This is a genomic window from Paenirhodobacter huangdaonensis (genome assembly GCF_004022465.1).
In the GTDB taxonomy this organism is placed as follows: domain Bacteria; phylum Pseudomonadota; class Alphaproteobacteria; order Rhodobacterales; family Rhodobacteraceae; genus Rhodobacter; species Rhodobacter huangdaonensis.
In genome coordinates, this window is sequence record NZ_SAVA01000004.1 from 166,438 (window position 1) to 221,858 (window position 55,421).

Below are 55,421 nucleotides of genomic sequence, written 5' to 3' on the forward strand. Positions count from 1 at the left end.
CAGCAGATGCGTGAGGTCGTGCCCTGCCAGATCCATGCGGTTCTCACCGATAACCGCATCCGGTGCGCCGGGCTGCCTCGGAACCGGATCGTCTCATCCTGACGCCGATCCGGCAGATGCCGGGATCCGACACCTAGAAGCTCAGCCGCACCTGGGCACTGGCCGAACGGCCCTCGGCGTCGAGAACCGTCAGCGTCACGAACCCGGCGGCGGGCAGGGAAAGCAGGCTTTCCCGCGCCCGCGTCCCCACCATCACCGGCGCGCCATTCGCGAGCCAGGTGAAGGGCGGCACACCACCGCGCAGCTTCACCGTCAACCCGCCCTCTGGCACCTCGACCTGCGCGCCATCGGGCGGGAAGGTCAGTTCGGGCCCGCCGGGGGGCGCCTCGGCAAAGGCCGCGTCGCGCGGGCGGAAGCGCTGCAGCGGCTGCGGCAGCCGCGCATTCGGCAAGATCAGCGTTGCAGGCGGTGGCGGTGGCAGCGGCGCGCGTTCCGCCCCGATCCGGTCGAAGAGCTCGAACAGCACCGGCGCCGCGATCTCGCCGCCGAAGGCACCGGGCACCGGCGTGCCATCGGCGCGACCGAGCCAGACCCCCGCGACATGGCGCCCGTCGAAGCCCACCGCCAGCGCGTCGCGGTGGCCATAGGAGGTGCCGGTCTTGTAGGCGATGCGGTTCGGCGTGCCCCCCGGCGGCGGCGCGATCCGCGACAGGATGTCGGCTACCTGCCAGGCCGCGACGGCGCCGAAGAGCTGCCCCTCGCGCGGATGCGCCCGGCCCGCCAGCGCCGACAGGCTGACCGGCCGCCCCATCCGGGCAAGCGCCGCATAGGCCTGCACCAGATCCTCGAGGCTGATGCCGAGCCCGCCAAGCGACACCGCAAGCCCCGGCGCCCCCGCCCCCGGCAGCGCAACCCGCGCCCCGGTGCGGCGCAGCGTGGCCAGCAGCCGCTCGGGGCCGAGCGCCTCGGTCAGGCTGACCACCGGGATGTTGAGCGACAGCGTCAGCGCCTGGCGCACGCTCACCGTGCCGCGAAAGGCGCGGTCGAAGTTCTGCGGATGCCAGGTGCCGAAGGCGACGGGGCGGTCCTCGATCAGCGTCTCGGGATGGGCGAGCCCGTCGTCGAAGGCCAGCGCATAGATGAAGGGCTTCAGCGTCGAGCCGGGCGAGCGCGGCGCCTGGGTCAGATCGACGAAGCCCGCCCGCGCGGTGTCGGCCCAGTCGGCGCCGCCGACCTCGGCGAGGATCTCGCCGCTGCGGTGATCGGCCAGCACCATCGCCGCCGAGACCTGCCCCGCCATGCCCGCGACGGCGCGCCGGGCGAGCCGCTCGGCCGCGCGCTGCAATCCGGCGTCGATCGTCGTCTCGATCCGTGCGCCGGGGGCCGCCGCGGCGGCAAGCCGCGCCGTCAGATGCGGCGCGAGTGCGGGAAAGTCGCGCCGGCGGGTGGGCACCGGCTCGCGCATCGCGGCGCGGGCGCTGTCCGCGCTCAGGGCACCCGCGGCGGCAAGGCGGGTCAGCACCCGGTCGCGCGCCGCCTGCGCGGCCTGCGGATCGCGGTCGGGCCGGCGCGCCTCGGGCGATTGCGGCAGGGCAATGAGCAGCGCCGCCTCGGCCGGCGTCAGCCGCCGCGGCTCCTTGCCGAACCAGGCAAGGCTTGCCGCCCGCACGCCTTCGAGGTTGCCGCCATAGGGCGCGAGCCGCAGGTAAAGGTCGAGGATCTGCGCCTTGCTGAGCCGGCGCTCGAGCGCAAGCGCCACCCGCGCCTGGCGGATCTTGCCCGCCGCCGTGCCGGTCGGCCCTTCCTCCAGCAGCCGCGCCACCTGCATCGTCAGCGTCGAGGCGCCCGAGACGACATGGCCTGCCGCCAGCGCCTGCGCCCCCGCGCGCAGCACCGCCACCGGGTCGATGCCGGCGTGGTCGTAAAAACGCCCGTCCTCATAGGCCAGAAGATCGGCAATGAAGCCCTCGTCGACCGGCCCGGGCGCGAGCCGCCAGCGGCCATCGGCGACCGGAAAGGCGCGCAACAGCGTGCCGTCGCGGGCCAGGACCTCGGTCCCAGTGGCGACGGTCAGCGGCGGCAGCGCGGTTGCCGCCACCCAGCCGTCGAGCGCATCGCGCCCCCCCGCCACCAGTGCGAGGCCGAGCGCGAGCGCGGCAAGCGCGCCCGCCCTCACTCGATCACCACCTCGCCCGTGTCGCTTTGCGCACGCATCTCGGGGCGATACATATCGGCGACCGAGGCCGCGGGCAGGTGGAAGCGGCCCGGGCTGACGGCGCGCACGATATAGGCCAGCCGGAACGGCCGGTCGCCATGCGCGTCGATCGCGGCAAGGAAGCGGTCCTGCCGGAACTCGGTCATCCGGGTGTCCTCGGCGACCTCGAGCCAGTCGAGCGCGGCGATGTCGCCGCCGCGGATCAGGTTCGGGTTGTCGATCTCGAAGCCCGCGGGCAGCGGGTCGTCGACCATCAGCCGCGCATCCTGCTGGCCGAGCGGGCTGATCTCCAGCACCGCGACAAGGCGGGTGCCCTGCTTCACCGTGCCGGGATCGGCCGGCTCGCCCTCGAGCGTGTACCAGCTGCGCGAGATCGACCAGCCCTTGCCGCCGGCGGGTTCGGGCACCTCGGGCACGCCGAAGGTGGTCAGCGTCAGGGTCTGTGCTTTGTCGCCGGGGTTCGCCACGGCAATCGCGCGGCCGGCGGTCTCGGCGTCAATCACCTCGACGAGCGGCCCTTTGACCGGCGCGCCGTCGATCGTCAGCCCGCCGGCGTCGGGCCGGTCGATGAGCGCACTCGCCGCCATCAGCGTCCAGGCCGCCTCCTGCGTCGAGAGCGGCACCGCGGCCAGCCGCGAGGCCAGCGCCTTGCCCGTGCTTTCGAGGTTGACCGCGTTCGATCCCGCCTGCGCGGCCAGCGCCAGCACCGCCGCGGTGTCGCGCAGCCCGGTGCCGTAATCGTCGCGCCAGCCGGTTTCGGCCGCTTTCGCGCCCAGCATCCGCCCGGCGCGCGCGAACATCGCATCGGCCCGGCCCTGATCGCCATAGGAGGCGAGTGCCGCGCCGAGCTGCGCCGCGGCAAGCGGCGTCGCGAAATCGTCGCCCTTGACGTCGGCATAATAGCGCAGGTCGCCCACCGCCGCTGCCCCCTCGCGTGCCAGCACCATCAGCGCATAGGCCAGCGCCTGCCCGCCGCCATTCGAGTCGCGGTCGAAATCGGACGCGTAGTTCACCTGATTGCGCAGGTTGTCGAGCGCGTTGCGGAAGGCGGTGTCAGGCACCGCATGGCCCGTGGCCTTCGCCCGGCTGAGGAAGTCGGTGACATAGGCATCGAGCCAGCCGTCGCCCGATTCCGGCGACCACAGCCCGAAGGCGCCCGAGGCGTCCTGGTTCGTCAGCACCTTGCGGATCGCGGTGTTGATCCGGTCATCCAGATCGGCAGGCGTCACCAGCCGCATCTTCTCGGCCACCGTGCTCAGATAGAGCAGCGGCATCGCCTTCGAGGTGATCTGCTCGGTGCAGCCATAGGGGTAGGCGTCGAGTGCGGCGAGCAGCGCGGGCGTGTTGAACCGCGCGATCGGCCCGGCCGCAAGCGTTGCCCGCGCCGTGCCCGGCACCATGCCGGCAAAGACATTCGCGTCGAAGGTGAAGGTCTTGCCCGCCGCCAGCTCGAAGCGCGATTCATGCGCCACCTGCGGGTCGTTGCGCTCGACCGGCACGGTCAGCACCTTTTCGAGGAGCTTGCCGTCGGGCGTGGTCAGCGCCACGCGGATCTGCTGCACGCCCTCGGCCGCGGGGGCGGTGAGCGGGATCTCGACCTCGGCCTTGCCGAGATCGGCCAGATCGACGCCCGAGGGCCGCTCGCCCAGCGTCACGCCGGCGGCGCTGACATCAAGCCCCATCCGCCCCGAGGGGCCGGTGGCATGGACGATCTCGAGGAGCAGCCGCGAGTGGTCGCCCGGCGCGAGGAAACGCGGCAGCGAGGCCGTCACCACCACCGGGTCACGCACCAGCACATCGGCTGAGGCCTGCCCGACGCCGGTCTTCGACCAGGCGATGGCGCTCAGCCGCACGGTGCCGTTGAAGGCGGGCATGTCGAAGCTGGTGCGGATCATGCCATCCTCGCCCACCGTCAGCGGGCCGGAGAAATAGGCGACCAGCTCTTCGGTCGGAGGCGGGGCCTGCAGCGACATCTCGCGCCCCGCATCGCCACCCGAGCGCAGCACGCCCTCGGTGCCGGCGCGGCCGTCGATCAGCCGGCCATAGACGTCGCGCAGCCCGACACCCAACCGGCGCTGGCCGAAGTAATGCGCCTGCGGATCGGGGGCCTTGAAGCCGGTGAGGTTGAGGATGCCAAGGTCGGTCGCGGCGATGGTGGCGTGCACCGTCTCGCCGGGCCGCGCGCCCTCGACCTTCAGCGCGACGGCAAGCGGCGCGCGCGGGTCCGAGGCGGCGGGCACGTCGAAGCTTGCCGCCAGCGCGCGCGGGCCGGGGTCGACCTGCGCATAGCTCAGCCCCATCGCCCGCATCGGCGCGCGCGCAGGCGCGTCCTCGGCCAGGGGCCGGATCACCGAGGCGGTGACATAGGCGCCCGCCCCCCATTCGTCGGTCACCGGCAGCTCGATCCGGTTCTCGCCGGCCTTCACCGGCACCGATTTCAGCGCGATGAGCCGGTTCGACAGCACCGACACCAGCGCCACCCCCGGCGCCGGCGCCACGAGGCGCAGCCGCGCCGTGTCGCCGGTCGCATAGGCCGGCTTGTCGAGCGCGAGTTCCAGCCGGTCGGGGCTCGCCATCACGTCGGCGGGCGCATACCAGCCGGCATCGAAGCGCATCGAGGCCGAGGTGTAGCTGTCACCATGACCGGCCTCGACCACCAGCTCGTATTCGCCCCAGTCGGTCTTCGCGGCGATCTCGGCCGGCGCGGTGCCGGGGGTCGCGTCGCCCTCGGCCACGCGGGTGCGGTGGGTGATCGGCTCCCAGTTCCATTGCCCGTCCATCGCATACCACTGATAGCGGGTCTCGACGCGGTTCAGCGTCCAGTGCAGCGGCAGCGCGACGGGTTTCGCATCGGGGCCAAGCGCGATCAGGCGGAAGCGTGCCTCGGCCCCTTCGGCCACCGCGCCGTCAAAGCCCGGACGGATGCCGATCACCGGCAGCGCCGGCATGACGATGCGCGAGATGCTGCGTTCGACCGGCCGGCCCGAGCCCTCGCGCAGCCGCACGGTGAAGCGCGCCTCGAGCGGGCGGGCGGCCTCGGCCCCGACATCGGGAAGGGCCGCCTGAATCTCGCCCGCGCCCTCGGCGTCGGTCTCGCCGGCCTCGAGGCTGTCATAGCGCGGTTCGAAGGGGGTGTCGTAGCGGCCGAAGCTGTAGCCGTCGAAGCCCGGCAGGCTGCCCGCCGCGGCAAGGCGCAGATCGCCCTCGAAGCCGAGCCCGCCGCCCGGCGCGCCGAAGAGATAGCGCGCGGCAATGCCGATCGCCGGCAGATCGCCGCCCGAGAGAATGCCCTCGGGCAGGGTCAGCGCAAAGTCGATGCGCTCGGGCAGGAAATCCTCGACGAGGAACTTCGTGGTGGCAAGCGGCGCGGCCTTCGGGTCGGCGAAGATGTCGAGCCGCCAGGTGCCGCGCGGCGCCTGTGCGCCGATCGGCAGCGCCGCGGTGGCGCCGCCATCGCCCGCCTCCTGCGCAAGGGTGCGGGAATATTCGACCCCGTCGGGGCGCATCAGCACCGCGGTCAGCGGCACGCCGGGCAGCGCCGCGGCACCGGCGTCGCGCGCCAGCATCGTCGCCTGCACCGTCTCGCCGGCGCGATAGGCGCCGCGGTCGGTGGCGAGGAACACGTCGATCGGCGGGGCGGGGGGCATGCCCTCGACACCGCGGTCGGACAGGTCGAACTCGGCATCGGTGAGCGACAGGAACGCCATGTCCTCGCCCTGCGCCACCGAGACCAGCGCCGGGGCGGCATTGCCCGCGCCGGCGGCAAGCGCCGGGTCGAAATGCGCGACGCCCTCGGCATCGGTGGTGGTGGTGCCGATCACCGCATTCGCGCGCGACACCAGCGTCACCGTGGCCCCGGCCACCGCCTTCGCATCGGACAGGCCGCGCACCGCCACCGTCAGCCCGTCGGTGCCCGAGAAGCTGGTCAGGCCGAGGTCCGAGATCACGAACCATTGCGTCGCCGGCGGGTGTTCATAGGGATCGGCGCCGGGGATCGAGGCGCTCAGCACATAGACCCCGGGGCCGAGCGGGCCCGTCACCTCCTGCACCGGCAGGCGCGTGGTGACGTCGCGGTTCACCTCCATGCCGACATCGGCGGTGCCGGTCCAGACCGTCTCGGCCAGCGCATCCTCGAGGTTGCCGGCGTCCCACTGGTCGAGCGAGCGGGCGAAATAGTCGCGCTGCATCGAGGCCACGAGGTTGCGGTCGGACACCCGCAGCAGCTTCAGCGCGAGATGCTCGGTGTTCACCGTCTGCACCGGCAGGCCCGAATCCTCGCCCTTCGGCAGGATATAGGCGCGGCCCGGGAAGGTGACGGCGGGGCCGCGGTCGCGGACATAGGCGGTGATCGTCACATCCTTCGCCAGCGTCTCCTTGGTGGCCGAGGGCAGCCCCTTGCGGAAGGTCAGCGCGTAACGTTCGCCATGCACGAGCCCGGCGACGCAAAGCTGGTTCGCCTCGGCCTCGACCGAGAGCCCGGCCTTCGGCAGCTGCACGAAGCTCGCGTAATCGACGCCCGAGCGGGCGAGATCGTCGGAGAACACCGCACAGATCCGCGGCGCGGCGCTGTCGGCCTCGACCTGATGCTCGGTGATCCGGAAACCGTATTTCGCCACCGCGTCATCGAGCGCGGCGGCGATGTCCTGGCGCGGCGACAGCTCGGTGGCAAGGCGCAGCGCCGCGACCATCTCGCGGGTGCGGCCATCGGCCTCGAGCGCCTGCGCAAGCGTGCTCAGCGCCTCGGCCTGCTGCGCCGGGGTCGGCGCGCGCAGATAGCCGTTCACCGCGGCGGTGACCGCGGTGCCGGTATCCGGCCCCTGCGGCCGGCGCAGCTGCAGCGCGGCGTAGTCGGTCCACAGATCGGAGGCATCGGTCAGCACGATCAGCGCGCCCTCGAGCGCGATTTCGCGGGTCACGTCGCCCTGCGCGCGGGCCGCCGACAGCGCCTGCGTCAGGTCTTCGGGCCGGGCGAAATTCGTCAGATGCGCGCGCCCCATGCCGCGGGCCTGATCGAGCGCCGCCTCGAGGCTGCCATCGGTGAGGAAGCCGAGATCGGCGGCGCGGGTCTTTGCCCGGGTCTCGGCCGTCGCCGCCGTGGCCACGACAACGCCCGAGAAGGCGCCCTGATAGGGCGTCATGCCGGTGATGCCGGCCTTCGGGAAGCAGGAATTGTTGCGCGCGTTGAAGGTGACCGCCTCGCAGTCGGCGCGGGCGAGGCAGGCCGCCTCGCAGCCCTCGAGCGTGGTGTCGAAGATCTGCGCCAGGTCGCTGCCGCTCAGGTCCATGCCCTCGGCGATGGACAGCCGCCGTTCCGGAATCAGCCCCCGTTCCTGGGCGCCGGCGGGGGCGGCGGCAAGGGTCAGGACGGTAGCAAGAACGGGAATCAGGAAAGACGGCACACGCATGAAAATACTCCTCGGCGATGGCGCGATCGTCTCATGCGGCAGCGGCGGGATCAACCGCTCCGGGGTCGGTTAAGGCTAAATTCACGCGCCGCTGCGAGCCTGTTGCAGAACGCGAATCGGAACGGGACAGGCCGGGCATGACGGCGAGCTTGGCGGACAGACTGGCACAGGAGCGACGGGCGCGGCTGGTAGCGGAACGCTTGCTGGAACAGAAGAAACGCGAGCTGTTCGCGGCGAACGAGACGCTCGCGCTGCATGCGCGCACGCTGTCCGAGCAGATCGTGCAGCAGCGCCACGGGCTGCAGCGCGCCCTGACCGAGGCGGAATCGCTGAAGGGCGAGAACAGCCGGGTGCGCGGCGATCTGGAACGCGCCACCTCGGTCGCGCTGATCGCGCAGCGCCGGCTGTGGGATGCGGTCGAGACGATCGAGGATGGCTTTGCCGTCTTCGACCGCGATCTGCGGCTTGTCGTGGCGAACCGGGCTTATCTGTCGTTCTTCCGCGGCGAGGTCGCGCTGGCCGCCGGTGTCGCCTACGAGGCCGTGGTGAAGGTCGTGGCGACGCATCACATGATCGATCTGGAGGGGCGCGATCCGCTCGACTGGCATCACGAGATGGTGGCGCGGGTGCGCCGCGAGCGCATCACGCCGATGATCGTGCGCACCCATCGTGGCCATCATCTGAAGCTGATCGACCGGTGGGGCGAGGGCGGCGATCTGGTCTGCGTGGTGCAGGACATCACCCGCACCATCGCCCGCGAGGCCGAGCTCGAAACCGCGCGGCAGCGGGCCGAAACCGCGAGCCGGGCGAAATCGGCCTTTCTCGCCAACATGGGCCACGAGCTGCGCACCCCGATGAACGGTGTCGTCGGCATGGCCGAGCTGCTGGTCGACAGCGATCTGAGCGACGAACAGCGGCTTTATGCCGAGACCATCCGCTCCTCGGGCGAGGCGCTCCTGACGATCATCAACGATGTGCTCGATTTCTCGAAGATCGAGGCGGAGCGGCTGAAACTTTTCCCCGAGGTCTTCGACCTCGAGCGCTGCATCCACGAGATCATGATGCTGCTGCAGCCCTCGGCGAAGGAAAAGGGGATCGGGCTCCTCGTCGATTACGATCTGTTCCTGCCGACGCGCTTCCGCGCCGATCCGGGCCGGGTGCGGCAGATCCTGACCAACCTGATCGGCAACGCGGTCAAGTTCACCGCGACCGGCCATGTGCTGATCCGCGTCGTGGGGCTCGAGCGGGCGGATGGCGAGTATGACCTGCATCTCACCGTCGAGGACACCGGCATCGGTATCGCGCCCGAGAACATCGAGCACATCTTCGGCGAGTTCAACCAGGTGGACACCGCCACCAATCGCCGGTTCGAGGGCACCGGGCTCGGCCTTGCCATCACCCGCGAGCTGGTGCGGCTGATGGGCGGCACGGTCTGGGTGGAAAGCGAGCTTGGCCGTGGCTCCTGCTTCGGCGTGCGCTTCACCGTGCCGCGCGCCGAACCCGGGGACCCGGTCGAGGGGGCAGGGCCGACGCAGCCGATCACGCTGCGCGCGGCGCTGGTGATCGACGATAGCCTGGTCAACCGGATGATCCTCGAACGGCAGCTGCAGACCTACGGGCTCGAGGTGACGCTGTGCCGCACCGGCGCCGAGGCCTTGCGGGCCTTCGACGAGGGCATTGCGTTCGACATCGTGCTGACCGATCACCGCATGCCCGATATCGACGGGGTCGAGCTGATCCGGCGGTTGCGCGAGCGTGGCATCGACACGCCGATCCTGCTGCTGACCTCGGATGCCGAGGCGTTCCGTGCGGCGCAGGCCGATTGCCGCGGCATCGACTGGCTGGAAAAGCCGGTGCTGCGTGCGGAGCTGTTCCACATGCTGCAGAAGCTGTCGGGCCGGGCGCCGCCCGAGCCGGCGGCGACGGCCGTCGCCACGACCGGCGCGGAGGACGCGGGGGCGCGGCGGATGCGCGTGCTGTCGGTCGAGGACAACCGCACCAATCAGCTCGTCTTCGGCAAGATGGTGAAGGATCTCGACATCGAGCTGCGCTTTGCCACGAACGGGCGCGAGGCGGTCGAGGTCTGGCGCCGCTTCCGGCCCGACCTGATCTTCATGGACATCTCGATGCCCGAGATGGACGGGCGCGAGGCGACGCGGCTGATCCGCGCCGAGGAGCCGGTGGGGCGGCATGTGCCGATCTGCGCCCTCACCGCCCATGCGATGACGGGCGACAGCGCCTCGATGTTCGCGGCGGGGCTCGACGCCTATCTGACGAAACCGCTGAAGAAAAGCGCGATCCTCGAGCAGATGCAGGCATATCAGCCGCCGGACACCCGGCCGTTGCAGCCGCCCGCGGCAGGGTAATCAGCGAAATTCCTCGACGAGGGCAAGGAAGGTGTCGGCGAAGCGGTCGATCTTTGCTTCGCCAAGGCCGGCGATGCGGGAAAGCTCGTCGCGGCTGCGCGGTTTCGTCTCGGCAATGCGGCGCAAGGTGGAATGGGTGCAGCTGAGATAGCGGTCGTGGCCATCCTCGCCGCGCACGAGGGCAAGCTGCGCCTCGGCCAGCCGGTCGAAAAGCGCGCCCTCGTCGCGCCCGGCAAGTTTCATCCGCGACGGGTGCAGCGGCGCAGCGCCGGCGCCGGCGATCACCTCGAGGAAGGCCGCGCCATAGCTTTCGAGCTTCTTCGCGCCGACCCCGTTCACCCGCGCCATCGCGTCGAGCGTGGCGGGCCGGCTTTCGGCCATCTCGATCAGGGTGCGGTCGGGGAAGATCATGTAGGCGGGCAGGCCCGCGGCTTCGGACAGCGCCCGCCGCTTCGCCTTCAGCGCCGAGAGCAGGGGCGCGTCCTCGTCCGAAACCAGCGCCTTCGCCACCGGTTTCGCCTGGGCGCGCCGCACCAGGTCGTGGCGCAGGGTGATCCGCTCCTCGCCGCGCAGGATCGGCCGGGCGCGTTCGGTCATCACCAGCCCGCCGTGGCGCTCGGCGTCGGGGCGCACGAGGTCGTGGCCCATCATCTGCCGGAACACCGCCTGCCATTGCGGCCGGCTCAGCTCGCGGCCGACGCCGAAGGTGGGCAGCGCGTCGTGGCCGCGGGCGCGGATGCGGTCGTTGCTGTTGCCAAGAAGGATCTCGATCAGGTGGCCCGCGCCATAGCTCTCGCCGGTGCGCAGCGCCGCCGACAGCGCCTTGCGCACCGCGTCGGTGGCGTCAAAGAGTTCAGGCGGATGCTCGCACAGGTCGCAATTGCCGCAGGGCTGCGAGTCCTCGCCGAAATAGGCGAGCAGCCGCTGCCGGCGGCAGCCCGTCGCCTCGGCCAGGCCCAGAAGCGCGTTCAGCCGGGCATGGTCGGCGGCCTTGCGGTCGGGCGGCGCGAGACCCTCGTCGATCTGGGTGCGGCGCAGGCGGATGTCGTCGGGGCCGTAGAGGGTGAGCGTCTCGGCCGGGGCGCCGTCGCGGCCGGCGCGGCCGATCTCCTGATAATAGCCCTCGATCGACTTCGGCAGGTCGGCGTGCGCCACCCAGCGGATATCGGGCTTGTCGATGCCCATGCCGAAGGCGACCGTCGCCACCACGATCAGCCCGTCCTCGCGCTGGAACCGCGCCTCGACCTCGCGCCGGTCCTCGGCCTCCATGCCGCCGTGATAGTGGCAGGCCGGGTGGCCGGCCTCGCGCAGCGCCTGCGCCAGGCTTTCGGTGCGGGCGCGCGAGGCACAGTAGACGATGCCCGACTGGCCGCGCCGGGCTGCGGCATAGTCGAGGATCTGCTTGCGCGGGCTGTCCTTCGGCGCAAAGGCGAGGTGGATGTTCGGCCGGTCGAAACCGCGCAGGAAGGTCTCGGGTGCGCGGCCCTCGAACAACCGTGCGACGATCTCGGCGCGGGTCTCCTCGTCGGCGGTGGCGGTGAAGGCCGCAAGCGGCACGTTCAGCGCCCGCTTCAGCTCGCCGATGCGCAGGTAATCGGGGCGGAAGTCGTGGCCCCAGGCGCTGACGCAATGCGCCTCGTCGACCGCGATCATCTGCGTGCCGGCGCGGCGCAAAAGCGCCGTGGTGGCGCCTGCGGCAAGCCGCTCGGGCGCCATGTACAGAAGCTTCAGCCGCCCCGCGTCGATCGCCTGGAACACCGCCTCGGTCTCGTCCTCGGTGTTGCCAGAGGTCAGCGCGCCGGCCTCCACCCCCGCCTCGCGCAGCGAACGCACCTGGTCGCGCATCAGCGCGATCAGCGGCGAGATCACCACCGTCAGCCCGGGCAGGCACAGCGCCGGCAGCTGATAGCACAGCGACTTGCCGCCGCCGGTGGGCATGATCGCCAGGGTGTCGCGCCCGGCCAGCACGGCACGCACGATCTCTTCCTGCCCCGGCCGGAAGGCGCGGAAGCCGAAGACGGAGGCAAGCGCCTCCTCCGGCGTGGGCAGGGCCGGTGCGGGCATCTCAGTAGCTGTAGAAGAAGCCCGCGTTGTTGATCAGCGCGCGTTGCAGGATAATCAGCACGACGAAGGCCACCAGCGGCGCCAGATCGAGCCCCGGGGTCATCGGCAGGAAGCGCCGGATCCGGCCATAGACCGGCTCGAGCAGGTTGTTCAGCCCGTACCAGAGCTGGGCCACCAGCGGCTGGCGCAGGTTCAGCACCTGGAAGTTGATCAGCCAGCTCATGATGATATGGGCGATCATCACGAACCAGATGACGTTCAGGATCAGGTTGAGTGCCTGAAACAGCGTGACCATGCGAAACCTCCGGGTGGTGCCGGGTCAGAGGTAAGGCAGCGCGGGGCCGCTTGCAACCGCAAGGGCGCATCTGCCGCCACGTAGCCGTTGACCGTTGCGCCGCGCTGCGGCACCGATCGGGAAAGGGAGACGCAGATGTATCCAGTCATTCGCATGGGCAAGGCCCTGCTGGTCGGGCGGGGCGCACCGCTTGGCATTCTCGATCCGGTGGTCAGCACGCATGTCGCCTGGCCCTGGGACATCGACCCGTGGAAGGACCTGAACAACGGCCGGATCCTGACCCTGTTCGACCTTGGCCGGATCCAGCTTGCCAGCCGCTCGGGGCTGAACCGGACGCTGCTGGCGAACCGCTGGGGCATCGTCGTCGCCGGCAACACCACCCGCTATCGCAAGCGCATCACCATGTTTCAGCGCTTCGAGATGCGCACCCGCTGCATCGGCTGGGACCAGCGCTTCGTCTATATGGAGCAGGGGATGTATCGCGACGGCGAGTGCTGCAACCACATCCTGATCCGTGCCGCCGTCACCTCGAAGGCCGGGATCGTGCCGCCCGACACGGTGGTCGCGGCGATGGGGCAGGCGGCGCCAAGCCCCGAACTGCCGGCCTGGGTGCAGCACTGGATCGCTGCCGATCACGAACGCCCCTGGCCCCCCGCGCTCTGAGCCCGTCCGGCGCGGCGGCTTGCGCCGCGGCGCGATTTGCGGCTTGATCGCGCCACGGGCGACGTGGGCCCGCAACGCAGGGGGGCGGGCATGATCACCACGCGCAAGCGGATCTGGGGCTGGTGGTTCTTCGACTGGGCCAGCCAGCCCTACAACACCCTGTTGCTGACCTTCGTCTTTGGCCCCTATTTCGCCGAGGTCGCCCGCGCGCATTTCATGGCGGACGGGCTCGGCCATGATGCGGCGGCGGCGGCGGCGCAGGCCTATTGGGGCTGGGGGCAGACCGCCTCGGGCGTGATCATCGCGCTTCTTGCGCCGATCCTCGGCGCGATCGCCGATGGCACCGGCCGGCGCATGGTCTGGATCTGGCTGTTTTCGGGCTTCTATGTGATCGGCTCGTGGATGCTGTGGTATCTGGCGCCCGATCAGCCCGACCTGATGATGGCGATGCTCTGGTTCGGGATCGGCCTGATCGGGATGGAATTCGCCACGATCTTCACCAATTCGCTGATGCCCGACCTCGCCGGGGACGAGGACATGGGCAAGGTCTCGGGGTCGGGCTTTGCCTTCGGCTATGTCGGCGGGATCATCTCGCTCATCATCATGCTCCTGCTTTTCGGCGAGAGCGGCCAGACCGGCAAGACGCTGATCGGCCTCAGCCCGCCCTTCGGCCTGGACCCCGCCCTGCGCGAGGGCACCCGCGCGGTGGGGCCGCTGACCGCGATCTGGTACGTGATCTTCATGATCCCCTTCTTCGCCTGGGTGCGCGAGGCACGGGGCCCGGCGCGTCGCTTCAGCCTGACCGGCGCGATGGCCGATCTGTGGGCGCTGATCCGGTCGCTGCGCGCCCGCGAAAGCCTGGCCGCGCATCTGCTCAGCTCGATGTTCTATCGCGACGCGCTGAATGCGCTTTACGGGTTCGGCGGGGTCTATGCCTCGGGGGTGCTGGGCTGGACGGTGACCAAGATCGGCGTCTTCGGCATCGTCGGCGCGATCTCGGGCGCGCTGTTCTCGTGGCTGGGCGGCAAGATGGACAGTGCGCGCGGACCGAAGCCGGTGATCGAGCTGGCGATGGTGGTGCTGATCGCGGTCTGCCTGGTCATCGCGGGGATGTCGCGGGAGGCCTTTTATGGCCTGGCCTTCGCCCCCGGATCGGCGCTGCCCGACGATATCTTTTACGTCTGCGGTATCCTGATCGGTGCGGCGGGGGGCACGCTGCAGGCCTCCAGCCGGACGATGATGGTCTATCATACCACGCAGGAGCGCGCGACCGAGGCCTTCGGTCTCTATGCGCTTTCGGGCAAGGCGACCGCCTTCATCGCGCCGTTCACGATTGCCATAGCCACGACGATTACCGGTTCACAACGGATCGGCATTTCCATACCTTTGATCAGCCTCTTCCTGATCGGCATGGTCCTGTTGAGATGGGTGAACCCTTACGGAGAACGCAAGTGATTTGCCGCGCCGCCGCTCGTGTTGCCGCCCTCGTCGCCACCGTGATCGCCATCGTGATCGCCGGTGCGGCCGCGCCCGTCTCGGCCGAGCCGCTGGCGCGCCAACTCTTCGGCGCGAAGACGGCGCCAACCGCGGGCGCGCCGACGCCGATCGGCTTTTACTCGCGCGGCTGTGCCGCGGGGCTGGTCGCGCTGCCCGAAACCGGGCCGACCTGGCAGGCGATGCGGCTCAGCCGCAACCGCTATTACGGCCAGCCTGAGATGATCTCCTATCTTCAGGACCTGTCGCGCTATGCCGCCACCTTGCCGGGCTGGAACGGGCTCTATATCGGCGACATCAGCCAGCCGCGCGGTGGCCCGATGACCGGCGGCCATGCCAGCCATCAGATCGGGCTTGATGCCGATATCTGGATGCTGCCCGCCAGCCGGCTGAATCTCAGCCGCGCCGACCGCGAGAAGATCTCGTCGATCTCGATCCGCACCGAGGACCAGACCCGGGTGAACGGCAACTGGACGCCGGCGCATATGGCGCTGCTGCGGGCCGCCGCCGCCGATCCGCGGGTGGACCGGGTGTTCGTCGCCGCCGCCGCGAAGATCGCGATGTGCAATGCCGCGCCGAGGGGCGACCGCGCCTGGCTGCAGAAGATCCGCCCGATCTATGGCCATAACGAGCATTTCCACGTGCGGCTGAAATGCCCGCCCGGCTCGCCCCTGTGCCAGGTGCAAAGCCCCACCGTCGACGAGCTGTCGAAGGGCGGCGATGGCTGTGACGAGACGCTGAACTGGTGGGTGACCACCTATCTCGACGAGCTGCGCCACCCGCCGAAGCGTCCCGCAAACCCGGGCCCTGCGCCGAAGACGGCGAAGACCTATGTCCTGTCGGATCTGCCCGCCGAATGCCGCACCGTCCTCGCCTCGCGCTGACCGGCGCCCTCGTCGGGCTGGTGCTGGGCCTGGGCGGCGGGGCGGGAAGCGCCGCCGGCACACAGGCGCCGCGCGCGGAATATCTGCAAAGCTGGGTCTGGACGGTGGCGAACCCCGCCTTCGGCGGCTTTTCCGGCATCGAGCTGGGCCCCGACGGGCGCGATTTCGTCACCCAGTCGGACCGCGCCACGATCTGGCGCGGGCGGATCAGCCGCGACGCCACCGGCCGCATCCTTGGTGTTTCGACCAGCGGCCCGGTCGTTCTGCACGACAGCGCGGGCAAGCCGCTCGACACGGTGACGGGCGATTCCGAGGGGCTGGCCGAGGCGCCCGATGGCAGCGTCTACATCTCCTTCGAGGGGGTGGCGCGGGTCGCCCATTACCCCACCGACGACGGCCCGGCCGAACGCCTGCCGCGGCCCGAGGCGTTCAAGCATTTCCAGCGCAACTCCTCGCTCGAAACGCTGGCGATCGATGCCGCGGGCACGCTTTACACCCTGCCCGAGCGCTCGGGCAGTCTCGAGCTGCCCTTCCCGGTCTGGCGCTATCGCAACGGCGCCTGGGATCAGCCCTTCGCGATTCCGCGCGATGGCAGCTGGTTGCCGGTCGATGCCGATTTCGGCCCTGACGGGCGGTTCTACCTGCTCGAGCGCGACTTCTGGGGCTTTCTGGGCTTCCTCACCCGGGTCCGGGTCTTCGACATCAAGGGCGACACGATCAGCGGCGGCGACGTGCTGGTGCAGACCGCGGCCGGCACCCATGACAACCTCGAGGGGCTGTCGGCCTGGCGCGACGCGCAGGGCGCGATTCGCCTGACGATGATCTCGGACGACAATTTCCGCTTCTTTCAGCGCACCGAGATCGTCGAATACCGCCTGCGGCCCTGATCGCCCTTGACCGAAGCCCGGCACGGGCGTATCGGCGCCCCTTGTCCGGCACGGCCGGGCCATGTCTCCGCGACCATGTAAAAACGGTGAACCATGAAACGTTATCTGCCCGGCGTTCTCGCCATGGCCACCATCGTGGTGGCCTCCAACATCCTGGTGCAATACCTGTTCGGCCAATGGCTGACCTGGGGCGCCTTCACCTATCCCTTCGCCTTCCTCGTCACCGACGTGACGAACCGCCTGCAGGGCCCGCGCGCGGCGCGCGGCGTGGTCGTGGCGGGCTTCGTCGTCGGCATCCTGTGCTCGCTCATCGGCTCGCAGATCATCGGCGAGTTCGGTCCGCTCGTCAGCTTCCGCGTGGCGCTCGGCTCGGGCGCGGCCTTCCTCGCGGCGCAGCTGACCGACGTGACGGTGTTCAACGCGCTGCGCCGCGACCGCTGGTGGAAGGCGCCGCTGGTCTCCACCCTGATCGGCGCGAGCCTCGACACCGCAATCTTCTTCACCACCGCCTTCTCGCTGCAGCTCGCCTGGCTCGAACCGGGCAACGACGTGTCCTGGGCAAACGAGATGCTGCCGCTGCTGAGCATCGGACCGATGGTGCCGCTGTGGATCTCGCTCGCCTGCGCCGACTGGTGTGTAAAAATTGCACTTGCCGTGATCGCTCTGGCGCCTTTTCGGGCATTTACATGGCGCAAAACGCCAAGACTTGCGTAATTTGACTTGCCATACACCAGATCTGTGCCACCCTTTCCTTATCGGCAACGCATGAAAGGAGGTGGTCCAGTGTCTAGAGTGATATTGGAGAGAGGTGTCGGGACAGTCAGGGGGGCCGAGGCCTGAGGGCAACCCCAAGGGCAAGAACCCTGGCTGGGACGGAGGATCTGATCCAGACCCTAACCGGACCATCTCCGTAGATCTCGGGGGCCGCTGCCGGAGGCATGCGGCCCTTTCTATTTGGCGCGTTTCTGCCGCCGGGCGCATGGTTTGGCTGGAAAACCGGCCCCGTCCGTGGCATCCCGGGCCGCAAGCAAGGGAGTATGCGATGACCGCGACCGATGCCGACATTGCGGCGATGAGCTTCGAACAGGCGATGAAGGAACTCGAGACCGTCGTCGGGCAGCTCGAGCGGGGCGAAGTGCCGCTCGATGCCTCGATCCGGCTCTACGAGCGCGGCGCGGCGCTGAAGACGCGCTGTGCGGCGCTGCTGAAGGAGGCCGAGGAGCGGGTCGAGAAGATCACCCTCGGCGCCGATGGCGCACCCACGGGCACGGTGCCGGTCGAAGGCCTGTGATGTTCGACACCCGTCTTCATGCGGCGCAGCAGGCCGTTGGCGCGGCGCTGGCGCAGGCGCTGACACGGCTGCCCGAGGGGCCGCTGCGCGACGCGATGGGCTATGCCGCGCAGGGCGGCAAGCGGCTGCGCGCCTTCCTCGTGCTCGAATCGGCGGCGCTCTTCGGCATTCCCGCGGCGCAGGCGATGCCCGCGGCGGCGGCGGTCGAGGCGCTGCATGCCTACAGCCTCGTGCATGACGACCTGCCGGCGATGGATGACGACGACCTGCGCCGCGGCCAGCCCACGGTGCACCGCAAATGGGACGAGGCGACGGCGATCCTTGCGGGCGACGCGCTGCAGACCCTTGCCTTCGAGCTTTGCGCCGAGCCAGTGCTTGGTCCGGCCGAGCGGCGCATCGCGCTGGTCGCGGCGCTCGCGCAGGCCTCGGGCGCGGCCGGGATGGTGCATGGCCAGATGCTCGACATCGCGGCCGAGACCGCACCGGTGGCCCTGACGCTTGCCGAGATCACCCGGCTGCAGGCCGGCAAGACCGGCGCGCTGATCTCCTTTGCCGCCGAGGCGGGGGCGATCCTCGCCGGCACCGACCGGGCGCCGCTGGCGGCCTATGCGCAGGCGCTTGGCCTTGCCTTCCAGATCGCCGACGACATCCTCGATGTCGAGGGCTCGGAAGAGGCGGCGGGCAAGCGGCTGCACAAGGATGCCGAGGCGGGCAAGGCGACCTTCGTCTCGCTGCTCGGCCTCGAGGGCGCGAAGGCGCGTGCCGCGGCGCTGGCGACCGCGGCCGAAGCCGCCCTTGCGCCTTACGGCGAAAGGGCCGAAACCTTGCGGGAAACGGCGCGCTTCGTTATCTCGCGCGACAGATGAAACGGGAGTGCCGATGAGCGAGACCCCGAAGACCCCGATCCTCGACCGTGTGCGGCTGCCCTCCGATCTCAAGGCGCTGAACGACCGCGAGCTGAAGAAGCTGGCCGACGAGCTGCGCGCCGAGACGATCTCGGCAGTGTCGGTCACCGGCGGGCATCTGGGCGCGGGGCTCGGCGTCGTCGAACTGACGGTGGCGCTGCATGCCGTTTTCGACGCGCCGCGCGACAAGATCATCTGGGACGTCGGCCATCAGTGCTATCCGCACAAGATCCTGACCGGCCGGCGCGACCGCATCCGCACGCTGCGCACGAAGGGCGGGCTTTCGGGCTTCACCAAGCGCTCGGAAAGCCCCTATGACCCGTTCGGGGCCGGGCACAGCTCGACCTCGATCTCGGCCGCCGTGGGCTTTGCCGCGGCGCGCGAGCTCGGCGCGGCGACGGGCGATGCGATCGCGGTGATCGGCGATGGCGCGATGACCGGCGGCATGGCCTTCGAGGCGATGAACCACGCCGGCCACCTCGGCAAGCGGCTCTTCGTGGTGCTGAACGACAACGAGATGTCGATTGCCCCGCCGGTCGGCGCGCTTTCGGCCTATCTGACCCGGCTTTACGCCGAGGGCCCGATGCAGGACCTGAAGGCGGTGGCGAAGGGGGCGGTCAGCCTGCTGCCCGAGCCGCTGCAGGAAGGCGCGCGCCGGGCGAAGGAAATGCTCAAGGGCATGGCCGTCGGCGGCACGCTGTTCGAGGCGCTCGGCTTCACCTATGTCGGCCCGGTCGACGGCCATGACCTCGACGCGCTGCTGCCGCTGCTGCGGATGCTGAAGGCGCGGGCGACGGGGCCGGTGCTGATCCATGTGCTGACGAAGAAGGGCAAGGGCTATGCCCCGGCCGAAAGCCGCCCCGACGGCGGCCATGCGACGAACCGCTTCGACGTGGCGACCGGGGTGCAGGTCAAGGCGCCCTCGAACGCGCCGAACTATACCAAGGTCTTCGCCGAGAGTCTGGTGAAGGAAGCCGCGCGTGACGAGAAGATCGTCGCGGTGACCGCCGCGATGCCCGAGGGCACCGGGCTGAACCTGTTCGCCGAACGCTTCCCGCGCCGCTGCTTCGACGTCGGCATCGCCGAGCAGCACGCAGTGACCTTCTCGGCCGGGCTGGCCGCGGCGGGGATGAAGCCTTTCTGCGCGATCTACTCGACCTTCCTGCAGCGCGGCTATGACCAGATCGTGCATGACGTCGCCGTGCAGCGCCTGCCGGTGCGCTTTGCCATCGACCGCGCCGGGCTCGTCGGCGCCGATGGCGCGACCCATGCCGGCAGCTTCGACATCGGCTTCATGTCCTCGCTGCCCGGGATGGTGGTGATGGCCGCGGCCGACGAGGCCGAGCTTGTCCACATGGTCGCCACCGCCGCCGTGCATGACGAGGGGCCGATCGCCTTCCGCTATCCGCGCGGCGAGGGCATGGGGGTGGAGATGCCCGAGGCGGGCGTGCCGCTCGAGATCGGCAAGGGCCGGATCGTGGCCGAGGGCGCGCGCGTCGCGATCCTGAGCTATGGCACGCGGCTCGCAGAGGTGCTGAAGGCGCGCGAGGCGCTGGCGGCGCGCGGGCTGGCCCCGACCGTGGCCGATGCCCGCTTCGTCAAGCCGCTCGACACCGAGCTGATCCTGCGGCTGGTGGCCGAGCACGAGGCGATCCTCACCATCGAGGAAGGCGCGATCGGCGGTTTCGGCAGCCATGTCGCGCAGTTCCTGGCCGAGAACGGGGTCTTCGACCGCGGTTTCCGCTTCCGCTCGATGGTGCTGCCCGACACCTTCATCGACCATGCGAGCCCCGAGGACATGTATCGCAGCGCCGGCATGAACGCGCCCGAGATCGAGGCGAAGGTGCTCGAGCTGCTGGGCGTTGCCGTGGCGAAACGGGCCTGAGCGGGGCGCGGGAAGGCGCCTCCGGCGGGAGTATTTTTGCCAGGAAAAGCCCGGGGGGCGGGAGGCCGGCGGCGGTCAGGCCGCCTCGGTCTCGCTCAGCAGGCCCTCGGCGACAAGGCGGGTCGCCCAGCCCTCGGGCCCCTCGAAGAGATGCGTCTTCCAGCCGCGGATGTGCGCGGTGGCGATGTTGTCGGCGCGGTCGTCGGTGAACAGGATCTGCGCGCCCGACAGGCCGCTGTCCGCCTCGACCATCTCGTAGATCTTCGGGTCGGGCTTCGTCACCCCCATGTGGCCCGAGACATAGGCGCGGTCGAAATCGCGCAGGAACGGATAGAAGCCGGTGGCGTAGTCGAACGAGGCGATGCCGAAATTGGTCAGCGAGAACACCGGCACGCCCTTCGCCCGCAAGGCCTTCATCAGCCGCACCGAGTGCGGGATTTCGGGCGTCGCCATCTGGATCCAGTCGTCATGCCACAGCCGGATCCAGTGCGACCAGCGCGGATAGCGCTTGGCCCGGTCATAGATCGTCTCGCGGAACGGACCGCCGCGGTCGATGATGTCGTTCATCCCGTGCAGGTCGACCTCGGCGAACATCGCTTCGCGGTCGGCGCGCGGCATCAGCGTGTCGTAATGCCGCTCGGGCTGCCATTCGATCAGCACATTGCCGATGTCGAAGATCACTGCGTCAACCATGGGTTTCCCTCTTTGCCGCCTGCACCGCCCGTTCCAGCGCCTGCAGGAATTCTGCCCGGTCGGCCTTTGAAAACGGCCGCCCGCCGCCTTGCCGGAACGGATCGGCCGAACGCAGGTCGGACATCAGGTCGCGCATCGCCAGCACCTCGCCGATGTTGCGCTCGGTCAGGGCCGAGCCGTCGGGGCGCAACACCCGCGCCCCCGCCGCCACGCATTTCGCGGCCAGCGGAATGTCGTTGGTGATCACCACATCGCCCGGCCCCGCACGTTCGGCGATGTGCTTGTCGGCCTCGTCCGGTCCTTCGGCGACATAGACCATGGTGACAAGCGGATTGGCCGAGGGCCGCAGCCCGCCATTCGAGACGAAGGCAATCGGCACCCCGGCGCGCGTCGCCACGCGCTCGGCCTCGGCCTTCACCGGGCAGGCATCGGCATCGACCCAGATCACCGCGTCAGCGCCGCGGCATGGAAGGCGAGGTGATCGGGGATGAAGGTCGCGACGAAGAAATAGCTGTGGTCATAGCCCGCCTGCATGCGGAAGGCGCCGGGCTGGCGGCGTGCGGCCATCGCCTGAGCCAGCGCCTCGGGGCGCAGCAGGTCGAGGAACTGATCCGAACCGCCCTGGTCGATCAGCACCTCGCCGTCGAACCCCGTCTCGCGCATCAGATGGGTGGCGTCATGCGCGAGCCATGTGGCTTCATCCGCGCCAAGATAGGCCGTCAGCTGCTTGCGGCCCCAGTCGCTGCGCGTGGGCTGGGCGATCGGCGCGAAGGCCGAGACCGAGCGGAAGCGCCCCGGCAGCCCCATGGCGAGCGTGAGCGCGCCATGCCCGCCCATCGAGTGGCCGGTGATGCCCTGGCGTTCCTCGTCGATGTCGAAGGTGGCCGTGATGACGCGAGGCAGCTCCTCGGCGACGTAATCCCACATCCGGTAATGCTCGGCCCAGGGCGCCTCGGTCGCGTTCACGTAGAACCCCGCGCCCTGACCCAGGTCATAGGCCTCGTCATTCGCCACACCCGGGCCGCGCGGCGAGGTGTCGGGGAAGACAAGCGCGATGCCCGCCTCGGCCGCATAGCGCTGCGCCCCGGCCTTCACCATCGCGTTCTCATGCGTGCAGGTCAGCCCCGACAGATACCACAGCACCGGCACCGGGCGCGTTTCGGCCTCGGCCGGCAGGAACAGGCCGAAGGTCATCTCCGTGCCGGTGACCTCGGACGTGTGGCTGTAGACGCCCTGCACCCCGCCGAAGCACTTGTTTTCCGAAACCGTGCGCATCGGCACCTCCTATCGTGTGATCCAGGCGATGACGCCCGGAATGGTCAGAATGCTGGCCGCCGTCGAGATCAGGATCGCGGTCGAGACCCGCTGTGGCGCGACAGCGTAATGTGCCGCCAGAATGTAGACGTTTCCGGCGACGGGCAAGGCCGCGGCAGCCACCATCACGCCGGCGGCGAAGGGCTCGACATGAAAGAGCAGCGCGGCGCCGCCGACCGCCAGCGGATGCACGAAGAGCTTCGCCGCCGAGAGCCACAGCGCCGGTCCCGCGCGCTCGGCCGACTTGCCGGCAAGCGAGGCGCCGATGGCGAAAAGCGCGCCGGGCGTCGCCGCGGCGCCCAGCAGCGTCAGGAACTCGGCAAGCGGCGCCGGCATCGGCAGGTGCAGCCCCGCCCAGGCGAGCCCTGCCGCCATCGAAACGATCATCGGATTTTTCAGGATTCCCAGAAGAATGGGCCAGACCGCGATGCGCCCATGCCGCGCCCCGGTGATGACCGCGGTGATCAGCGTCGAGAACACGATCATGTCGGCCGAAAGCACCATCAGCACCGGCCCCGCCGCCTGGGGGCCGAGCAGCACCACCAGCATCGGCACGCCGAGAAAGCCGGTGTTGCCGGTCATTGCGGTATGGGCCTCCATCGCCGCCTCGGCCAGCGGCCGGCGGCGCGCGCGCGCCACGGCAAAGCCAAGCCCCCAGACCAGCGCCGAGCCGCTCAGATAGGCGGCGAAGAAGGCCGGGTCGAACAGCTGCTCAAGCGGCAGCGTCGCGGTGAAGCGGAACAGCATCGCCGAGAGTGCGAAATAGAAGACGAATTTCGTCAGTGCCGCCGTCGCCTCGGCCGGAAACAGCCGCGCCCGGCCGGCGGCCCAGCCCAGCCCGATCAGGCCAAAGAATGGAAGCGTCTTGAGAAAAATCGCCAGCATGCGACAGGGCTAGCATGCGCCCCGCCGCCGCGCCAGCGCCCGGCCCCTTGCGGCCCGGGCTTTTTCTTGGCCCAAATACTCGCCTTGACCCGGCTGCCGCCGGCTCAGCCGGCGCCGATCAGCGAGCCCGCGGCAAAGACCAGCGCGCCCCCCAGCACCACCTGCAGCACGGCACGCAGGAAAGGGGTTTCCATGTACTTGTTCTGGATCCAGGCGATCACCCAGAGCTCGATGAACACCACGATCATCGCGACCGTGGTCGCGGTCCAGAAATCGGTGATGAAATAGGGCAGGGCATGGCCGAAGCCGCCCGCCGCGGTCATCACCCCCGAGGCAAGGCCGCGTTTCAGCGGGCTGCCGCGGCCCGAGATCACGCCGTCGTCATGCGCGGCCTCGGTGAAGCCCATCGAGATCCCGGCGCCGGTGGCCGAGGCAAGCCCCACCAGCAGCGTGGTGTGCGAGTTCTGCGTGGCGAAGGCGGTGGCGAAGATCGGCGCCAGCGTCGAGACCGAGCCATCCATCAGCCCGGCCAGCCCGGGCTGCACCCAGGTCAGGATGAACTGGCGATAGGCGGCGCGGTCCTCCTCGGCCCGGACGTCCCCGGTCAGGTGCTCGGCCTCGAGCGCCGCGGCCTTCTTCTCGTGGCCCTGCTCGGCGGCAGCCAGATCGCCCAGGAGCTTGCGGGTGTCGGCATCCGTGCTGCGCTGCGCCGCGCGGGTGTAGAAATTGGTCGATTCGCGCTCCATCGACTCGGCCTCGCCGCGCATCGTCTCGAGCGAGAGATTGGTGCCGAGCCAGACCGGCTTGCGCGCATAGAATCCCGCGACATGTTCGCGCCGGATCAGCGGGATCACCTCGCCGAAGCGGGCGCGGTGGCGCTCGATCAGGCGGCGGCGGTGCTCGTCCTCCTCGGCGGCCATGCCGTCGAAGACCGCGGCCGAGGCCGGGTATTGCTTGCGCAGCTTCTCGGCATAGAGGCGGTAGATGCGTGCGTCGTCCTCCTCGGAGGAGATCGCGAGGGCGAGGACTTCCTGCTCGGACAATTCCGAGAAACGGCGGCGGGAGGCGAATCCGGGGATCATCGAGACGTCCTTGTTTAGAATGATTCAAAAATAGCCGGAGGCAGGTGTTTTGCAATCGCGAAATCTGAACTTAGCGGTTCACTATCGGCTTGCAAATCTGAACTGTTCGGTTCAGATTGAAGAGGTGAACCGAACAGTTCAGTTTTTGGAGAGAGACATGACCCGCATCGCATCCGGCCTCCTTGTGCTTGCCCTGACCGCCAGTGCGGCGGCCGCGGGCGGCTTCGGCATTGATCTTCCGCGTTTCAGCTTCCCGAGCCAAGAGGTGCCGGTGACGCAGGGCACGATGGGCGCCGATCACCCGGGGCGATGAACCGCACCAAGATGCGCGCTGCCGCGCTCTTCCGCCAGCCGGATCTGTTGCGCGCGTTCGCGAAACCGGGCGCGGTCGGCATCTGAATACTCGCCAAGGCAATGATGGCAGCTGACGCCGTCCTCGAACTCGGGGCGGGCGCGGTCGGCGGCAGCAAGCGGCCGGCGGCAGGCGTGGCACAGTTCATAGTCGCCCTGCCGCAACCCGTGGCGCAGGCTGACCCGGCCATCGAAGACGAAGCAGTCGCCATGCCACAGGCTGTCGCTCTCGGGCACCTGCTCGAGGTATTTCAGGATCCCGCCCCTGAGGTGGAACACCTCCTCGACGCCCTGCGCGAGCAGGTAGTTCGTGGACTTCTCGCAGCGGATGCCGCCGGTGCAGAACATCGCCACGCGCTTGTTGTGAAAGCGGGCGGCGTTTTCCTTCCACCATTTCGGGAAATCTCGAAACGACTTCGTCTGCGGGTCGATCGCGCCGTCGAAGCTGCCGATGGCGACCTCGTAATCGTTGCGGGTGTCGATCACCACGACGTCGGGGGCAGAGATCAGCGCGTTCCACTCGGCGGGCTCGACGTAATGGCCGACGGCGGCGCGCGGATCGACGTCGGGCTCGCCCATCGTCACGATCTCGCGCTTCAGCCGCACCTTCATCCGGCCGAAGGGCATTTCGGCCGCGCCGCTTTCCTTCCACTCGAGCCCGGCACAGCCCGGCAGCGCGCGGATATGGGCAAGGAGCGTGTCGATGCCCGTCCGCGGCCCGGCGACGGTGCCGTTGATCCCCTCGCGGGCCAGCAGCAGCGAGCCGCGCACCCCGCCCGCCTCGGCACAGGCCAGAAGCGGGCCGCGCAGCGCGGCCGGGTCGTCGAAGCGGGTGAAGTGATAAAGGGCGGCAACGGTGAACATGGCTTCCCTTACGCCGCGGCCGCCCCCTCCCGCAAGCGTGATTGACCCCGCCGCCCATGGGCCTTACCCATTGCAAAACCAAGGGAGAGCGCCATGGCCGATGTGACCGAAGCCCTGATCGTGATCGATATCCAGAACGACTTCTGCCCCGGCGGTGCGCTGGCGGTGGCGGGCGGCGACGAGATCATCCCGCGCGTCAACGCGCTGATGCAGGAATTGCCGGTCACCGTGCTGACCCAGGACTGGCACCCCGAGGAGCACAGCTCCTTCGCCGCGATGCACGCGGATTGCGAGGCCTTCCAGACGATCGAGATGCCCTATGGGCCGCAGACGCTCTGGCCCGTCCATTGCGTGCAGGGCAGCATGGGGGCGGCCTTCCATCCCGCGCTGTCGCTCGATCCTGCGGATCTGATCCTGCGCAAGGGCTTTCGCGCCGGGGTCGACAGCTATTCCGCCTTCTTCGAGAATGACCGTGCCACCCCCACCGGGCTGGCCGGATATCTGCGCGAGCGCGGCATCACCGATCTGACCTTCGTCGGGCTGGCGCTTGACTATTGCGTCGCCTGGTCGGCGATCGATGCGGCAAAGCTCGGCTTCCGCGCCCGCGTGCTCGAGGGTGCGTGCCGGGCGATCGACCTGGCGGGCTCGCTCGCCGCGGCCCGGGACGCGATGCGCGCCGCGGGCGTCGTCCTCGAGAAATGAAGGGAGCCTCGACCATGGTCGACATCGCCACCCGCGTCTATAACCACAAGTGGAAGATCGACCCGATCGTGCGCTCGCTGATCGACACCGATTTCTACAAGCTGCTGATGTGCCAGTCGATCTTCCGCAACAAGCCGGACACGACCGTCACCTTCAGCCTGATCAACCGGGCGAAGGACGTGCGTCTGGCCGAGCTGATCGACGAGGGCGAGCTGCGCGAGCAGCTGGATTACGCGCGCGGGCTGCGGCTGACGCGGGGCGAAAGCACCTGGCTGCGCGGCAACACCTTCTATGGCAAGCGGCAGATGTTCCGCCCCGACTTCATGGAGTGGTTCGAGAATTTCCAGCTGCCGCCCTATCACCTCGAGAAACGCGACGGGCAGTATGAGCTGACCTTCGAGGGCAAATGGCCCGAGGTGATGATGTGGGAGATCCCGGCGCTGGCGATCCTGATGGAGCTGCGCGGCCGCGCCGTGCTGAACCAGATGCGGCGCTTCGAGCTGCAGGTGCTCTATGCCCGCGCCATGGCCCGCGTCTGGGAGAAGATCGAGGAGCTGCGCACCATCCCCGGGCTGAAGATCGCCGATTTCGGCACCCGGCGCCGGCACGGCTTCCTGTGGCAGGACTGGTGCGTGCAGGCGATGATCGAGGGGCTGGGCGATGCCGCGAAGGGCGGCGCCTTCACCGGCACCTCGAACTGCCTGATCGCGATGCGCCGCGACCTCGAGGCGGTGGGGACGAATGCGCACGAGCTGCCGATGGTCTATGCCGCGCTGGCGCGCAACGACGAGGAGCTGAGCCAGGCGCCCTACAAGGTGCTGGCCGACTGGCACGAGGAGCACGACGGCAACCTGCGCATCATCCTGCCCGACACCTTCGGCACCAAGGGCTTTTTGGAACATGCGCCGGACTGGCTGGCGGGCTGGACCGGCATCCGCATCGACTCGGGCGATCCGGTCGAAAGCGCCGAGACCGCGATCGCCTGGTGGAAATCGCGCGGCGAGGACCCGCGGCAGAAGCTGGTGATCTTCTCGGACGGGCTCGACGTGGCCGAGATGAAGCGGCTGCACGGCCTCTTTTCGGGGCGGGTCAAGGTCAGCTTCGGCTGGGGCACGCTGCTGACGAACGACTTCCGCGGCCTGGTGCCGCATGACGCGCTCGCCCCCTTCAGCCTGGTGTGCAAGGCGGTCTCGGCCGACGGTCATCCGACGGTGAAGCTGTCGGACAACCCGAGCAAGGCCACCGGCCCGGCCGAGGAAATCGCCCGCTACAAGCGCGTCTTCGGCGTCGGCGCGCAGCAGGCAACGCAGGTCATCGTCTAGCGCGCGAGCCAGATCATCAGCATGTAGAGCAGTGCCGAAAGCCCGGCCGAGGCCGGCACCGTGACGATCCAGGCCGCGGCGACGGTGAGCATGTGCGAGCGCCGCACCAGCCGGCGGCGCGAGCGTTCCTCGGGCGGCACCGGCTTGCCCTTTTGCAGGCCGAGCATCCGCGCCCGCCGCTCGGCGTGCCATTCGCGGTAGAAGCCGACGCCGAAGATTGCGCCCACGGCGATATGGGTCGAGCTGACCGGCAGGCCGAGCCAGCTTGCCACGATCACCGTCACCGCCGCCGAGAGCGCCACGCAATAGGCGCGCATCGGGTTCAGCTTGGTGATTTCCGAGCCGACAAGGCGGATCAGCTTCGGCCCGAACAGCATCAGCCCGACCGAGATGCCAAGCGCGCCGACGACCATCACCCAGACCGGGATGCCGACGCTCGAGGCGATGTCGCCGACCTCGACCGAATGCACGATGGCGGCAAGCGGGCCGACCGCATTGGCCACGTCATTCGCGCCATGCGCAAAGGAGAGCAGCGCCGCCGAGGCCACAAGCGGCAGCGAGAACAGCTTGCGCAGCGAGCGCTTGCGGTTCTCGAGCCCCTCCGACTGGTGCCGGATCAGCGGCACCGCGGCGGCCCAGCACAGGACCCCGGTCGCCAGCCCGATCAGCGTCGCGAGGCCGAGCGAGACGTGAAACAGCTTGTTCAGCCCCTTGATCGCAAGATAGGCGGCAAAGGCGCCGGCCATGATCCCGATCAGCACCGGCACCCACAGCCGTGCCGCCGCGATCTTGTCCTCGACATACATGATCCGCGCTTTGATGAAGGCGAGGAAGGCCGCCGCGACCACCCCGCCCAGCACCGGCGAAATCACCCAGCTCAGCGCGATCGAGCCGAGCGCGCCCCAGTTCACCGCGCCGAACCCCGCCGCCACGATCCCCGCCCCGACCACGCCGCCGACGATCGAATGGGTGGTCGAGACCGGCGCGCCCAGCCAGGTGGCAAGATGCAGCCACAGCGCCGCGGCCAGCAGCGCCGCCATCATCGCCCAGATGAAATGGGCGGAATCGCTGACTGCGCCCGGGGCAAGGATGCCGGTCGAGACGGTCTTGACCACATCGCCGCCCGCGATCAGCGCCCCCGCGGTCTCGAACACCGCGGCGATGATCAGCGCGCCGCCCAGCGTCAGCGCATTCGCACCGACCGCCGGGCCCATGTTGTTGGCGACGTCGTTCGCGCCGATGTTCAGCGCCATGTAGGCCCCGATCACCGCCGCCGCGACCACGATCAGATGCCCGGGCTGCGCGCCGATGACGAGGCCGGCAGCGACCCCCGCCAGCACGATGAAGGCAAGGGCGATGCCCGGCGCCACCAGCGGCCTGGCGACGAATTGCGTTGCTTCCTCCAGCCGGCCGATCCGCTTCAGGTCCTTGTCGAGCGTCTTCCACTGGTTCACCGGCGGCGTGGCCACGTCTTCCCCCTGCCTCTGCGCATCGTCACGAAACGGCAATCAAACCGTCACAGTCGAGGCGCGAGTAGCCGGTTTGGCCGTGTAAGACAACGCTCGAATGGTCACAGGGCGCGCAGAATCGCCTGCAGTTCCGGCTCGGACACGCGCGCGGCGGCCTCGGCCGGGGCCAGCCATTCGCGCCGGCGCCGGCCCATCTCGGGGAAGCGTTCGGCCATCGCCTCGGTCTCGATCACGAAGACCCGCACCTCGCAGCGCTGCGCCAGCCCGCCCGAGCGGACCTTGTCATAGCTGAAGCTGCCAAGCGCCTCGTGCCGGACCCGGCCGCGGATACCGGCCTCTTCCCAGGCTTCCTGCAGCGCCGCGCCAGCAAGGCTGCGCCCGCGCATCGGCCAGCCCTTCGGGATGATCCAGCGCCCGGTGTCGAGCGAGGAAATCAGCAGCACCTCGGGCGCGCCGTTGCGGTGGCGCAGGCACAGCGCCCCCACCTGCAGCGGGCTCGGCCGCCGCCCCATCAGCCCCGAGACAATCTCGCGAAACCGGATCATTGTGTCTCACTCATACTCATACAGGTTCACTCGTCCTCGTCTCCCACCCGGCCACGCAGCGCCTTGACCGTGCCGCGCACCGTTTTCGCCTTCAGCCGCCGGCGCTGACTGCCGAGCGTGGGTTTCGTCGCCACCCGCCGCTTCGGCGCGACAAGGGCGGTGCGGATCATCTCGGCCAGACGCTCGCGCGCGATCTCGCGGTTGCGCAGCTGGCTGCGGGTCTCCTCGGCGCGGATCACGATCGCCCCGTCGAGCGTCCATTTCCGCCCGGCGAGCCGCTTCAGCCGCGCCTTCACCGCCGCGGTCAGGTTGGGCGAACGCTCTGCCTCGAAACGCAGCTCGACCGCCGTCGACACCTTGTTGACGTTCTGCCCGCCCGGCCCCTGGGCGCGGTTGAAGCTCTCGCTCAGCTCCCAGTCGGCAATCGCCACGCTGTCATTGATCCACAACATGCGGGAAACCTAACCTCCTCGGGTGAAAACGAAAGGGGCCCCGCTTCATCTTGCTGCAAATACCTCGGGGGGCGGGGCAGAGCCCCGCTCAGGCGCGCAATTTTTCGCCGTCATGTCCGGCGATGCGCAGCCGCACGATCGTGCCCTCGGGCATCTCGTGCCCGAACCGGACCTCGGTGAAATACTCGGTCCGCCCGGCCAGACCGCCCTCGACCAGAACCGCGCGTTCCTGCCCGACCTCGGCCTCGAGGTGACGCAAGAGCGCCTCGTGCCCCTTCGCGCGCAGCCGCGCGGCCCGCTCCTTGATCGCCGGGCCCGGCACCCGTGGCATCCGCGCCGCGGGGGTGCCCTGGCGCGCCGAATAGGGGAAGACATGCAGGAAGGTCAGCCCGCAGTCGTCGACGAGCTTCAGCGAATTCTCGAACATCGCCTCGGTCTCGGTCGGGAAGCCCGCGATGATGTCGGCGCCGAAGACGATGCCGGGGCGCAGCTTGCGCGCCTCTTCGCAAAACCGGATCGCGTCGTCGCGCAGGTGGCGCCGCTTCATCCGCTTCAGGATCATGTCGTCGCCGGCCTGCAGGCTGAGATGCAGATGCGGCATCAGCCGCGGCTCGGTGGCGATCGCCTGCATCAGCATCTCGTCCGCCTCGATGCTGTCGATCGAGGAGATCCGCAGCCGTGGCAGGTCGGGCACCAGCTTCAGGATCCGCATCACCAGATCGCCAAGCCGCGGCGTGCCGGGCAGGTCGGCGCCCCAGGAGGTCAGATCGACCCCGGTCAGCACCACCTCGTTGAAGCCGCGGTCGACGAGGCGGCGGATCTGTTCGACCACCACACCCGCCGGCACCGAGCGGGAATTGCCGCGGCCGAAGGGGATGATGCAGAAGGTGCAGCGGTGGTCGCAGCCGTTTTGCACCTGCACATAGGCACGGTGCCGGCCGAAACCGTCGATCAGATGGCCCGCGGTCTCCTTCACCGACATGATGTCGTCGACGCTGACCTTCTCGGTCTTGCCGATGAAATCGGGGCCCTGCGGGACCAGCCCGGCCCAGGTGTCGGGCTGCATCTTCTCGTGATTGCCGATCACCTTCGTCACCTCGGCCATCGCCGCGAAGGTCTCGGGCTCGGTCTGCGCCGCACAGCCGGTGACGATCACCGGCGCGCCGGGATTCTCGCGGGCCAGACGGCGGATTTCCTGCTTCGCCTTGCGCACTGCCTCGGCGGTGACGGCGCAGGTGTTCACGACCACCGCGCCCTCGACGCCCGCCGCCGCGGCAAGCTCCTTCATCGCCTCGGTCTCGTAGGCGTTCAGCCGGCAGCCGAGCGTGGCGAAGACCGGCGGTTTCATGCCCCGACCGCCGCCAGGAAAGCGGGCGTCAGCCGGCCTTCGAAGACCAGCGCCGTCGGGCCGGTCATCCACACCCCGTCCTCGCGCCAGTCGATTTCCAGCCGGCCGCCGTCGACATCGACGATCACCTGCCGCCCGGTCAGCCCCTTCAGATGCGCCGCAACCGCCGTCGCGCAGGTGCCCGAGCCGCAGGCAAGGGTGATCCCCGCGCCGCGCTCCCACACCCGCATCCGCAGATGATCGGGCCCGAGACGCGAGGCAAACTCGACATTCGTGCGCTCGGGGAACAGCGGGTCATGCTCGATCACGGGGCCCAGCCCCGCGACATCGACCGCCTCGGCGTCCTCGACGAAATAGATGCAATGCGGGTTGCCCATGCCCACGGCGACCGGATCGCCCGCAAGCGGCAGGGCCATCGGGTCGCCCACGACCGGGATCGCGGCGGCGTCCAGAATGGGCGCGCCCATGTTCACCGAGACCAGCCCGTCGGCGCGGCGGCGGGCGAAAAGCGTGCCGCGTGCCGTGGTCAGGCTGACCGCATCGCGGCCGAGTGCGCGCATCATCCAGTCGCTGACGCAGCGCGTGGCATTGCCGCAGGCGCCGGCGATCGAGCCATCCGAGTTCCAGAACTCGAGGGTGAAGTCGGTCTCCGTCGCGGGCCGGATCACCGCAAGCTGGTCAAAGCCCACGCCGCGATGCCGGTCGCCAAGCGCACGGGCGAGCGCCGGCGTCACCGGGTCGTCGCCCGTGCGGGCGTCGATCACCACGAAATCATTGCCAAGGCCGTGCATCTTCAGGAAGGGCAGGCCGGCGGAGGGAGTGCGCATGTCGGTCATGGCCGCGCATATAGACCTGCCCGGGTGAATTTTCCAGTGCCGCGATTTTTTTCGGGGGCAGCGTCTTGACCCGTGGGGGGGCTGCCTGTAGAGACCGCCCACACGTGGGCCGTTAGCTCAGTTGGTAGAGCAACTGACTTTTAATCAGTGGGTCGCAGGTTCGAATCCTGCACGGCTCACCACTGACAACCTGTCGGATGACACCCGAGTTTTCCATTTGTGACAGGGGTTTGTCCATGCGCGACGGATGATCCGTCGCCGCGGTGCCCAGCAGCCGAAATACCCTCACAGCGCCGCACAGCGGCCCGATCGTGCGTTGCGGTGCGCGATACGCCGCCAAGGTGGTTCGACTTCCGCACGAGACGCCGCGGCCAGACGTTCGGGCACGCCATCTGCAGCAAATTCGAGGCCGGGGGGCTGTGGCGGGGCAGGGCTGTCGCAAGGCAGAAAAATCCCGGGCGAGAAGGTCTCTGCCCGGGACAAGCTGCAATGTATCGCGGGCAGATCAGATCGCGACGTCGGTGCCGTCGGGGCCGATCACCCGGCTCGGCAGGCCGATCCTGCCCAGCCGTTCGAGGAAGGGCCGCGCCGGCAGTTCCTCGACGTTCGCCATGCGGTGCACGTCCCAGGTGCCCTCGGCCACCATCAGCGCCGCCGCCACCGCGGGCACGCCCGCGGTGTAGGAGATGCCCTGCGAGCCGACCTCCTCATAGGCTTCCTTGTGATCGGCGACGTTGTAGACGAAGACCTCGGTCTCCTTGCCGTCCTTGAGCCCCTTCACATAGTCGCCGATGCAGGTCTTGCCGGTATAGTTCGGCGCAAGGCTGGCCGGATCGGGCAGCACCGCCTTCACCACCTTCAGCGGCACCACCTCGAGCCCCTCGGCGGTCTTTACCGGCTGTTCGGACAGCAGGCCGAGGTTCTTCAGCACGGTGAAGACGTTGATGTAGTGATCGCCGAAGCCCATCCAGAACCGCACGTCGGCATCGGGGTAATTGGCCGAGAGCGAATGCACCTCGTCATGGCCCGACAGATAGGCCTTCTGCTTGCCGACGACCGGCAGATCCCATTCCTTGCCGACCTCGAACATGGCGTTTTCCTGCCACTTGCCCCCCTGCCAGGAATAGACCGTGCCGGTGAACTCGCGGAAGTTGATCTCGGGGTCGAAGTTCGTCGCGAAATAGCGGCCATGGCTGCCGGCGTTGATGTCGACGATGTCGATCGAGGTGACGGTGTCGAGATATTCGTCGGCGGCAAAGCGCGCATAGGCGTTCACCACGCCGGGGTCGAAACCCGCGCCGAGGATCACCGTGACGCCCTTTTCGGCGCAGAGCTCGCGCTTCTTCCACTCGTAGTTGCCATACCACGGCGGGGTCTCGCAGATCTTCGCCGGGTCCTCGTGGATCGCGGTGTCGATATAGGCGGCGCCGGTTTCGATGCAGGCGTCCATCACCGTCATGTTGACGAAGGACGAGCCGACATTGATGACAATCTCCGCGCCGGTCTTGCGGATCAGCGCGGCGACCGCGGCGCTGTCCATCGCGTCGACGGCGTGTCCCTCGAACGTGCCCGGCACTTTCATCGCCTTCTTCTCGCGGACCGAGGCAATGATCGCGTCGCATTTCGCCTTGGTACGCGAGGCGATGTGCAGGTCACCCAGGATGTCGTTCGACTGCGCGCATTTGTGGGCGACCACTTGCGCCACGCCGCCGGCACCGATGATGAGCACGTTCTTTTTCACTTCAGCTGGCTCCTTTCACGAGCAAGGGGAAGGGGGGTGTTCAGCCCCTCAGGACAGGGAAGAGGTGTAATCCTCGTAGGTGAATTCGCGGATCAGCTCGACGGTGCCATCGGCGCGACGGATCGCGATCGAGGGCATGGCGACGCCGTTGAACCAGTTCTTCTTGACCATCGTGTAGCCCGCCGCGTCGCGCACCGAGATCCGGTCGCCGACCTGCAGCGGCGCGGCAAAGCGCGCCTCGCCGAAGATGTCGCCCGCAAGGCAGCTCTTGCCCGCGATCTGATAGGGGAAATCCCCCTCCTGCGGCAGCTTGGCGCTTTCGCGGTAGATCAGCAGGTCGAGCATATGCGCCTCGATCGAGCTGTCGACGATGGCGATCTGCTTGTCGTTCTCGAGCAGGTCGAGGACCGAAACCTCGAGCGTGGTCGATTGCGTGATCGAGGCCTCGCCGGGTTCGAGATAGACCTGCACGCCGAAGCGGTCGGAAAATGCCCTCAGCCGCGCGGCCAGTTCCTCGATCGGATAGTTCTCGCCGGTGAAATGGATGCCGCCGCCGAGGCTGACCCAGTCGAGCCGCTCGAGCAGCGGCGCGAAGTCGCGCTCGATCCGGCCGAGCTGTGCGTCGAACAGCGCGAAATCGCGGTTCTCGCAATTGTAGTGGATCATCACGCCCGAGATCAGCTCGGCCACATCGAGGAGCTTCGCGATGTCCCACTCGCCAAGCCGCGAGAACGGGCGCGCCGGGTCGGCAAGGTCGAAGCCGGAGGTCGAGAACCGCGGGTTCAGCCGCACGCCGCGCCGGATGCCGGCCGATTGCGCCGCAAAGCGCCTGAGCTGGCCGGTGGTGTTGAAGATGATCTTGTCGGCGTAACCGCAGGCCTCGTCGATCTCGCGGTCGGACCAGGCCACGGAATAGGCATGGGTTTCCTTGCCGAACTTCTCGCGGCCGAGGCGCAGCTCGTAAAGCGAGGACGAGGTGGTGCCGTCCATGTAGGGCCGCATGATGTCGAAGGCGGACCAGGTCGCGAAGCATTTCAGCGCCAGCAGCGCCTTTGCCCCCGACGCTTCGCGCAGGGCGGCGATCTTGCGCATGTTCTCGAGGAGACGCGCTTCGTCGATCAGGTAGAAGGGTGTCGGAATCATGGGCCCCCCCAAGCGGCAAAGTGAAGCCGCGATATAGGCCCCCGCCCCTGCCTTCGCAAGGAAAACTCAGTCGACCCGCAGCGCGTCCTTCGCTACCGCCAGAGTGTAACCCTTGCGTGAAATGTTCCGGACAAGCAGTTCGGAGACAAGGGCATTGCCGAGCCCGTCGCGCAGCCGCTTGATCCGCGTGGCGCCCGCCGCCTCGTCGCACTCCGCCTCGGGCTTGCCCGAGATCACCGCTTCGATCTGTGCGCCGGTGAGGATGTCGTCGTCCATCCGCGCCTCGGCCAGCACCGCTAGGGTCTCGATCGCGGCGGGGGTCAGCGAGAAGGCCATGTCGTTCAGCATCACCGCGTTCTCGGTGCGGCGGATGCGCAGGCTCTGCACCTCGATCCCGGTGCGGCGGATCTCGCCCATCCGCCGGTTCAGCCCGACGATGGTCAAAAGCAGCACCAGCGCCGCCACCATCAGCGCCGTGGCGAAAACGAGCAGGATGAAGATGATGATCCGATACGAGGTCAGCATCTCGGAAAAGGCGGTGCCGGACTGGCCAAGCACCTCGAGCAGGCGCAGCTGCGTCGGGTCGGTCAGGGCGTCGTTCTGCACGAAGATCTGTTCGACGCGGGCATTGAAGGCATCGGCATCGGGCAGCGACAGGAACAGCAGCGCCGCGGCAAGGCCGAGGATCGCGGTGATGCCCGCCACCCCCCAGGTCACCGCGCGGGCGCCCGTCTTCAGCCCCTCAGTAACGGAGGAAGTATGGTCCGGCACTGGCTTTCCTCTGGTCGAGTCCTTCGGGCCCGAAAATGGACATGATGTTGAGCAGCGTCCAGCCGTCTCGCGCCAGCCGCGGCGCCAATGCGCGGGCGGCCGCCTGTTTCGTGCAGGCATTGTCGGGCAGCTGTGCCACGCCGTAGTGGAGGCGCAGCGGATTGTCCCGCTTGGCCTTGTAATCGGCAAAGCACTGCGCCTGCGCCGGCGCGGCGACCAGCACGGCAAGGGCAATGGCAAGGGCGGAGAGCGCATGTGTCATCATGCCTGCCACGCTGCGATGGGATGTGAAGTTATGCAATGACAAAAGGGGCTTGAGGCCATTGTTATCGGATAACCGGGGGCTGATATTGCGCGGCACGACCTCCCCGGCCAAGGGTGGTGGCATCGCAACTGCGGGCCCTCCCGCATCAGCCAGGACAGATCCCATGACCGGAGTTTTCCGCACCCGCCTGATCGCCGCCGTCACCGCCGCCGCGGTGGGGCTTGGCGCTCTCGCCACCACCGCCACCCCGGCCGCCGCGCTCAGCGACGACGGCAAGCAGGCGCTCGGCTGGGTCGTCGGCATCGGCGCCGCGGCCCTGCTGCTGAACGAGATCGACAAGAACAAGAACAAGAATCACAACACCGAGCGGCGTTACGACAACCGCTACGACAATCGGTACGACAACCGTTACGACAACCGCTACGAGAACCGTTACGATGATCGCCGCGACCGCGACGATGATCGCCGCGGGGCGCGACTCACGGTGCCGGGCAGCTGCCTGATGCAGGTGCGCACCCGCGACGGCCGGCGCGATGTGGTGCGCGGCGATTGCGCGCAGCATTCGCTCGGCCGGGTCTCGCTGCCGCGCAGCTGCGCCTTCGACCTCGTCACCGACCGCGGCCGCAAGGAGCGCGTCTATGGCCGCAACTGCCTCGAGGACCGGGGCTTCCGCATCGGCCGCTACTGAGCCGGACAAGACCGGCAGGAGAGGGCGGGGTCTCCCCGCCCTTTTCCGTTGCACGGCGGGGCCGGAGCGGGCAGGACGTGCGCCATGACACAGGCACCCGATTATTCCTTCGAGCTGGCGGCGCAGGCGCGCGGCCTGATCCGCATCGCCGGCACCGACGAGGTCGGGCGCGGCCCGCTGTGCGGCCCGGTCACTGCCGCCGCGGTGATTCTCGATCCGGCGCGGATCCCCGAGGGGCTGAACGATTCGAAGAAGCTGACGGCGAAGCGCCGCGCCGCGCTGGTGGAGGAGATCACCGCCACCGCCGACTGGTGTGTGGCCCATGCGAGCGTCGAGGAGATCGACAGCCTCAACATCCTGCGCGCCAGCCATCTGGCGATGTGCCGCGCCGTCGCCGGGCTGCGGACACGGCCCGATCATGTTCTTGTGGACGGGAACCGCTTGCCACAAGATCTAGGGGGCTCGGCCGAGGCGATCGTGAAGGGGGACGGGCGCTCCGTCTCGATCGCGGCGGCCTCGATCCTGGCCAAGGAAGCGCGCGATGCGCTCATGGTGGGCTTGGCGCAACAATACCCCGGCTACGGCTGGGAGCGGAACGCGGGCTACCCGACCAGGGACCATCTGCAGGCGCTCCTAGATCTTGGCGTGACCCCCGTTCATAGGCGTTCGTTCAGGCCAGTACACAACATCTTGTGCCAAGCGAAATCTGTAAGTGCTTGATTCAAAAAAGAATTTGACGGGGAATCGCCTTTGACTCATGTTTGACCTCACGAGATCGGCACAAGCCGACACCCATACGGGCAAGCCCGCAAAGGGCAGAATGAGGCAGACATGACGAAAACCACCGTGCGGGCGCAGCAACCGTTGCTGCCGCTCAACCAGATTCTTGCAGGCGACTGCATCGAGATGATGAACAGCTTGCCCGAGGCAAGCGTCGACCTCATCTTCGCCGATCCGCCCTATAACCTGCAGCTGCGTGGCGAGCTGCACCGCCCCGACAATTCCAAGGTCGACGCCGTCGACGACGCCTGGGACCAGTTCGGCTCGTTCGACCATTACGACCAGTTCACCCGCGACTGGCTCGCCGCCGCGCGCCGGATCCTGAAGCCGAACGGGGCGATCTGGGTGATCGGCTCCTATCACAACGTGTTCCGTCTCGGCGCCGAGCTGCAGAATCAGGGCTACTGGATCCTGAACGACGTGGTCTGGCGCAAGTCGAACCCGATGCCGAACTTCCGCGGCAAGCGGCTGACCAACGCGCATGAGACGCTGATCTGGGCCTCGAAGGGCGAGGGCGCGAAATACACCTTCAACTACGAGGCGCTGAAGGCGCTGAACGAAGGCGTGCAGATGCGCTCGGACTGGGTGCTGCCGATCTGCACCGGCAACGAGCGGCTGAAGGACGATGCCGGCGACAAGGCGCATCCGACGCAAAAGCCCGAGGCGCTTTTGCACCGCATCATCCTCGGCACGACGAATCCGGGCGATGTGGTGCTCGACCCGTTCTTCGGCACCGGCACCACGGGCGCCGTGGCGAAGATGCTCGGCCGCGATTACATCGGCATCGAGCGCGAGGAGGCCTATCGCAAGGTGGCGCTGAAGCGGCTCGAGAAGGTGCGCAAGTTCGACAAGGAAGCGCTCGAGACCACCACCTCGAAACGCGCCGAGCCGCGCGTGCCCTTCGGCCAGCTGGTCGAACGCGGCATGCTGCGCCCGGGCGAGGAACTCTATTCCATCGGCAACCGCTTCAAGGCCAAGGTCCGCGCCGATGGCACGCTCGTCGGCAATGACGTGAAGGGCTCGATCCATCAGGTCGGCGCCCATCTCGAGGGCGCGCCCTCGTGCAACGGCTGGACCTACTGGCACTTCAAGCGCGAGGGGAAACTCGTGCCGATCGACCTGCTGCGCCAGCAGATCCGTGCCGAGCTGAACTGATCCCGATCACGGGTTACCGCCAGTGCCCGTGGTCCGCCCGCGGGCACGACCTTGCCCCGCCGTTCGCTCGGCGGGGTCTTTTGGCCAAGGGCCGCCGCGGTCTTTCATCTTGCCCGAAATACCTCGCGGGGGTCCGGGGGCGCGGGGCCCCCGGCGGTCCCGGCCAGACCCCGCTCAGCCGTCCTCGAGATGGGCGCGCAGCTCGCGCAGCACCGGCAGCACGGCGCGCACCTTCTCCGGCCCGATCGAGCGCACCACATCCGCGATCACCGGCATGAAGGCGGCAAGGGCCGCATCGCGCGCCTGCCGCCCGGCGGGCGAGATCGAGACGAACTTGCGCCGCGCGTCGTCCCAGTCGGGGCGGATATGCACATGCCCCGCCCATTCCAGCTTCGACAGCGTGTTGGTCATCGCACCGCGGGTGACGTGAAAGGTCGCGGCCAGCTGCGCGGGGGTGCGCTCCTCGCCGATATGGGCGAGGTGGTTCAGCACCGAGAAATGCGAGATCTCCATGCCGCGCGGCAGCGCCCGGCTCACCGTGTTGCGGGCAAGCTGGTCGACCATGAAGACCTCGGCGAACAGCGAGGCGGCCAGCGGATCCGAGCCGTCGTTCATGGGCCCTCGAAGGCGCGGTCGTGGGCGAGCGAGGGCACGCGGCTGCGGGCTTCGGCGACACGCGCCATGTCGATCTCGACCAGCGTCACCCCGGGCGCCTCGCCGCCATCGGCCAGCACCTCGCCCCAGGGGGCGACGGCCAGGCTGTGGCCCCAGGTGCGGCGCAGCCGCTGGCCGGGTTTGGCGTCATGCACGGCATGGGCGCCGCATTGTGCGGGGGCAAGGACGAAGCAGGTGGTCTCGATCGCGCGGGCGCGGAGCAGGCTTTCCCAATGCGCCGCCCCCGTGGTGTCGTTGAACGCCGCCGGCAGCGTCAGGATCTGCGCGCCGCCCTTCGCGGTGCGGCGGAACAGCTGCGGGAAGCGCAGGTCGTAGCAGATCGCCATGCCGATCTTCGCAAACCCCGCATCGGCCACCACCGCGCGGGTGCCGGGGCGATAGCCCTCCGATTCGCGGTATTTCTCGGTTTCCGAGACATCGACGTCGAACATGTGGATCTTGTCATAGCGCGCGATGATCGCGCCCGAGGGGCCGATCAGGAACGAGCGGTTGGCAAAGCGGCCGTCGGCGTCCTGCGTCTTCAGCCCGAGCGAGCCGATCAGCAGGGTGATGCCAAGCGCCGCGGCCTCGGCGCGCAGCGCGGCGAGCGTCGGGTCGTCTTCCTCGTGGCACAGCACCTCGCGCTGCCAGCCGCGGTCCGAGGACAGCAGGTTGGTGCATTCGGGGGTGAGCACGAAGCCGGCGCCGGCAGCCGCCGCCTCGCGGATGAAGTTCAGCGTGACCGGCAGGTTGGCGGCCGGGTCGTCGCTGACCGAGAGCTGGACAAGAGCGGCCTTCATGCGTCGGCCAGCATCGCGTCGAGCTTGCCCGCCGCATCGAGGGCATGCAGATCGTCGCAGCCGCCGACATGCGCACCGCCGATGAAGATCTGCGGCACGGTGCGCCGGCCGTTCGCGCGTGCGGTCATCGCGCTGCGCAGCGACGGGTCGGCGCCGACATCGGTTTCCTCGAAGCTCACGCCCTTCTTCATCAGCAGCGCCTTGGCGGCGATGCAATAGGGGCAGGTGCGGGTGGTGTAGATCTCGACGCGTTTCATGGGCAATCCCTCCGGTCCGGGCAGATTAGAGGGATTTAGGCGTCTTTCGCAACGCGCGCCAGTGCCGCGACCGAAACCCGCGCCGCGCCGGCCTCCAGCACCGCCTGCGCCGCGGCGGCCAGGGTGGCGCCGGTGGTCATCACGTCATCGACGATCAGCACCGGCCGGCCGGCGATCGCGGCGGCGTGCCGCGCCCGCACGGCAAGCGCGCCGTCGAGGTTGGCGAAGCGCTCCGCGGCGCTGCGGCCGTCCTGACTGGGCGTGGCGCGCCGACGCACCAGAAGGTCGGGCAGATGCGTGCCCCCCGTCGCCCGCGCCACCTCGCGCGACAGCAGCGCCGCCTGATTATAGCGCCGCCGGATCAGCCGCAGCCGGTGCAGCGGCACCGGCGCGATGATCGTGTCCTCGCTCAGCAGCGGCGCCGCGGCCCGGGCGAGCCAGGCGCCGAGCGGGCGGGCAAGGTCGAGCCGGTCGCCATGCTTCAGCGCCAGCACCAGCCGCCGCCCGGTGCCGGCATAGCGCAGTGCCGCGCGCCCCTGCGCCCAGGGCCGCGGCGTGGCGAGGCAGTCGTCGCACTGGACCGGCCCCGTGGCCTCGCCCGGCAGCGGCGCGCCGCAGGTGTCGCAGGCGAGGCCGGTGATGAAGCCGGTCTCGGCCCAGCAGGCGCCGCACAGGCCGAAGTCGGTGGCCACCGCCGCGCCGCAGGCGATGCAGCGCGGTGGCAGCACGACCTGCAGCAGCCGCCGTGCCGCATTGCGGATCGCCGCTGGCATCCGCGCGCGGATCGCCGTACTCTCCGGTCCCATCATGACCACGCCGCTCCCCCTGACCGATCGAGACGCGCTGACGCGCCACCGCCGCCGTGCCGCCGCAGACCCCGCGCTGTTCCTGCACGAGGATGCCGCCGCCGAGCTTCAGGAGAGGCTGCTCGAGGTTAACAGAACGTTTACAGACCCCGCCCTGGTGACGAATTTCCCCGCTCCCTGGCGCGCGGTGCTGCCCGGGGCGAAGGTCGTCGCCGATGACGAGGTGCTGAGCCTCGAACCCGGCGCGCATGATCTTGTCGTGCATGCGCTGTGCCTGCACTGGTCGAACGACATCGTCGGGCAGATGGTGCAGGCGGCGCGTGCACTGCGGCCCGACGGGCTGTTCATCGCGGTGATGTTCGGCGGCCAGACCCTGAGCGAGCTGCGTGCGGCGCTTGGCGAGGCCGAGATCGCCGTCACTGGCGGGCTCAGCCCGCGGGTGCTGCCGATGGGCGAGATCCGCGACCTCGGCGCGCTGATCCAGCGCGCGGGGCTCGCACTGCCGGTCGCCGACAGCGTGATCCGCAAGGTCACCTATCCCGACCCGCTGCGGCTTCTGACCGACCTGCGCGCCATGGGCGAGACCAACGCGCTGAGCGCGCGGCCGCGCCATTTCACCCGTCGCGCGGTGATCGCCGAGGCGCTGCGCCACTATGCCGAGACCTTCGCCGAGCCCGATGGCCGGGTGCGGGCGACCTTCGACATGGTCTGGCTGACCGGCTGGAAGCCGCATGAAAGCCAGCAAAAGCCGCTGCGCCCGGGCTCGGCCGCGCATCGGCTGGCCGAGGTGCTGGGCACTTTCGAGCTGCCGACGGGCGACAAGGCGGGGCGCTGAGCGCCCGGCTCAGCCAAGCGCGGTCAGGAAGCCCTTCGACCACCAGTGCACATCCTTCTTCAGAAGGAGCTGCATCATCCCCTCGTGCCGGCGCTGGCGCTCGGCCAGCGGCATGGCGAGCGCGGTCATCATCGCCGTCGCCATCTGCTCGGGGTCGTGCGGGTTCACGGTGAGCGCGTCGACCAGCTGCTCGGAGGCGCCGGCGAACTGGCTCAGGATCAGCACGCCCGGGTCCTCCGGGTCCTGCGCCGCGACGAATTCCTTCGCAACGAGGTTCATCCCGTCCATCAGCGGCGTCACCAGCGCGATGTCGGCGGCGCGGTAGAGCCCGGCCAGCACCTCGCGCGGGATCGGGCGGTTGATGAAGCGGATCGGCGTCCAGGTGATGTCGGCGAAGGTGCCGTTGATCTGGCCCGAGAGGTGCTCGGTCTCCTGGCGGATGTCGTCATAGGCCGGCACCCCCTCGCGCGTCGGCGGCGAGATCTGGATCAGCGAGACGAGGCGGTGCCAGTCCTCATGCCGTTCGAGGAATTCGCCGAAGGCGCGGAAGCGCTGCGGCACGCCCTTGGTGTAGTCGAGCCGGTCGACGCCGATCATCAGCCGCCGGTTCGGCTTGACCAGCCCCTCGGGCAGTTTCGTCACCTGCTCCTCGGCGAGGGTGCGGAACTCGGCCGCGTCGATGGCGATCGGGAAGGCGGCGATGCGCAGCTGCCGCGGCTCGAGGTGGATGAACCCGCCGGCAAGCTCGGTCGCGCCGCCGATCTGCACCATCGCATCCATGCAGTTGCGCACGTCGCGTTCGGATTGCAGGCCGACAAGCTCGTAATGCGCAAGCCATGCGCACAGCTCGGGCCCGTTCGGCAGCGCCTGCAGGGCAAGCGGCGTCGGGAAGGGGGTGTGCAGGAAGAACCCCATCCGGTTTTGCGCGCCCAGCACCCGCAGGTCATGGGCCAGCGGCAGCAGGTGGAAATCATGCACCCAGATCCGATCGTCGGGCTTGAGCACCTGAAGCAGCATCTTCGCAAGGCGCCGGTTCACCGCCTTGTAGCCCGCAAGATAGTCGCCGCGGATGTCGAGCAGGTCGGTGCGGCCGTGAAACAGCGGCCAGAGCACCGAATTCGCATAGCCGTGGTAATAGCTTGCCTGTTCCTCGGGACTGAGGTCGAAGGCCAGGCGGCGGAACGGGCCGCCCTCGATCTCGGTGAAGCGGTTCTCGGGGGTCTCGACCAGCGTGTCGGAGGTGCCGATCCAGACCCCGCCGCGCTCGGTCAGGGTGTCGGCGAGGGCAACCACCAGCCCGCCCGAGGGGGTGGGGCCAAGCGGCAGGCGATTCGACAGGCAGATCAGACGTCCCATCTCAGCCCTCCATGCCAAGCCAGCGCAGCACCGCGCCGGGATCTGGCAGGCGATAGCGCGCCGTGCTGTCGCCGGGGCCGACCTTGACGCCGAAACCGCCCTGCGCGCCGGCCCAGGCGAGCGCCGGCTCGTCGGTGGCATCGTCGCCCAGAAAGACCGGCGCGCGGCCGGCAAAGGCGGGCAGCGCCGCGAGTGCGGCGAGCGCCCGGTCCTTCGAGGCGCCTTCGGGTTTCAGCTCGAAGGCCATCTTCGCGGGTTGCACGGCAAATCCCGGGCTTGCCGCGGCGAGGGCGTCGGCGAAGGCTGCCACCGCGGCCCCGGCCGCTGGCCGGTCGCGGAAATGCACCGCGCCGCCGAGTGTCTTCGGCTCGTAGAGCAGGCCTTCGCGGGCGGCAAAGGCCGAAAGCGCCGCCTGCACCGCGCCGATGCCGGCGGGGGCATGGGCAAGGGGGGGCGTCATCCCCCGCGCCTCGGCGCCGTGGCTGCCGACGAGCAGGCCCTCGAAGCCGTCGAGGAAGCGGGCGAGTTCCGGCAGCGAGCGGCCCGAGACGATGGCAAGCGCGCCGTCGAACGCGTCGGAGAGCCGGCGCAGATGCGCGGCAAGGCCCGGCGGCACCACCACTGCGTCGGGGCGCGGCGCGATGCCGACAAGGGTGCCGTCGAAGTCGAGAAAAAGCGAGGCGTGCGCGGGCGCGAGCGCGGGTGGGGCGCTTTGCGAAATCATCATGCTGAAAGTCATGCCTTCAAGGTAGGGTGTTCTGTGCTGATTGCAACGGTCGCATTGACCCGGGGGCAAAACGCGATAAGTCGGGGGTGGCTCCCGAAGCGACAGGACATGAGATGAAGATCGACCCGAACCCGCGCCTTGCCCACGCCCCCGCAGACCACCCGCCGGTGCCGCAAGCGAAGATCGGGGTGCTCTTTGCCAATCTCGGCACGCCGGACGCGACCGACTACTGGTCGATGCGGCGCTATCTGAGTGAATTCCTCTCGGACAAGCGGGTGATCGACATCCCGTCGTGGAAATGGCAGCCGCTGTTGCAGCTGATCATCCTGACGAAGCGGCCGTTCACCTCGGGGGCGAATTACCGCTCGATCTGGAACACCGAGGCGAACGAAAGCCCGCTGATGACGATCACCAAAAACCAGGTGGCGAAGCTGCGCGAGGCGATCGAGGCGCGCTTCGGCACCGGCGTGATGGTCGATTTCTGCATGCGCTACGGCAATCCCTCGACCGCCTCGGTGGTCGATCGGATGGTGCAGGCGGGCTGCGAGAAGATCCTGTTCTTCCCGCTTTATCCGCATTACGCGGGCGCCACGAGCGCCACCGCGAACGATGCCTTCTTCCGCGCGCTGATGACGCAAAAGCGCGCGCCCGCCGCCCGCACCGTGCCCGAGTATTTCGACCGGCCGAGCTATATCGACGCGCTCGCGCAATCGGTCGAGCGGGTCTATGCCACGCTGCCCGCCCGCCCCGACGTGCTGGTGGCCTCCTATCACGGCATGCCGAAGCGCTATCTGATGGAGGGCGACCCCTACCATTGCCAGTGCCAGAAGACCTCGCGCCTGCTGATGGAACGGCTTGGCTGGCAGAAGGGCGATATCGACACCACCTTCCAGTCGGTCTTCGGCCGCGAGGAATGGCTCAAGCCCTATACCGTCGAGCATGTGGCCGAGCTTGCGAAGGCCGGCAAGAAGAACATCGCGGTGATCTCGCCGGCCTTCTCGGCCGATTGCATCGAGACGCTCGAGGAGATCAACGGCGAGATCCGCGAGGCCTTCGTGCATGCGGGCGGCGAGAGCTTTACCTACATCCCCTGCCTCAACGACGACGAACCGCATGTGCGCGCGCTGATGGAAGTGGTCGAGGAAAACCTCGCCGGCTGGACCCGCTGATCCCTCAGAAGATCTCGAACAGACCCGCCGCGCCCTGGCCGCCGCCGATGCACATCGACACGACGCCAAGGCGCGCGCCGCGGCGGTGGCCCTCGAGCAGCAGGTGCCCCGCCATGCGGGCGCCCGACATGCCGTAGGGATGGCCGATCGCGATCGCGCCGCCGTTCACGTTCAGCCGCTCGTCGGGAATGCCGAGCCGGTCGCGGCAGGGCAGCAACTGTGCCGCGAAGGCCTCGTTGATCTCCCACAGGTCGATGTCCTCGACGCGCAGCCCGGCGCGGTCGAGAAGCCGCGGGATCGCGCGCAGCGGGCCGAGGCCCATCTCCTCGGGCGCGCAGCCGGCCACGGCAAAGCCGCGCAGTGCGCCAAGCGGGGTCAGCCCGCGCCGCGCCGCCTCGGCCGCCGACATCAGCACGCAGGCCGAGGCGCCGTCCGACAGCTGGCTCGCATTGCCGGCGGTGACGCAGCCCTCGGCGCCCAGCACCGGGGCCAGCGCCGCCAGCCCCTCGGCCGTGGTGCCGGGGCGGTTGCATTCGTCCTGTTCGAGCCGCGCCGGCTCGCTCCGGGTCTCGCCGCTCGCCTTGTCGGTGACGCGGCGCAGGGCCTCGACCGGCACGATCTCGGCCGCGAACCGGCCTGCGGCCTGGGCCGCCGCGGTGCGCGCCTGGCTTTGCAGCGCATAGGCATCCTGTGCCGACCGGCTGACGCCGCAGCGCTGTGCCACCACCTCGGCGGTCTCGATCATCGTCATGTAATAGCTGTCGGGCACCCCCGGGCAGCGGTAGCGGCTGCCGTTCCACGTTGCGTTCTGCACCAGCGAGATGCTGTCGAGCCCGCCGGCCAGCGCCACCTCGACGCCCTCGACGGCGATCATGTGGGCGGCCGCAGCGATCGCGTTCAGCCCCGAGGCGCATTGCCGGTCGACGGTCGCCGCGGCCACCGTGTCGGGCAGGCCCGCGGCCAGCACCGCATGGCGCGCGACGTTCACCCCGGTGCTGCCCTGGGTCAGGGCCGAGCCGAAGACCGCCTCCTCGATCTCGCCGCCCTCGAGGCCGGCGCGGGCCACCGCGGCGCGGATCGCATGGGCGGCCAGTGCCGGCCCCTCGAGGTCGTTGAAGGCGCCGCGATAGGCCTTGCCGATCGGCGTGCGGGCGGTGGAGACGATGACGGCTTCGCGCATTCTTTGGGTCCTCAGACGGGTTCGACGCCGCACCAGTCGGCGATGAAAAGGGCGGTGGAGCGGGTGACGCGGCGGATGCTTTCCAGCTCGACGCGCTCGTCGAAGCCGTGGATCGCCTCGGCGCGCGGGCCATAGACGATGGCCGGCGTGTCGGCATAAAGGCCGAAGAAGCGCGCGTCGGTGGTGGCGGTGATGGCGCGGCGCGGCAGTGCCTCGCCGGTGGCGCCCAGATGGGCGCGGTCGATCGTCTCGATCGCGGCGCGGGCCGTGGCCGAGCCGTCGTCCGAGAGCGCATAGCCCTCGGCCATGAAGCCGTGATAGACGAGCTCGGGCAGGGCGTCGCGCAGGAAGGGATTGGCGCGGGCGGCGTCGCGGATCACTTCCTCAATCTCGGCGCGGGCGGTGGCCAGATCCTGCCCCGGATAGACCGCGATGCGCAGGTCGAAGACGCACCAGGCGGGCACCGAGCTCGGCCAGTCGCCGCCGGTGATGCGGCCGATGTTCAGGTTCACCGGGTGATGGGCATGGGCGAAATCGTGATGGCGGCAGGCCGGGGCGTTCCAGCGCGCCTCGAGCCCGTGCAGCGCCTCGATCAGCGGGAAGGCGGCCTCGATCGCATTCGCGCCGCTGCCGGCATAGGCGACATGGGTCGGCAGGCCGCGCAGATGCACCTGACACCAGATCACCCCGAGCTGCGCGGTGACGAGGCTTTCCTCGAAGGGCTCGGGGATCAGCGCCGCATCGGCGCGATAGCCGCGCACCAGACAGGCAAGGGCGCCATTGCCGGTGCATTCCTCCTCGACCACCGATTGCACGAAGACATCGGCCGCCGGCTGCAGCCCGAGCGCGCGCAGCGCATCGAGCGCGAAGAGGTTCGAGGCCAGCCCCGCCTTCATGTCGCCCGCGCCGCGGCCGTAAAGCCAGCCGTCCTCGATGCGCGGTGCGAAGGGCGGGGTGCTCCACATCTCCCCGGGGCCTGCTGGCACCACGTCGACATGGCCGTTCAGGATCAGCGAGCGGCCCTTGCGGCTGCGGCTGCGGTGGCTGCCGACGACGTTCCAGGCGTCCTCGTAAGGGGTGAGGACGGGCGAGAAGCCGGGCTGGTCGCGGATCTCGTCAAGCGCGATCTGCCAATGGTCGACGGCAAGGCCGCGCGCGGCCATCTCATCTGCCATGAAGGCCTGCGCGCTCTGCTCGTTGCCGCGCGTCGAGGGATGCGCGGTCAGCTCGCACAGGAAGTCGATCTCGCGCTCGAAGAGCGCATCGACCGCCGAGAGGATGCGGGTGGAAAGGTCGGGGTCCATGATCTTTTGCCTCAGAATGTCGGAATGTCGCCCACGGGCAGGGCGATCGGGGCGCCGGTCGCCTCCTGCACCTCGCGCGCGGTGACGCCGCGGGCGAGTTCGCGCAGGGCGAAGCCCGCGGGGGTGATGTCGACCACCGCAAGATCGGTGAAGATCCGCGCGACATGGGCGGTGGCGGTGAGCGGCAGCGAGCAGCGGGCAAGCAGCTTCGGATTGCCCTTGCGGTCGGTGTGGGTGGTCAGCACCACCACCCGCCGCGCCTTCTGCGCCAGCTCGATCGCGCCGCCCGCGCCCGGCGAGAACCGCCCGGGGATCTTCCAGTTCGCCAGATCGCCGGTCTCGGCCACCTCGAAGGCGCCGAGCATGGTCAGGTCGAGCCGGCCCGAGCGCACCAGCGCAAAGCTCACCGCGCTGTCGAAATAGGCCGAGCCCGGGATCGGCGAGACATAGGCGCCGCCGGCGTCGATCAGGTTGCGGTCGGCCTCGGCCGCGGGCAGCGTCGGGCCGATGCCGGCCATGCCGTTCTCGGTGTGCAGGCAGACCGGGAAGCCCGCGGGCAGATGGTCGACCACCTGCGTCGGCAGGCCGATGCCGAGGTTCACCACCATGCCCGGGGTGATCTCGCGGGCGGCGCGGGCGACCATGCGCCGGCGCGGATCGGGGGTCTTATCGTCTGACAACGCCGTATTCCTCGCTGATCTCGGTAAGCGGACAGATCCGGTCGACGAAGACGCCGGGGGTCTCGACCGCGTCGGGGGCCAGCCCGCCGAGCGGCAGGAGCGTCTCGGTCTCGGCGATGACGAGGCGCGCGGCCATCGCCATCAGCGGGTTGAAGTTCCGCGCCGTGGCGACATAGGCGAGGTTGCCGAAACGGTCGGCGCGGTCGGCGTGGATCAGTGCCGCATCGGCACGCAGCGCGGTCTCGACGAGCAGCGGGCGGCCCCCGACCTCGACGCGCTGCTTGCCGGCGGCCAGTTCGGTGTCGAGCCCGATGTCGGTCAGGATCGCGGGCAGGCCCGCCCCGCCGGCGCGGATGCGCTCGGCCAGAATGCCCTGTGCGCAGAACTCGACCTCGAGCCGGCCCTCGTTCATCGCGGCGATGGCATGGGCGTTCAGCCCGATATGGGTGGCGATCAGCTTGCGCACCCGGCCCGCGGCGATCAGGTGGTCAAGGCCCATGCCGGTCTCGTTGGCGTCGTTCTTGATCAGGGTGAGCCCGGTCTGTCCCTGCCGCAGCAGCTCGCGCAGCAGGGTGAAGGGGGTGCCGGGCACGCCGAAGCCGCCCACCATGATCGTGGCGCCATCCGGGATGGCGGCGATGGCCGCCTCGATCGAGGCGGTCTTGTCGGGAAGGCTGGTCACGCCGCGGCCTCCGCCTGCACCGGCAGGTCATGCGCCGCGGCAAAGGCATCGAGCGCGTCGATCAGAATCGCCATCAGCTCGTCGATCTGCGCCTCGGTGATGATCAGCGGCGGGCAGACGAGGAAATGGTCGCCCTCGACCCCGCCGCGGGTGCGGCGCGAATAGATGATGAGACCGCGGTCATAGGCGAGTTCCACCAGCTCGCTGTAGGCGTTCCATTCCTTCGGCAGCGGCGCCATCGTGGCGCGGTCCGAGACCATCTCGAAGGCCAGCAGCAGCCCCTTGCCGCGGACATGGCCGATGAAGGGATAGCGTTCCATCAGCGCCTCGAGCCGGGCCTTCAGCACCTCGCCCATCTGCGCGCCATGCTCGATGATCCCGTGCTCTTCCATCTCGTCGAGCACCGCAAGCCCTGCGGCGCAGGCGAGCGGGTTGCCGGCATAGGTGAAGCCGTGCAGGAAACCGCCGGCATCAAGCAGCGCCTCGACCATGTCGGCGCGCGCCGCCACCGCACCGAGCGGCGCATAGCCCGCACCGAGCCCCTTCGACATCGCCACGATGTCGGGGGTGATGCCCCAGTGCTCGCAGGCGAGGAAGGTGCCGGTGCGCCCGGCGCCGGTCATCACCTCGTCATAGATCAGGATCACGCCGTATTCGTCACAGATCTCGCGGATCCGGGTGTAATAGCTGTCGGGGGCAACGAGCGCGCCGGTCGAGGCGCCGCCCACCGGCTCCATGATGAAGGCAAGCACGGTCTCGGGGCCCTCGGCCTCGATCCGCTCGCGCAGCATCTCGGCATAGCGGATGCCACGCGCCTCTTCGGTCAGGTTGTCGAGGTCGAGATAGGTCTGCGGCGCCTTCACATGCGGCATCTCGCGGAACATCGGCGCGAAGGGGCCGGCGAACAGCTTGCCGCCGGTCAGCGCCAGCGCGCCAAGGGTGCCGCCGTGATAGGCGGGGCTGCGCGAGATCACCTTCCAGCGGCTGTGCTGGCCCTGGGTGACGGCATATTGCCGGGCGAGCTTTTCGGCCGTCTCCACCGCCTCCGAGCCGCCCGAGACGAAGAAGATCCGGTCGAGCCCCGCGGGCATGCGCGCGGCCAGACGCGCCGCCAGATCTTCGGAGGGGCGGGTGCGGAAATGCAGCCGGTAGCCGAAGGTGGCGCGGTCCATCTGCGCCTTCATCTTCGCCAGCACCGTCGGGTTCGAATGCCCGATGTTCGACACCATCGCCCCCGACGAGCCGTCGATGTAGCGCTTGCCGCTTTCGTCATAAAGATAGATCCCCTCGCCGCGGTCGAGGAAGGGGCGCGGCTGGCGCGACTGGTAAAACAGATGGGACTGATTCTCGGTCATTTTGCACCTTCGAGATATTTGCGCAGGAAGTTCCGGGTCCGCTCCTGGGCGGGGGTCTTGAACACCACCGAGGGCGGGCCTTCCTCGACGACGACACCGCCGTCCATGAAGATCACGCGGTCGCAGACCGAGGCGGCGAAATCCATCTCGTGGGTCACGATGATCATCGTCATGTGCTCTTCGGCGAGGCGCTTCATCACCTGGTTCACCTCCTCGACCAGCTCGGGATCGAGCGCCGAGGTCGCCTCGTCGAACAGCATCAGCTTCGGTTTCATCGCCAGCGCCCGGGCGATCGCGACGCGCTGCTTCTGCCCGCCCGAGAGCTGCGAGGGGTAATAGTCGATGCGTTCGAGCATGCCGACATGGGCAAGCTGCTCCTCGGCCAGCCGGTTCGCCTCGGCCTCGCCAAACCGCTTGAGCAGCTTCGGCGCCATCGTCACGTTCTGCCGCACGGTCAGGTGCGGGAACAGGTTGAAGTGCTGGAACACCATGCCGATGTGCTGGCGCATCTCGTTGATATGCGCCTCGTACTGGTGGTGCGGCAGGGTCTTGTTCACCTGCACGCCTTCGAGCAGCACCTCGCCCGCGCTGAGCGGATCGAGATCGTTGATCGCACGCAGCAGCGTCGACTTGCCCGAGCCGGAGGGGCCGATGATCGCGACGATCTCGCCACGGTTCACCGTCAGGTTGACGTCACGCAGCACCTCGAGCGAGCCATAGGATTTCTGCGCGTGGCGGATTTCGACGAAAGGGGTCTGGGTCATGTCGCTTCCGATCTCTCAGCGGGAGAGCCGGATGCGCCGTTCGATCCGGCGCAGGACGGCTTCCATCCCGAGGTTGATGACGTAGTAGAGAACCGCGGCCGCGGCGTAGAACTCGAAGGCGCGGTAGGTGCGGCCGATCGCGAGCTGCGCGGCAAGGGTCAGCTCGGCCACCCCGATCACCGAGACGAGGGCCGAATCCTTGAGCAGCGCGATCATGTTGTTGCCGATCGGCGGCACCACCGAGCGCACCGCCTGCGGCACCACGATCCGCACCAGCGCCTGCGGCCGCGACAGGCCGAGCGTGCGCGCCGCCTCCATCTGGCCGCGGTCGACGGCGAGGATTGCGGTCTGGATCAGCTCGGAATTGTAGACCGCGTAATGCAGGCCCAGTCCGATCACCCCGGCGACGAAGGCGGGCAGGTCGATGCCGATCTGCACGAGGCCGAAATAGATCAGGAACAGCTGCAGCAGCAGCGGCGTGCCCATGAAGAGCCAGGCGACGAAGCGCGCCGGCAGGCGGATCGCCCAGGGCCCGTACAGCGCGATCACCGCAAGCGCGATGCCGCCCAGGAAGCTGAGCACGGCCGAGACGACGGTCAGCAGCACCGTCCACAACGCCCCGAGCAGCAGCGCCCCGGCGAAGGACGGCACGACGGAGAAATCAAGCCCCATGGCGTGCACCTTTCGGCTGGAGAAGAGGGTGGGAGCGGCTCATGGCAGGCGCACCCGGCGGTCGAGGAAGGTGATGACCTTGCCGGTCGCGGTGATGATCGCGAGGTACAGGACGCCGGCGAGCAGGAACATCTCGAACGGCTTGTAGGTCGAGCCGATGTAGCGCTGCGCGGTATAGGTCAGCTCGATCACCGAGATCGCCGAGACGAGGGCGGTGGCCTTGATCTGGGCGTTGATGTTGACGCCGAGCGGGCGGATCATCAGCCGCATCGCCTGCGGCAGCACCACCTTGCGGAAGGCCTGCGGCCGCGACAGGCCGAGGGTGCGGGCGGCCTCGATCTGGCCATGATCGACGGCGATGATCGCACCGCGCATCGTCTCGGTCATGTAGGCGCCGATGTTGATGCCAAGGCCGATCACCCCGGCCGAGAAGGCATCAAGCTGAAGGCCGATCTGCGGCCCGCCGAAATAGAGCAGGAACAGCTGGATCAGCGCCGGCGTGCCGCGGATGACGCTGACATAGGCGGCGCCGAGAAAGCGCAGCGCGGCGTGGCGCGACAGCCGCGCCGCAGCGCCGAGCGCGCCGCAGGCAAGCCCGATCAGCACGGTCAGCACCGAAAGCTCGACGGTGACGACGGCCGCCTGCAGGAAGAAGGGATAGACCCTCAGGATGAGATCTGTGTCCATGACGGGCGGACCTGTCGCTTGGGGGATCGGACGCGGCGCACCGCCCGGGCGCGAAGGGCCGGGCGATGCGGGCGGGGGCGGACGTCAGCGGATGTCGCCGCCCACCCATTTCTGCGCGATCGCCAGATAGGTGCCGTCGGCCTGCATCGCGTCAAGCGCGTCCTGCATCGCCTTGTGCAGTTCGGGGTTGCCCTTGCGGATGGCGATGCCGGCCTCGTCGGCCACGCCCGGCAGCTCGACCTCGAGCTGGCGCACCGGCGCATCCTGGCTGCGGATCGCCAGCAGCACCGGGATGTCGTCGTTCACGATCGCGTCGACGCGGCCGTGCTCGAGCTCCATCAGCAGTTCCGGCAGGCCCTTGTAGGTGCGCACCTTGTAGCCCGCCTCGCGCGCCCATTGCTCGTGCGTCTCGCCGAGAGTGGCGCCGAGCGTCGCCGACTTCAGGTCGTTGAGCGTGGCGATCTTGCTGTCCTTGGCGACGAAGATGCCGCGGCGCATCCGGTAATAGGGGCCGACGAAATCGACCACCTGCTTGCGCTCGTCGGTGATCGACATCGAGCCGACGATGGCGTCGTACTTGTTCGCCAGCAGCCCGCCGATGATGCCGTCCCAGGCGGTGGTGACGATCTCGACCTTCAGGCCCATGCGCTTGCCGATCTCGGTGCCGATCGCCGGGTCGAAGCCGACGACCTGGTTGCTGTCATCGACGAAGTTGAAGGGCGGGTAGGCGCCCGACATGGCGATGCGCAGCACGCCCTTGTCCTTCAGCGTGGCCAGTTCGTCGGCCGCGGCCGGACCTGCAAGGCCAAGCGCCACGCCCGCAACGAGGGCGGATTTGAGAAAACTTCTGCGGCTGGTCATTTCGTGCACTCTCCTGTTGGGGGACGCCGTCGGTGCGGCGACTCTTGATGATTTTGTGCAGCGGCACCGGGGCCGCTCTGTGATGGAGGTTGCACGTCACGCAGTATTACGCAAATAAGTAATGAGAATTATCAATATAGATATGATCAATGGTCAGGCCCTACGAACAGCGTTTCCCCTGGACCCTCGACTGGAACCTGCTGCGCACCTTCATGGTGGTGGTGGAGCAACGCGGCATCTCGCGCGCGGCCGATTTCCTGGGCCTGAAACAGCCGACGATCTCCTCGGCGCTGAAGCGGCTCGAGGACAGCGCGGGGCATCAGCTGATCGTGCGAAAACCCAATGATTTCCGGGTGACACGCGCGGGACAGCTGCTTTATGCCGAATGTTCCTCGATCTTCGGGGCGGTGTCGCAGCTGCCCTCGCTGCTGGAAACCGGCAGCACCGAGCTGCGCGGCCACATCGCCATCGCCACCACCTCGCATGTGGTGTCCGAGCATTTCGACGAGGTGCTGCGCGCCTTCACCGAGCACCAGCCGAAGGTCAGCTTCTCGATCACCGTGGCGGAAAGCGACGAGGTGGTCAGCCGGATCAGCCAGAACCGCGCCTCGCTCGGGATCTGCCTGCTGAACCGGATCCCGCCCGAATTGCAGGCGCAGGTGCTTTACCGCGAATATTTCGGCCTGTTCTGCGGCCCGCATCACCGGCTGTTCCACCAGCCGCAGATTGCGCTGTCCGAGCTTGAGGACGAGCGCGCGGTGTCGTTCCAGACCGAGGTCGAGGGCGGCGCGCTCGAGCCCGTCACCCGGCTGCGGCTGCGCGCCAAGATCTCGACGCGCTGGAGCGGGGTGTCGTCGAACCTGCTCGAGCTGCGGCGGATGATCGTGTCGAACGTCGGTATCGGCGCGCTGCCGCTGCATGTGGCGCGGGCGGATGTCAGCCAGGGCCTGCTGCGCCAGCTGCCGCCCTATGACGAGCTGCCGCTGGTGAACATCTACCTGCTGACCAACCCGCGCCGGCGGCTGTCGGATGCCGAGGCGGCGCTGGTGAAGGCCTGCAACGAGATGCTGCAGCGCGTCGATCTGCGCGAGCGCACCTACAGCTAAGGGGGGCTGGGGAACGGGCATGAAAAAAGGGCCCCGGGGGGCCCTTTTGCATCCGCCGTGCGGCGTGGCTCAGATCAGCACGACCTGGGTGCCGACCTTGGTCAGGCCGTAGAGTTCCTTGATGTGCTGGTTGTAAAGACCGATGCAGCCGTTCGACGACTTGCGCCCGATCTTGCGGGTGTCGTGGGTGCCGTGGATGCGGTAATACTGCCAGCTGAGATAGAGCGCATGGGTGCCAAGCGGATTGTCCGGGCCCGCGGGCACGAAATCCGGCCAGTCGGGGTTGCGCTGCTTCATCGAGGGGGTGGGCGACCAGGTCGGGCCCTCGACCTTGCGGATCACCTCGGTGCGGCCGCGGCGGGTCAGCTCGTCCGAGACCGGAACCGAGGTCGGGTAGAGCTTGTAGACCGACTGGTCGGCGGACCAGAAATGCAGACACCGCGAGACCGTGTCGACGAGGATGGCGCCGTTCGTGGTGTTGCTGAAATAGTCGTGCCAGTCGAGCTCGCGGAAGCTCGAGATGTTGCGGCGCATGTTGGTGTTCGCCGATTCCTCGAAGCTCTCGAGGCCGGCGTCGGGCGTCTGGGCGAACACGGCAGGGGCAGCAAGGCTTGCCCCGGCGAGCGCTGCAGTGCCGAGGAAAGCGCGACGATCAAGCGTTTTGCGCGCGATGGTCATGGGTCAACTCCGCTTGCGGCCGAGTCCCGCGGCCGCTTCGCGCGCAGCATTAGTGCGCCTTTGCCGCAGGTGCAAATCAAACCATCGT

The 55,421-nt window shown here is 68.8% G+C and carries 53 protein-coding genes and 1 tRNA gene; 19 read left to right on the forward strand and 35 right to left on the reverse strand.

Annotated features, from left to right (window positions below; genetic code table 11):
• Positions 1-133 precede the first annotated feature (133 nt).
• Positions 134-2,176 carry a penicillin-binding protein 1C gene (pbpC, locus tag EOW66_RS08380; protein WP_164881070.1) on the reverse strand — a complete coding sequence of 681 codons (2,043 nt, stop codon included), beginning with the start codon at positions 2,174-2,176 and terminating at the stop codon, positions 134-136.
• Positions 2,173-7,620, reverse strand: coding sequence for an alpha-2-macroglobulin family protein (locus EOW66_RS08385; protein WP_128155955.1), 5,448 nt, complete (start codon positions 7,618-7,620; stop codon positions 2,173-2,175). The genes pbpC and EOW66_RS08385 overlap by 4 nt, the downstream gene beginning before the upstream one ends.
• Before the next feature lie 149 nt (positions 7,621-7,769).
• On the opposite strand from EOW66_RS08385, the gene EOW66_RS08390 reads away from it, so the two are divergent.
• Positions 7,770-9,986: a response regulator gene (locus EOW66_RS08390; protein WP_338054845.1), complete on the forward strand. Its 2,217-nt coding sequence runs from the start codon at positions 7,770-7,772 to the stop codon at positions 9,984-9,986.
• Here EOW66_RS08390 and recQ read toward each other — a convergent pair whose 3' ends face one another.
• Both recQ and EOW66_RS08400 read right to left on the reverse strand, forming a co-directional pair.
• Complete coding sequence (gene recQ, locus EOW66_RS08395; protein ID WP_380711103.1) at positions 9,987-12,050, reverse strand: DNA helicase RecQ; 2,064 nt, start codon at positions 12,048-12,050, stop codon at positions 9,987-9,989. It lies immediately after the preceding gene.
• Between the two features lies 1 nt (position 12,051).
• Positions 12,052-12,345: a YggT family protein gene (locus EOW66_RS08400; protein ID WP_128155957.1), complete on the reverse strand. Its 294-nt coding sequence runs from the start codon at positions 12,343-12,345 to the stop codon at positions 12,052-12,054.
• Positions 12,346-12,480: 135 nt separating this feature from the next.
• Between EOW66_RS08400 and EOW66_RS08405 the strand changes: the two genes are divergently transcribed.
• The 8 genes from EOW66_RS08405 (at position 12,481) to dxs (ending at position 20,354) form a co-directional block, all read left to right on the forward strand.
• Positions 12,481-13,008 (forward strand): acyl-CoA thioesterase, encoded by a 528-nt coding sequence (locus EOW66_RS08405; RefSeq protein WP_128155958.1) that lies wholly within the window; start codon positions 12,481-12,483, stop codon positions 13,006-13,008.
• Between the two features lie 90 nt (positions 13,009-13,098).
• Positions 13,099-14,463: an MFS transporter gene (locus tag EOW66_RS08410; protein ID WP_128155959.1), complete on the forward strand. Its 1,365-nt coding sequence runs from the start codon at positions 13,099-13,101 to the stop codon at positions 14,461-14,463.
• Positions 14,460-15,386, forward strand: a complete 927-nt coding sequence (mepA, locus tag EOW66_RS08415) for a penicillin-insensitive murein endopeptidase (protein ID WP_380711104.1) — start codon at positions 14,460-14,462, stop codon at positions 15,384-15,386. Before EOW66_RS08410 ends, mepA begins: the two co-directional genes overlap by 4 nt.
• Positions 15,359-16,273: an esterase-like activity of phytase family protein gene (locus EOW66_RS08420; protein WP_128155961.1), complete on the forward strand. Its 915-nt coding sequence runs from the start codon at positions 15,359-15,361 to the stop codon at positions 16,271-16,273. The genes mepA and EOW66_RS08420 overlap by 28 nt, the downstream gene beginning before the upstream one ends.
• 93 nt (positions 16,274-16,366) lie before the next feature.
• Positions 16,367-16,987, forward strand: coding sequence for a queuosine precursor transporter (locus EOW66_RS08425; protein ID WP_128155962.1), 621 nt, complete (start codon positions 16,367-16,369; stop codon positions 16,985-16,987).
• Positions 16,988-17,315: 328 nt separating this feature from the next.
• Positions 17,316-17,564, forward strand: coding sequence for an exodeoxyribonuclease VII small subunit (locus EOW66_RS08430; protein ID WP_113898474.1), 249 nt, complete (start codon positions 17,316-17,318; stop codon positions 17,562-17,564).
• Complete coding sequence (locus tag EOW66_RS08435) at positions 17,564-18,430, forward strand: polyprenyl synthetase family protein (RefSeq protein ID WP_128155963.1); 867 nt, start codon at positions 17,564-17,566, stop codon at positions 18,428-18,430. The genes EOW66_RS08430 and EOW66_RS08435 overlap by 1 nt, the downstream gene beginning before the upstream one ends.
• A 13-nt stretch (positions 18,431-18,443) precedes the next feature.
• On the forward strand, positions 18,444-20,354 hold the full coding sequence (gene dxs, locus EOW66_RS08440; protein WP_128155964.1) for a 1-deoxy-D-xylulose-5-phosphate synthase: 1,911 nt from the start codon (positions 18,444-18,446) through the stop codon (positions 20,352-20,354).
• Between the two features lie 75 nt (positions 20,355-20,429).
• Here the strand turns inward: dxs and EOW66_RS08445 are convergent, their stop codons facing one another.
• From EOW66_RS08445 to mbfA, 5 genes are all read right to left on the reverse strand, one after another.
• Positions 20,430-21,047, reverse strand: coding sequence for an HAD family hydrolase (locus EOW66_RS08445; protein ID WP_128155965.1), 618 nt, complete (start codon positions 21,045-21,047; stop codon positions 20,430-20,432).
• Positions 21,040-21,495 (reverse strand): YaiI/YqxD family protein, encoded by a 456-nt coding sequence (locus tag EOW66_RS08450; RefSeq protein WP_128155966.1) that lies wholly within the window; start codon positions 21,493-21,495, stop codon positions 21,040-21,042. The genes EOW66_RS08445 and EOW66_RS08450 overlap by 8 nt, the downstream gene beginning before the upstream one ends.
• Positions 21,492-22,322, reverse strand: a complete 831-nt coding sequence (fghA, locus tag EOW66_RS08455) for an S-formylglutathione hydrolase (protein ID WP_128155967.1) — start codon at positions 22,320-22,322, stop codon at positions 21,492-21,494. Before fghA ends, EOW66_RS08450 begins: the two co-directional genes overlap by 4 nt.
• Positions 22,323-22,331: 9 nt before the next feature.
• Positions 22,332-23,246: an AEC family transporter gene (locus EOW66_RS08460; RefSeq protein WP_128155968.1), complete on the reverse strand. Its 915-nt coding sequence runs from the start codon at positions 23,244-23,246 to the stop codon at positions 22,332-22,334.
• 104 nt (positions 23,247-23,350) lie between these two features.
• A complete protein-coding gene (mbfA, locus tag EOW66_RS08465) occupies positions 23,351-24,328 on the reverse strand; it encodes an iron exporter MbfA (RefSeq protein WP_128155969.1) in 978 nt (325 codons plus the stop codon).
• A gap of 157 nt (positions 24,329-24,485) precedes the next feature.
• Here mbfA and EOW66_RS20355 point away from each other — a divergent pair, with 157 nt between their 5' ends.
• The gene (locus EOW66_RS20355; protein ID WP_164881071.1) at positions 24,486-24,641 is read left to right on the forward strand and encodes a hypothetical protein; all 156 of its coding nucleotides are present in this window, start codon (positions 24,486-24,488) and stop codon (positions 24,639-24,641) included.
• Here the strand turns inward: EOW66_RS20355 and trhO are convergent.
• Entirely contained in the window at positions 24,626-25,543 is a 918-nt protein-coding gene (gene trhO, locus EOW66_RS08470; protein WP_128155970.1) for an oxygen-dependent tRNA uridine(34) hydroxylase TrhO, read from the reverse strand. The two genes, EOW66_RS20355 and trhO, sit on opposite strands and share 16 nt — an antisense overlap.
• Before the next feature lie 93 nt (positions 25,544-25,636).
• On the opposite strand from trhO, the gene pncA reads away from it, so the two are divergent.
• Both pncA and pncB read left to right on the forward strand, forming a co-directional pair.
• Positions 25,637-26,245, forward strand: a complete 609-nt coding sequence (pncA, locus tag EOW66_RS08475; RefSeq protein WP_128155971.1) for a bifunctional nicotinamidase/pyrazinamidase — start codon at positions 25,637-25,639, stop codon at positions 26,243-26,245.
• Positions 26,246-26,259: 14 nt separating this feature from the next.
• On the forward strand, positions 26,260-27,567 hold the full coding sequence (gene pncB, locus EOW66_RS08480; RefSeq protein ID WP_128155972.1) for a nicotinate phosphoribosyltransferase: 1,308 nt from the start codon (positions 26,260-26,262) through the stop codon (positions 27,565-27,567).
• Here pncB and EOW66_RS08485 read toward each other — a convergent pair.
• From EOW66_RS08485 to dapF, 5 genes are all read right to left on the reverse strand, one after another.
• Positions 27,564-29,036 carry an inorganic phosphate transporter gene (locus EOW66_RS08485; protein WP_128155973.1) on the reverse strand — a complete coding sequence of 491 codons (1,473 nt, stop codon included), beginning with the start codon at positions 29,034-29,036 and terminating at the stop codon, positions 27,564-27,566. The genes pncB and EOW66_RS08485 overlap by 4 nt on opposite strands.
• Positions 29,037-29,137: 101 nt before the next feature.
• A complete protein-coding gene (locus EOW66_RS08490; protein ID WP_128155974.1) occupies positions 29,138-29,581 on the reverse strand; it encodes an NUDIX hydrolase in 444 nt (147 codons plus the stop codon).
• 26 nt (positions 29,582-29,607) lie between these two features.
• Positions 29,608-30,033 (reverse strand): alternative ribosome rescue aminoacyl-tRNA hydrolase ArfB, encoded by a 426-nt coding sequence (gene arfB, locus EOW66_RS08495; protein WP_128155975.1) that lies wholly within the window; start codon positions 30,031-30,033, stop codon positions 29,608-29,610.
• A gap of 88 nt (positions 30,034-30,121) precedes the next feature.
• Positions 30,122-31,381 carry a tRNA (N(6)-L-threonylcarbamoyladenosine(37)-C(2))-methylthiotransferase MtaB gene (mtaB, locus tag EOW66_RS08500; RefSeq protein WP_128155976.1) on the reverse strand — a complete coding sequence of 420 codons (1,260 nt, stop codon included), beginning with the start codon at positions 31,379-31,381 and terminating at the stop codon, positions 30,122-30,124.
• Positions 31,378-32,217 carry a diaminopimelate epimerase gene (gene dapF, locus EOW66_RS08505; protein WP_128155977.1) on the reverse strand — a complete coding sequence of 280 codons (840 nt, stop codon included), beginning with the start codon at positions 32,215-32,217 and terminating at the stop codon, positions 31,378-31,380. Before dapF ends, mtaB begins: the two co-directional genes overlap by 4 nt.
• A gap of 106 nt (positions 32,218-32,323) precedes the next feature.
• Between dapF and EOW66_RS08510 the strand changes: the two genes are divergently transcribed.
• Positions 32,324-32,399, forward strand: a tRNA-Lys gene (locus EOW66_RS08510).
• A gap of 323 nt (positions 32,400-32,722) precedes the next feature.
• Here EOW66_RS08510 and EOW66_RS08515 read toward each other — a convergent pair.
• The 4 genes from EOW66_RS08515 to EOW66_RS08530 all read right to left on the reverse strand — a co-directional run bounded on the left by EOW66_RS08515 (position 32,723) and on the right by EOW66_RS08530 (position 36,134).
• Positions 32,723-33,958 (reverse strand): saccharopine dehydrogenase family protein, encoded by a 1,236-nt coding sequence (locus EOW66_RS08515; RefSeq protein WP_128155978.1) that lies wholly within the window; start codon positions 33,956-33,958, stop codon positions 32,723-32,725.
• A gap of 48 nt (positions 33,959-34,006) precedes the next feature.
• Entirely contained in the window at positions 34,007-35,101 is a 1,095-nt protein-coding gene (locus EOW66_RS08520; RefSeq protein WP_128155979.1) for a carboxynorspermidine decarboxylase, read from the reverse strand.
• A gap of 66 nt (positions 35,102-35,167) precedes the next feature.
• The gene (locus EOW66_RS08525; protein ID WP_113898491.1) at positions 35,168-35,872 is read right to left on the reverse strand and encodes a winged helix-turn-helix domain-containing protein; all 705 of its coding nucleotides are present in this window, start codon (positions 35,870-35,872) and stop codon (positions 35,168-35,170) included.
• Entirely contained in the window at positions 35,844-36,134 is a 291-nt protein-coding gene (locus EOW66_RS08530) for a hypothetical protein (protein WP_164881079.1), read from the reverse strand. Before EOW66_RS08530 ends, EOW66_RS08525 begins: the two co-directional genes overlap by 29 nt.
• 166 nt (positions 36,135-36,300) lie before the next feature.
• On the opposite strand from EOW66_RS08530, the gene EOW66_RS08535 reads away from it, so the two are divergent.
• From EOW66_RS08535 to EOW66_RS08545, 3 genes are all read left to right on the forward strand, one after another.
• Positions 36,301-36,825 carry a hypothetical protein gene (locus EOW66_RS08535; RefSeq protein WP_128155980.1) on the forward strand — a complete coding sequence of 175 codons (525 nt, stop codon included), beginning with the start codon at positions 36,301-36,303 and terminating at the stop codon, positions 36,823-36,825.
• An 84-nt stretch (positions 36,826-36,909) separates the two neighbouring features.
• The gene (locus EOW66_RS08540) at positions 36,910-37,545 is read left to right on the forward strand and encodes a ribonuclease HII (RefSeq protein ID WP_128155981.1); all 636 of its coding nucleotides are present in this window, start codon (positions 36,910-36,912) and stop codon (positions 37,543-37,545) included.
• Positions 37,546-37,656: 111 nt separating this feature from the next.
• Positions 37,657-38,760 (forward strand): site-specific DNA-methyltransferase, encoded by a 1,104-nt coding sequence (locus EOW66_RS08545; RefSeq protein ID WP_128155982.1) that lies wholly within the window; start codon positions 37,657-37,659, stop codon positions 38,758-38,760.
• A gap of 174 nt (positions 38,761-38,934) precedes the next feature.
• Here EOW66_RS08545 and EOW66_RS08550 read toward each other — a convergent pair whose 3' ends face one another.
• The 4 genes from EOW66_RS08550 to EOW66_RS08565 are packed head-to-tail and all read right to left on the reverse strand — an operon-like array spanning position 38,935 to position 41,244.
• A complete protein-coding gene (locus EOW66_RS08550; RefSeq protein ID WP_113898496.1) occupies positions 38,935-39,375 on the reverse strand; it encodes a MarR family winged helix-turn-helix transcriptional regulator in 441 nt (146 codons plus the stop codon).
• A complete protein-coding gene (locus EOW66_RS08555) occupies positions 39,372-40,214 on the reverse strand; it encodes a carbon-nitrogen hydrolase family protein (RefSeq protein WP_128155983.1) in 843 nt (280 codons plus the stop codon). The genes EOW66_RS08550 and EOW66_RS08555 overlap by 4 nt, the downstream gene beginning before the upstream one ends.
• Complete coding sequence (gene grxC, locus EOW66_RS08560; protein WP_128155984.1) at positions 40,211-40,471, reverse strand: glutaredoxin 3; 261 nt, start codon at positions 40,469-40,471, stop codon at positions 40,211-40,213. The genes EOW66_RS08555 and grxC overlap by 4 nt, the downstream gene beginning before the upstream one ends.
• Before the next feature lie 35 nt (positions 40,472-40,506).
• Positions 40,507-41,244 (reverse strand): ComF family protein, encoded by a 738-nt coding sequence (locus EOW66_RS08565; protein ID WP_128156131.1) that lies wholly within the window; start codon positions 41,242-41,244, stop codon positions 40,507-40,509.
• Between the two features lie 34 nt (positions 41,245-41,278).
• On the opposite strand from EOW66_RS08565, the gene EOW66_RS08570 reads away from it, so the two are divergent.
• Positions 41,279-42,112, forward strand: a complete 834-nt coding sequence (locus EOW66_RS08570; protein ID WP_128155985.1) for a methyltransferase domain-containing protein — start codon at positions 41,279-41,281, stop codon at positions 42,110-42,112.
• 9 nt (positions 42,113-42,121) lie between these two features.
• Here the strand turns inward: EOW66_RS08570 and EOW66_RS08575 are convergent, their stop codons facing one another.
• Both EOW66_RS08575 and otsB read right to left on the reverse strand, forming a co-directional pair.
• Positions 42,122-43,468 (reverse strand): alpha,alpha-trehalose-phosphate synthase (UDP-forming), encoded by a 1,347-nt coding sequence (locus EOW66_RS08575; RefSeq protein ID WP_128155986.1) that lies wholly within the window; start codon positions 43,466-43,468, stop codon positions 42,122-42,124.
• 1 nt (position 43,469) lies between these two features.
• On the reverse strand, positions 43,470-44,195 hold the full coding sequence (gene otsB, locus EOW66_RS08580; protein ID WP_239017539.1) for a trehalose-phosphatase: 726 nt from the start codon (positions 44,193-44,195) through the stop codon (positions 43,470-43,472).
• Between the two features lie 113 nt (positions 44,196-44,308).
• On the opposite strand from otsB, the gene hemH reads away from it, so the two are divergent.
• Positions 44,309-45,364: a ferrochelatase gene (gene hemH / locus EOW66_RS08585; protein ID WP_128155987.1), complete on the forward strand. Its 1,056-nt coding sequence runs from the start codon at positions 44,309-44,311 to the stop codon at positions 45,362-45,364.
• Between the two features lie 4 nt (positions 45,365-45,368).
• On the opposite strand, the gene EOW66_RS08590 is transcribed toward hemH, so the two are convergent.
• The 9 genes from EOW66_RS08590 to EOW66_RS08630 form a co-directional block, all read right to left on the reverse strand.
• Complete coding sequence (locus tag EOW66_RS08590; RefSeq protein ID WP_128155988.1) at positions 45,369-46,544, reverse strand: acetyl-CoA C-acyltransferase; 1,176 nt, start codon at positions 46,542-46,544, stop codon at positions 45,369-45,371.
• 11 nt (positions 46,545-46,555) lie between these two features.
• Entirely contained in the window at positions 46,556-47,848 is a 1,293-nt protein-coding gene (locus tag EOW66_RS08595) for an ArgE/DapE family deacylase (protein ID WP_128155989.1), read from the reverse strand.
• 11 nt (positions 47,849-47,859) lie between these two features.
• Positions 47,860-48,528 (reverse strand): 3-oxoacid CoA-transferase subunit B, encoded by a 669-nt coding sequence (locus EOW66_RS08600; RefSeq protein WP_239017540.1) that lies wholly within the window; start codon positions 48,526-48,528, stop codon positions 47,860-47,862.
• Positions 48,515-49,210, reverse strand: coding sequence for a CoA transferase subunit A (locus EOW66_RS08605; RefSeq protein WP_128155990.1), 696 nt, complete (start codon positions 49,208-49,210; stop codon positions 48,515-48,517). The genes EOW66_RS08600 and EOW66_RS08605 overlap by 14 nt, the downstream gene beginning before the upstream one ends.
• A complete protein-coding gene (locus tag EOW66_RS08610) occupies positions 49,207-50,565 on the reverse strand; it encodes an aminotransferase family protein (protein WP_128155991.1) in 1,359 nt (452 codons plus the stop codon). The genes EOW66_RS08605 and EOW66_RS08610 overlap by 4 nt, the downstream gene beginning before the upstream one ends.
• On the reverse strand, positions 50,562-51,329 hold the full coding sequence (locus tag EOW66_RS08615) for an amino acid ABC transporter ATP-binding protein (protein WP_128155992.1): 768 nt from the start codon (positions 51,327-51,329) through the stop codon (positions 50,562-50,564). Before EOW66_RS08615 ends, EOW66_RS08610 begins: the two co-directional genes overlap by 4 nt.
• A 15-nt stretch (positions 51,330-51,344) precedes the next feature.
• Positions 51,345-52,001: an amino acid ABC transporter permease gene (locus EOW66_RS08620; protein ID WP_128155993.1), complete on the reverse strand. Its 657-nt coding sequence runs from the start codon at positions 51,999-52,001 to the stop codon at positions 51,345-51,347.
• 39 nt (positions 52,002-52,040) lie between these two features.
• Positions 52,041-52,688: an amino acid ABC transporter permease gene (locus EOW66_RS08625; RefSeq protein WP_128155994.1), complete on the reverse strand. Its 648-nt coding sequence runs from the start codon at positions 52,686-52,688 to the stop codon at positions 52,041-52,043.
• An 84-nt stretch (positions 52,689-52,772) separates the two neighbouring features.
• A complete protein-coding gene (locus EOW66_RS08630; RefSeq protein ID WP_128155995.1) occupies positions 52,773-53,549 on the reverse strand; it encodes a transporter substrate-binding domain-containing protein in 777 nt (258 codons plus the stop codon).
• 149 nt (positions 53,550-53,698) lie between these two features.
• On the opposite strand from EOW66_RS08630, the gene EOW66_RS08635 reads away from it, so the two are divergent.
• On the forward strand, positions 53,699-54,655 hold the full coding sequence (locus EOW66_RS08635; RefSeq protein ID WP_128155996.1) for a LysR family transcriptional regulator: 957 nt from the start codon (positions 53,699-53,701) through the stop codon (positions 54,653-54,655).
• A gap of 69 nt (positions 54,656-54,724) precedes the next feature.
• On the opposite strand, the gene EOW66_RS08640 is transcribed toward EOW66_RS08635, so the two are convergent.
• Positions 54,725-55,333, reverse strand: coding sequence for a L,D-transpeptidase (locus EOW66_RS08640; RefSeq protein WP_128148946.1), 609 nt, complete (start codon positions 55,331-55,333; stop codon positions 54,725-54,727).
• Positions 55,334-55,421: the final 88 nt, after the last annotated feature.

Coding starts and splice junctions, on each gene's coding strand:
- EOW66_RS08385 (WP_128155955.1), bottom strand. CDS start 7,620: ATGCGTGTGCCGTCTTTCCTGATTCCCGTTCTTGCTACCGTCCTGACC.
- recQ (WP_380711103.1), bottom strand. CDS start 12,050: ATGCCCGCACCGGCCCTGCCCACGCCGGAGGAGGCGCTTGCCTCCGTC.
- EOW66_RS08400 (WP_128155957.1), bottom strand. CDS start 12,345: ATGGTCACGCTGTTTCAGGCACTCAACCTGATCCTGAACGTCATCTGG.
- EOW66_RS08405 (WP_128155958.1), top strand. CDS start 12,481: ATGTATCCAGTCATTCGCATGGGCAAGGCCCTGCTGGTCGGGCGGGGC.
- EOW66_RS08410 (WP_128155959.1), top strand. CDS start 13,099: ATGATCACCACGCGCAAGCGGATCTGGGGCTGGTGGTTCTTCGACTGG.
- EOW66_RS08420 (WP_128155961.1), top strand. CDS start 15,359: ATGCCGCACCGTCCTCGCCTCGCGCTGACCGGCGCCCTCGTCGGGCTG.
- EOW66_RS08425 (WP_128155962.1), top strand. CDS start 16,367: ATGAAACGTTATCTGCCCGGCGTTCTCGCCATGGCCACCATCGTGGTG.
- EOW66_RS08430 (WP_113898474.1), top strand. CDS start 17,316: ATGACCGCGACCGATGCCGACATTGCGGCGATGAGCTTCGAACAGGCG.
- EOW66_RS08435 (WP_128155963.1), top strand. CDS start 17,564: ATGTTCGACACCCGTCTTCATGCGGCGCAGCAGGCCGTTGGCGCGGCG.
- dxs (WP_128155964.1), top strand. CDS start 18,444: ATGAGCGAGACCCCGAAGACCCCGATCCTCGACCGTGTGCGGCTGCCC.
- EOW66_RS08445 (WP_128155965.1), bottom strand. CDS start 21,047: ATGGTTGACGCAGTGATCTTCGACATCGGCAATGTGCTGATCGAATGG.
- fghA (WP_128155967.1), bottom strand. CDS start 22,322: ATGCGCACGGTTTCGGAAAACAAGTGCTTCGGCGGGGTGCAGGGCGTC.
- EOW66_RS08460 (WP_128155968.1), bottom strand. CDS start 23,246: ATGCTGGCGATTTTTCTCAAGACGCTTCCATTCTTTGGCCTGATCGGG.
- mbfA (WP_128155969.1), bottom strand. CDS start 24,328: ATGATCCCCGGATTCGCCTCCCGCCGCCGTTTCTCGGAATTGTCCGAG.
- EOW66_RS20355 (WP_164881071.1), top strand. CDS start 24,486: ATGACCCGCATCGCATCCGGCCTCCTTGTGCTTGCCCTGACCGCCAGT.
- trhO (WP_128155970.1), bottom strand. CDS start 25,543: ATGTTCACCGTTGCCGCCCTTTATCACTTCACCCGCTTCGACGACCCG.
- pncA (WP_128155971.1), top strand. CDS start 25,637: ATGGCCGATGTGACCGAAGCCCTGATCGTGATCGATATCCAGAACGAC.
- pncB (WP_128155972.1), top strand. CDS start 26,260: ATGGTCGACATCGCCACCCGCGTCTATAACCACAAGTGGAAGATCGAC.
- EOW66_RS08490 (WP_128155974.1), bottom strand. CDS start 29,581: ATGATCCGGTTTCGCGAGATTGTCTCGGGGCTGATGGGGCGGCGGCCG.
- arfB (WP_128155975.1), bottom strand. CDS start 30,033: ATGTTGTGGATCAATGACAGCGTGGCGATTGCCGACTGGGAGCTGAGC.
- mtaB (WP_128155976.1), bottom strand. CDS start 31,381: ATGAAACCGCCGGTCTTCGCCACGCTCGGCTGCCGGCTGAACGCCTAC.
- dapF (WP_128155977.1), bottom strand. CDS start 32,217: ATGACCGACATGCGCACTCCCTCCGCCGGCCTGCCCTTCCTGAAGATG.
- EOW66_RS08520 (WP_128155979.1), bottom strand. CDS start 35,101: ATGATTCCGACACCCTTCTACCTGATCGACGAAGCGCGTCTCCTCGAG.
- EOW66_RS08530 (WP_164881079.1), bottom strand. CDS start 36,134: ATGACACATGCGCTCTCCGCCCTTGCCATTGCCCTTGCCGTGCTGGTC.
- EOW66_RS08535 (WP_128155980.1), top strand. CDS start 36,301: ATGACCGGAGTTTTCCGCACCCGCCTGATCGCCGCCGTCACCGCCGCC.
- EOW66_RS08540 (WP_128155981.1), top strand. CDS start 36,910: ATGACACAGGCACCCGATTATTCCTTCGAGCTGGCGGCGCAGGCGCGC.
- EOW66_RS08545 (WP_128155982.1), top strand. CDS start 37,657: ATGACGAAAACCACCGTGCGGGCGCAGCAACCGTTGCTGCCGCTCAAC.
- EOW66_RS08550 (WP_113898496.1), bottom strand. CDS start 39,375: ATGAACGACGGCTCGGATCCGCTGGCCGCCTCGCTGTTCGCCGAGGTC.
- EOW66_RS08555 (WP_128155983.1), bottom strand. CDS start 40,214: ATGAAGGCCGCTCTTGTCCAGCTCTCGGTCAGCGACGACCCGGCCGCC.
- grxC (WP_128155984.1), bottom strand. CDS start 40,471: ATGAAACGCGTCGAGATCTACACCACCCGCACCTGCCCCTATTGCATC.
- EOW66_RS08565 (WP_128156131.1), bottom strand. CDS start 41,244: ATGCCAGCGGCGATCCGCAATGCGGCACGGCGGCTGCTGCAGGTCGTG.
- EOW66_RS08570 (WP_128155985.1), top strand. CDS start 41,279: ATGACCACGCCGCTCCCCCTGACCGATCGAGACGCGCTGACGCGCCAC.
- EOW66_RS08575 (WP_128155986.1), bottom strand. CDS start 43,468: ATGGGACGTCTGATCTGCCTGTCGAATCGCCTGCCGCTTGGCCCCACC.
- otsB (WP_239017539.1), bottom strand. CDS start 44,195: ATGATGATTTCGCAAAGCGCCCCACCCGCGCTCGCGCCCGCGCACGCC.
- hemH (WP_128155987.1), top strand. CDS start 44,309: ATGAAGATCGACCCGAACCCGCGCCTTGCCCACGCCCCCGCAGACCAC.
- EOW66_RS08590 (WP_128155988.1), bottom strand. CDS start 46,544: ATGCGCGAAGCCGTCATCGTCTCCACCGCCCGCACGCCGATCGGCAAG.
- EOW66_RS08595 (WP_128155989.1), bottom strand. CDS start 47,848: ATGGACCCCGACCTTTCCACCCGCATCCTCTCGGCGGTCGATGCGCTC.
- EOW66_RS08610 (WP_128155991.1), bottom strand. CDS start 50,565: ATGACCGAGAATCAGTCCCATCTGTTTTACCAGTCGCGCCAGCCGCGC.
- EOW66_RS08615 (WP_128155992.1), bottom strand. CDS start 51,329: ATGACCCAGACCCCTTTCGTCGAAATCCGCCACGCGCAGAAATCCTAT.
- EOW66_RS08620 (WP_128155993.1), bottom strand. CDS start 52,001: ATGGGGCTTGATTTCTCCGTCGTGCCGTCCTTCGCCGGGGCGCTGCTG.
- EOW66_RS08625 (WP_128155994.1), bottom strand. CDS start 52,688: ATGGACACAGATCTCATCCTGAGGGTCTATCCCTTCTTCCTGCAGGCG.
- EOW66_RS08630 (WP_128155995.1), bottom strand. CDS start 53,549: ATGACCAGCCGCAGAAGTTTTCTCAAATCCGCCCTCGTTGCGGGCGTG.
- EOW66_RS08635 (WP_128155996.1), top strand. CDS start 53,699: ATGGTCAGGCCCTACGAACAGCGTTTCCCCTGGACCCTCGACTGGAAC.
- EOW66_RS08640 (WP_128148946.1), bottom strand. CDS start 55,333: ATGACCATCGCGCGCAAAACGCTTGATCGTCGCGCTTTCCTCGGCACT.